Origin of the sequence: Chryseobacterium pennae, from assembly GCF_003385515.1 — a bacterium.
Classification (GTDB): domain Bacteria; phylum Bacteroidota; class Bacteroidia; order Flavobacteriales; family Weeksellaceae; genus Chryseobacterium; species Chryseobacterium pennae.
This window is the reverse complement of record NZ_QNVT01000039.1, coordinates 1-49407: the sequence shown is the minus strand read 5'-3', so window position 1 is coordinate 49407 and position 49407 is coordinate 1. Positions and strand designations below refer to the sequence as shown.

The 49407-nt window shown below is 35.7% G+C and carries 44 protein-coding genes and 1 tRNA gene; 28 read left to right on the top strand and 17 right to left on the bottom strand.

The features are described from left to right. From DRF65_RS26330 to fmt, 4 genes are all read left to right on the top strand, one after another. On the top strand, positions 1–753 hold a 753-nt coding region (locus tag DRF65_RS26330; RefSeq protein ID WP_133297839.1), incomplete at its 5' end, for an OmpA family protein. A gap of 210 nt (positions 754–963) precedes the next feature. Beyond that, positions 964–2400 carry an OmpA family protein gene (locus DRF65_RS26325; protein ID WP_115973679.1) on the top strand — a complete coding sequence of 479 codons (1437 nt, stop codon included), beginning with the start codon at positions 964–966 and terminating at the stop codon, positions 2398–2400. A 75-nt stretch (positions 2401–2475) separates the two neighbouring features. Next, complete coding sequence (locus DRF65_RS26320; RefSeq protein WP_115973678.1) at positions 2476–4383, top strand: RecQ family ATP-dependent DNA helicase; 1908 nt, start codon at positions 2476–2478, stop codon at positions 4381–4383. Positions 4384–4504: 121 nt separating this feature from the next. Beyond that, positions 4505–5449 (top strand): methionyl-tRNA formyltransferase, encoded by a 945-nt coding sequence (fmt, locus tag DRF65_RS26315; protein WP_115973677.1) that lies wholly within the window; start codon positions 4505–4507, stop codon positions 5447–5449. 117 nt (positions 5450–5566) lie between these two features. Here fmt and DRF65_RS26310 read toward each other — a convergent pair whose 3' ends face one another. From DRF65_RS26310 to DRF65_RS26300, 3 genes are all read right to left on the bottom strand, one after another. Continuing rightward, on the bottom strand, positions 5567–6148 hold the full coding sequence (locus DRF65_RS26310; RefSeq protein WP_115973676.1) for a Crp/Fnr family transcriptional regulator: 582 nt from the start codon (positions 6146–6148) through the stop codon (positions 5567–5569). 101 nt (positions 6149–6249) lie between these two features. After that, a complete protein-coding gene (gene ribB, locus DRF65_RS26305) occupies positions 6250–7371 on the bottom strand; it encodes a 3,4-dihydroxy-2-butanone-4-phosphate synthase (RefSeq protein WP_045500726.1) in 1122 nt (373 codons plus the stop codon). A gap of 69 nt (positions 7372–7440) precedes the next feature. Beyond that, on the bottom strand, positions 7441–8445 hold the full coding sequence (locus DRF65_RS26300; protein ID WP_115973675.1) for an LLM class flavin-dependent oxidoreductase: 1005 nt from the start codon (positions 8443–8445) through the stop codon (positions 7441–7443). 281 nt (positions 8446–8726) lie between these two features. On the opposite strand from DRF65_RS26300, the gene DRF65_RS26295 reads away from it, so the two are divergent. Together DRF65_RS26295 and DRF65_RS26290 are read left to right on the top strand one after the other, a co-directional pair. Next, the gene (locus DRF65_RS26295; RefSeq protein WP_115973674.1) at positions 8727–9458 is read left to right on the top strand and encodes a hypothetical protein; all 732 of its coding nucleotides are present in this window, start codon (positions 8727–8729) and stop codon (positions 9456–9458) included. A gap of 160 nt (positions 9459–9618) precedes the next feature. After that, complete coding sequence (locus DRF65_RS26290; RefSeq protein ID WP_115973673.1) at positions 9619–10467, top strand: M12 family metallopeptidase; 849 nt, start codon at positions 9619–9621, stop codon at positions 10465–10467. 41 nt (positions 10468–10508) lie between these two features. Here DRF65_RS26290 and DRF65_RS26285 read toward each other — a convergent pair whose 3' ends face one another. Then, complete coding sequence (locus DRF65_RS26285) at positions 10509–12635, bottom strand: helix-turn-helix domain-containing protein (RefSeq protein ID WP_115973672.1); 2127 nt, start codon at positions 12633–12635, stop codon at positions 10509–10511. An 82-nt stretch (positions 12636–12717) separates the two neighbouring features. Here DRF65_RS26285 and DRF65_RS26280 point away from each other — a divergent pair, with 82 nt between their 5' ends. Continuing rightward, complete coding sequence (locus DRF65_RS26280) at positions 12718–13170, top strand: hypothetical protein (protein WP_115973671.1); 453 nt, start codon at positions 12718–12720, stop codon at positions 13168–13170. Between the two features lie 107 nt (positions 13171–13277). Here DRF65_RS26280 and DRF65_RS26275 read toward each other — a convergent pair whose 3' ends face one another. Continuing rightward, positions 13278–13814 carry a gamma carbonic anhydrase family protein gene (locus DRF65_RS26275; protein WP_115973670.1) on the bottom strand — a complete coding sequence of 179 codons (537 nt, stop codon included), beginning with the start codon at positions 13812–13814 and terminating at the stop codon, positions 13278–13280. A gap of 166 nt (positions 13815–13980) precedes the next feature. On the opposite strand from DRF65_RS26275, the gene DRF65_RS26270 reads away from it, so the two are divergent. Genes DRF65_RS26270 through hemH form a run of 3 tightly spaced genes read left to right on the top strand, consistent with a single transcriptional unit; the run spans position 13981 to position 16445 of the window. Beyond that, positions 13981–14859 carry a NifU family protein gene (locus DRF65_RS26270; protein WP_115973669.1) on the top strand — a complete coding sequence of 293 codons (879 nt, stop codon included), beginning with the start codon at positions 13981–13983 and terminating at the stop codon, positions 14857–14859. A 9-nt stretch (positions 14860–14868) separates the two neighbouring features. Next, positions 14869–15405 (top strand): NADPH-dependent FMN reductase, encoded by a 537-nt coding sequence (locus DRF65_RS26265; RefSeq protein ID WP_115973668.1) that lies wholly within the window; start codon positions 14869–14871, stop codon positions 15403–15405. Between the two features lie 5 nt (positions 15406–15410). After that, entirely contained in the window at positions 15411–16445 is a 1035-nt protein-coding gene (gene hemH / locus DRF65_RS26260; protein ID WP_115973667.1) for a ferrochelatase, read from the top strand. A gap of 73 nt (positions 16446–16518) precedes the next feature. Here hemH and DRF65_RS26255 read toward each other — a convergent pair whose 3' ends face one another. Then, entirely contained in the window at positions 16519–18267 is a 1749-nt protein-coding gene (locus tag DRF65_RS26255; protein ID WP_228438962.1) for a M4 family metallopeptidase, read from the bottom strand. A gap of 539 nt (positions 18268–18806) precedes the next feature. After that, on the bottom strand, positions 18807–20021 hold the full coding sequence (locus tag DRF65_RS26250; RefSeq protein ID WP_115973665.1) for a type IX secretion system plug protein: 1215 nt from the start codon (positions 20019–20021) through the stop codon (positions 18807–18809). Between the two features lie 70 nt (positions 20022–20091). On the opposite strand from DRF65_RS26250, the gene DRF65_RS26245 reads away from it, so the two are divergent. After that, a complete protein-coding gene (locus DRF65_RS26245) occupies positions 20092–20730 on the top strand; it encodes an MBL fold metallo-hydrolase (protein WP_115973664.1) in 639 nt (212 codons plus the stop codon). A gap of 141 nt (positions 20731–20871) precedes the next feature. After that, the gene (locus tag DRF65_RS26240; RefSeq protein WP_115973663.1) at positions 20872–21612 is read left to right on the top strand and encodes a hypothetical protein; all 741 of its coding nucleotides are present in this window, start codon (positions 20872–20874) and stop codon (positions 21610–21612) included. A 34-nt stretch (positions 21613–21646) separates the two neighbouring features. Here DRF65_RS26240 and DRF65_RS26235 read toward each other — a convergent pair whose 3' ends face one another. From DRF65_RS26235 to DRF65_RS26225, 3 genes are read right to left on the bottom strand one after another with little or no spacing between them, the layout of a single operon-like run. After that, complete coding sequence (locus DRF65_RS26235) at positions 21647–24085, bottom strand: TonB-dependent receptor (protein WP_115973662.1); 2439 nt, start codon at positions 24083–24085, stop codon at positions 21647–21649. 22 nt (positions 24086–24107) lie between these two features. Continuing rightward, positions 24108–25589: a trehalase family glycosidase gene (locus DRF65_RS26230; RefSeq protein ID WP_115973661.1), complete on the bottom strand. Its 1482-nt coding sequence runs from the start codon at positions 25587–25589 to the stop codon at positions 24108–24110. Beyond that, a complete protein-coding gene (locus DRF65_RS26225; protein WP_115973660.1) occupies positions 25589–26818 on the bottom strand; it encodes an MFS transporter in 1230 nt (409 codons plus the stop codon). Before DRF65_RS26225 ends, DRF65_RS26230 begins: the two co-directional genes overlap by 1 nt. A gap of 123 nt (positions 26819–26941) precedes the next feature. On the opposite strand from DRF65_RS26225, the gene DRF65_RS26220 reads away from it, so the two are divergent. Next, positions 26942–27805 carry an AraC family transcriptional regulator gene (locus DRF65_RS26220; RefSeq protein WP_115973659.1) on the top strand — a complete coding sequence of 288 codons (864 nt, stop codon included), beginning with the start codon at positions 26942–26944 and terminating at the stop codon, positions 27803–27805. Between the two features lie 158 nt (positions 27806–27963). Here DRF65_RS26220 and DRF65_RS26215 read toward each other — a convergent pair whose 3' ends face one another. Continuing rightward, a complete protein-coding gene (locus DRF65_RS26215) occupies positions 27964–28518 on the bottom strand; it encodes a thioredoxin family protein (RefSeq protein ID WP_115973658.1) in 555 nt (184 codons plus the stop codon). A 263-nt stretch (positions 28519–28781) separates the two neighbouring features. Here DRF65_RS26215 and DRF65_RS26210 point away from each other — a divergent pair, with 263 nt between their 5' ends. The 5 genes from DRF65_RS26210 to DRF65_RS26190 all read left to right on the top strand — a co-directional run bounded on the left by DRF65_RS26210 (position 28782) and on the right by DRF65_RS26190 (position 36727). Next, on the top strand, positions 28782–29405 hold the full coding sequence (locus tag DRF65_RS26210) for a TetR/AcrR family transcriptional regulator (RefSeq protein WP_228438960.1): 624 nt from the start codon (positions 28782–28784) through the stop codon (positions 29403–29405). A gap of 370 nt (positions 29406–29775) precedes the next feature. After that, positions 29776–30936 carry an efflux RND transporter periplasmic adaptor subunit gene (locus DRF65_RS26205; protein WP_115973656.1) on the top strand — a complete coding sequence of 387 codons (1161 nt, stop codon included), beginning with the start codon at positions 29776–29778 and terminating at the stop codon, positions 30934–30936. 38 nt (positions 30937–30974) lie between these two features. Next, a complete protein-coding gene (locus DRF65_RS26200) occupies positions 30975–34160 on the top strand; it encodes an efflux RND transporter permease subunit (protein WP_115973655.1) in 3186 nt (1061 codons plus the stop codon). Between the two features lie 352 nt (positions 34161–34512). Further along, a complete protein-coding gene (locus DRF65_RS26195) occupies positions 34513–35925 on the top strand; it encodes an efflux transporter outer membrane subunit (protein ID WP_115973654.1) in 1413 nt (470 codons plus the stop codon). Between the two features lie 148 nt (positions 35926–36073). Further along, a complete protein-coding gene (locus DRF65_RS26190; RefSeq protein WP_115973653.1) occupies positions 36074–36727 on the top strand; it encodes a hypothetical protein in 654 nt (217 codons plus the stop codon). Positions 36728–36853: 126 nt separating this feature from the next. On the opposite strand, the gene miaA is transcribed toward DRF65_RS26190, so the two are convergent. After that, on the bottom strand, positions 36854–37768 hold the full coding sequence (miaA, locus tag DRF65_RS26185; protein ID WP_115973652.1) for a tRNA (adenosine(37)-N6)-dimethylallyltransferase MiaA: 915 nt from the start codon (positions 37766–37768) through the stop codon (positions 36854–36856). A gap of 95 nt (positions 37769–37863) precedes the next feature. Here miaA and DRF65_RS26180 point away from each other — a divergent pair, with 95 nt between their 5' ends. The 3 genes from DRF65_RS26180 (at position 37864) to nadA (ending at position 40481) form a co-directional block, all read left to right on the top strand. After that, positions 37864–38721, top strand: a complete 858-nt coding sequence (locus DRF65_RS26180) for a YicC family protein (protein ID WP_115973651.1) — start codon at positions 37864–37866, stop codon at positions 38719–38721. Between the two features lie 70 nt (positions 38722–38791). Next, positions 38792–39355, top strand: a complete 564-nt coding sequence (gmk, locus tag DRF65_RS26175; protein WP_115973650.1) for a guanylate kinase — start codon at positions 38792–38794, stop codon at positions 39353–39355. Between the two features lie 106 nt (positions 39356–39461). Then, positions 39462–40481 (top strand): quinolinate synthase NadA, encoded by a 1020-nt coding sequence (gene nadA, locus DRF65_RS26170; RefSeq protein WP_115973649.1) that lies wholly within the window; start codon positions 39462–39464, stop codon positions 40479–40481. 64 nt (positions 40482–40545) lie between these two features. Here the strand turns inward: nadA and DRF65_RS29360 are convergent, their stop codons facing one another. The 5 genes from DRF65_RS29360 to DRF65_RS26160 form a co-directional block, all read right to left on the bottom strand. Next, positions 40546–40749 (bottom strand): bacteriocin-like protein, encoded by a 204-nt coding sequence (locus DRF65_RS29360; protein WP_123947439.1) that lies wholly within the window; start codon positions 40747–40749, stop codon positions 40546–40548. A 28-nt stretch (positions 40750–40777) separates the two neighbouring features. Next, positions 40778–40990 (bottom strand): hypothetical protein, encoded by a 213-nt coding sequence (locus DRF65_RS26165; protein ID WP_115973648.1) that lies wholly within the window; start codon positions 40988–40990, stop codon positions 40778–40780. A 52-nt stretch (positions 40991–41042) separates the two neighbouring features. Continuing rightward, on the bottom strand, positions 41043–41240 hold the full coding sequence (locus DRF65_RS28320; RefSeq protein WP_123947438.1) for a hypothetical protein: 198 nt from the start codon (positions 41238–41240) through the stop codon (positions 41043–41045). Positions 41241–41277: 37 nt separating this feature from the next. Further along, positions 41278–41448 (bottom strand): bacteriocin-like protein, encoded by a 171-nt coding sequence (locus tag DRF65_RS28685; protein WP_165852318.1) that lies wholly within the window; start codon positions 41446–41448, stop codon positions 41278–41280. Between the two features lie 68 nt (positions 41449–41516). After that, positions 41517–41711, bottom strand: coding sequence for a bacteriocin-like protein (locus DRF65_RS26160; protein ID WP_115973647.1), 195 nt, complete (start codon positions 41709–41711; stop codon positions 41517–41519). Between the two features lie 332 nt (positions 41712–42043). Between DRF65_RS26160 and thrA the strand changes: the two genes are divergently transcribed. From thrA to DRF65_RS26125, 7 genes are all read left to right on the top strand, one after another. Beyond that, complete coding sequence (gene thrA / locus DRF65_RS26155) at positions 42044–44500, top strand: bifunctional aspartate kinase/homoserine dehydrogenase I (protein ID WP_115973646.1); 2457 nt, start codon at positions 42044–42046, stop codon at positions 44498–44500. A 10-nt stretch (positions 44501–44510) separates the two neighbouring features. After that, positions 44511–45440 (top strand): homoserine kinase, encoded by a 930-nt coding sequence (locus DRF65_RS26150; protein WP_115973645.1) that lies wholly within the window; start codon positions 44511–44513, stop codon positions 45438–45440. A gap of 13 nt (positions 45441–45453) precedes the next feature. Beyond that, a complete protein-coding gene (gene thrC / locus DRF65_RS26145) occupies positions 45454–46758 on the top strand; it encodes a threonine synthase (RefSeq protein ID WP_115973644.1) in 1305 nt (434 codons plus the stop codon). A 3-nt stretch (positions 46759–46761) separates the two neighbouring features. Beyond that, the gene (folB, locus tag DRF65_RS26140) at positions 46762–47130 is read left to right on the top strand and encodes a dihydroneopterin aldolase (RefSeq protein WP_115973643.1); all 369 of its coding nucleotides are present in this window, start codon (positions 46762–46764) and stop codon (positions 47128–47130) included. Between the two features lie 35 nt (positions 47131–47165). Continuing rightward, positions 47166–48530, top strand: a complete 1365-nt coding sequence (locus tag DRF65_RS26135) for a DUF4403 family protein (RefSeq protein WP_115973642.1) — start codon at positions 47166–47168, stop codon at positions 48528–48530. Positions 48531–48562: 32 nt separating this feature from the next. Next, positions 48563–49060 (top strand): RDD family protein, encoded by a 498-nt coding sequence (locus DRF65_RS26130; RefSeq protein ID WP_115973641.1) that lies wholly within the window; start codon positions 48563–48565, stop codon positions 49058–49060. A gap of 59 nt (positions 49061–49119) precedes the next feature. Next, positions 49120–49190 (top strand) — tRNA-Cys (locus DRF65_RS26125). Positions 49191–49407: the final 217 nt, after the last annotated feature.

Genomic DNA, 49407 nt, shown 5'->3' with positions numbered 1-49407 from the left:
AAATTAGGAAAACACGAATCTCACTTAATGTGGCATGATCCACTTCAGGAAATCTACTACAAGCTTGATGTCTTAGCTAACAAAAATCAGGATATCGAAGTTTGTAAAAAAGGAGATGCTGATAATGATGGAGTATGTGACGATTGGGACAGACAACTTGATACTCCTGCAGGAGCGAGAGTGGACGGTGCCGGTGTTGCTCTTGATACAGACCTTGATGGTGTAATTGATCTTTACGATAAATGTGTAACAGTTCCAGGACCAGTTGAAAACAATGGTTGTCCTGTGAAAAAAGACAATAATCAAACCGCTGTAGAAGTAGAAAAAACTCTTAAGGATATCTACTTTAACTTTAATAAAGCTACCATCAGACCTGAATCTAATAGTAAATTAGACCTTGCAGCTTCAATCATCAAAGAAAACGGAGGAAACTACTTACTAACAGGACATACTGACATTAAAGGAAACGCAGCATATAACCTAAGATTATCTAAAGAAAGAGCTGCCGCTGTAGTAGGAGCTTTGGAAAACAGAGGAGTAAGTGATAATGTACTGAAATCAAAAGGAGTAGGTTCAGCAGAAGCAACGATACCAGCTTCCGCTTCTGATGCCGAAAGATTAGCAGACAGAAAAGTTACAGTAAAATTTATAGAAAGTTCTGAATGGAATTCCATTACAAAGAAAGACTATGAAGATGCTCCTGTAAAAAAACCAATAAAGAAAAAAGCAGTTTCTAAAAAGAAGAAAAAGTAATTTCTTACAATATGAATAAACCGAAAAGAACATTCTTTTCGGTTTATTTTTTTCTACTACGAAATATTTTACCTACCTTTATATCATTTTAGGGACAATAGGTACAAAATCCTCAAAATACACCCACTATTATTCAGAAAAAAATAAAACTAAAATCACTTTTTAGCGTAAAAAAATCATTTAAAATAACTTAACTAAAAAAATAACACTATGAAATTAAGTTTAGCAATTGTTGCATTAGCTTTGGCACTTCCCACTGCTATTTACGCACAAGACTCAACGGCAGTTTCAAAAGGAGAGTATCCTAATACGTTCTCGTCAGGGTCTGCCAATGTTTCCCCATTCACCAATCAATCAAAAAGATTTAATGACTGGTCTATCTCTGCGGGAGTTGGTGTTCCACTAATGCAATCAGCAGATTTAACATCTATCAAAAACGGTAATGGTAAGAACCTTTTTGGATATTCAGCGTATATCAGTATTGATAAAGCGATTACCCATGCATTTGGGATCAACTTACAGTATGACAGAGGTGAAACAAGACAAGGATGGTTCAATACCAAAGATTCTGCCCCAGATGCAAGAGCTGTAGGAGCAAGAACTCAATATGATGCAATATCAGTATTGGGAGATATTAACTTCTCTAATCTTTTGAGAAGAGTTGATAACCATTCTCCTTACAGATGGGCTCTTCACGGATATGCTGGGGTAGGTACTATTGCTTACAAAGCATATCAGAAAGATATCAATGGACAGAGATTGATGACTGAAGTAAAGCCTTTCAAATTAGGATCTATGTTCATGCAGGCTGGTACAGGTCTGAAATTCAAAGTGAACAGAAGAGTTGATATTGAAGGAAGATTAATGTATGTAATGACAGGTGACGATACCTTTGATGGTGGAGGTGATCCATATAGTGAAGTCAATAGACATTCATCACAGGTTTCTGATAACTTCTTCAATGCAACTTTAGGTCTTTCTGTAAAATTAGGAAAACACGAATCTCACTTAATGTGGCATGATCCACTTCAGGAAATCTACTACAAGCTTGATGTCTTAGCTAACAAAAATCAGGATATCGAAGTTTGTAAAAAAGGAGATGCTGATAATGACGGAGTATGTGACGATTGGGACAGACAACTTGATACTCCTGCAGGAGCGAGAGTGGACGGTGCCGGTGTTGCTCTTGATACAGACCTTGATGGTGTAATTGATCTTTACGATAAATGTGTAACAGTTCCAGGACCGGTTGAAAACAATGGTTGCCCTACGACAACTACAGGACCTGTAGTGGAAACAGAAACTAAACTGGAAGGAATTGAATTTGATTTAAATTCTGACAGAATTCTACCTTCAAACACTCCTATCTTAAATAACGCTGTAAACTATATCAATTCTTCAAATGGTGCTTACAATGTTGTAGGAGCTACAGATACAAGAGGTACTGATGCTTACAACCAGAAATTATCTCAAAGAAGAGCTAACAACGTTAAGAATTATCTGATCAAAAGCGGAGTTCAGTCTGGTAAATTAAACGCAGTAGGTAAAGGTGAAAAAGACCTTAAATATCCTGAGTGCGAACCAGCTACGAAGTGCCCTGAATGGAAAAACAGAGCCAACAGAAGAGTATACTTCGAAGCAAAATAATAAACTTAAGTTACTATATAAAAGTCACGCACTGCGTGGCTTTTTTTGTCCTGATACTTTCCTTATTTTTACATCATGATTTCTCCGCAGGATTTTCAAAAGCTAAAATATGATACTCTTAAGTATTTCTGGGGCTACACCGGCTTCAGAGATTCTCAGGAAGAAATAATCAATGCTGTTATTAATGAAAAAGATACGCTGGTACTGCTTCCAACAGGTGCCGGAAAATCATTATGCTATCAGCTTCCAGCTTTATTAAAAGAAGGAACCTGTGTAGTAATTTCTCCTTTGCTGGCTTTAATGAAAGATCAGGTGAATCAGCTTAAATTCCGTGGTATAGAAGCAGAATATCTATCCTCTGAACTTGATGAGTATGATGCTGAGACTATTTACAACCGTTGTAAAGAAGGTCTTACCAAACTCCTTTATGTATCTCCGGAAAGATTAACCAATCTTCAGTTTCTGCAAAATATTGAAGAAATTGAATTATCATTCATTGCCGTTGATGAAGCACACTGTATTTCTGAATGGGGACAGGATTTCCGTCCGAGTTATCAGAATATTAAAGGCTTCAGAAATAATCATCCGGAAATTCCATGTTTAGCATTAACGGCTACAGCAACACCAAAGGTACTGGAAGAAATCAAAAACAAACTTGAACTAAGAAACCCTTCTGTTTTTCAGAAGAGTTTTAAAAGAAATAATATTAAAATCTTCACAGAAGAAGTTTCTGATAAATTCCAGCGGGTTCTAGATATTTTGAAATACAATACAGATTCAGGAATCGTATATGTAAGAACCAGAAAGGAAGCAGAACTCCTCGCAGAATTCTTAAAGAAAAATCAGCTGAATAATGTAGATTATTATCATGCGGGTTTAACAACAAAAGAAAAAAATACAAGGCAAAACACCTGGAGCAATAGTGACAATCAGGTCTTAATTTCTACCAATGCTTTTGGAATGGGTATCGACAAGGATAATGTCCGCTTTGTTCTCCATTACTCTCCTGCAGCCTCGCTTGAAAATTATTATCAGGAAATAGGAAGAGCGGGAAGAGATGGCCAAGAAAGTTTTGCATTTATGCTTTGGAACAAACAGGAACTTTTGAATTTTGATCAAATCCTGAAAAATCAGACTCCTAACAAAGCAGAATTTCTGAAAATCATCAGCTACCTCTACTCTATTTTCCAGGTAGCAGAATTCGAATTACCAGAGAAAACATTCCAGCTGAATACAGCCGGCATACAAAACTTCACAAGGTTATCAAAAGCCAAGATTAATAACGTTCTCAATTTCCTTCATAACCAGGAAATCATTTATTACAATGACAATAAGAGCCTATCATCTCTGGAGCTTTTTATTAAATCTGATGAAATAGATCAGCTGCCCCAAAAAGATGCTTATTTCATAGAGCTTCTTCTCCGTAGCATGTCCGGAATTACTACACATAAAGTACTGTTCAGTGAGCAGCAGGTCAGCAATAAAATTCAGGTCAGTGTTCCTTTGATCAAAGAACGTTTAAAAGAACTTCAACAGAAAAACTATCTTGAATACATAGACGGAGCCCTATCAAGCATAAAGTTTCTGAAACCCCGTGATGAAAGAGCTGTGAATAACGCTTATTGGAAGCTTTTTGAACATATTCAGAGAAACAAAATCCAGAAATGGGAAGAAATGAAGTTCTATTCAGAGGATAAAGACTATTGTAAAATGAAGCTTATCCTTGCTTATTTCGGAGAAAAAAATTCAAAGAACTGCGGCCAGTGCTCTGTATGTGAAAAGAACAAACAATCTATTTTTGGAAAAAACATTTCCCAGCAGATCATTAATTTACTGGCAAAAAGATCAGCAACTATAGAGGAATTGTCTGTACAGTTAAGCTATCATTCCAAAGAAAGTATACTGGAAAACTTAATTTTTCTATTAGACTCCGGAAAGGTAAAAATGCTGAATTTCAGAACGTATGCACTGAATCATGAGTAATAAGAGATAAAGAAGCAAGAGCAGGATTTAAATTTTAATTTAAAATTTTAGAAAAAACTTTTTCTCTTCTCTCAACTCTTATACACTGCCCACTCTCAAAGCAAAAACTTATCTTTGCAGTATGAAATCATTGAAAGTCGTTTTTTTAGGTACTCCTGAGTTTGCAAAAACTTCTTTGGAGGCTATTCATCAATCTCATCATCAGGTAGTAGGTGTGGTAACTGTTGCAGATAAAGCAAGCGGACGTGGTCAGAAAATCAATCAGTCCCCTGTAAAAGTATATGCTTCAGAAAATAACATTCCTGTTTTTCAACCGGAAAAATTAAGAAATAATGAATTTTTAGAAGAGCTAAGAAAGCTTGATGCTGATGTTTTTGTTGTGGTAGCATTCAGAATGATGCCTAAAATTCTTTTTGAGATGCCAAAAATGGGGACATTCAATCTTCATGCTTCTCTTCTTCCTGATTACAGAGGAGCGGCTCCTATCAATTATGCTGTCATCAATGGTGAAGAAAAAACAGGGGCAACAACTTTCTTTATCAATGAAAAAATTGACGAGGGGAATACCCTTCTTCAGGAGGAAATTGAAGTTTTACCTGACGAAAATGCAGGCCATCTTCATGACAGATTAATGGAAATGGGTTCAAAATTAGTGGTAAAAACATTGGATGGATTAGCCGAAAATACCATCGAAGAAACTCCCCAGCCACAGGTTGAGCATCCTAAAAATGCCTATAAAATATTTAAAGAAGATACCAGAATCAACTGGGAATTACCTTCAAAAACGGTACATCAATTCATCCTTGGAATGTCTCCATACCCTGCTGCCTTCACTACTTTGAAAATTGGTGAAGAAGAAAAGGGATTAAAAATATTTAGTGGAAAATTTGAAATTTCCAATCATGGTAAATCTGCCGGAACATTGGATATTTCTAAAAATGAATTTAAAATCTATACTCAGGACGGAGTTTATTTTCCCATGGAGCTTCAGTTAGAAGGTAAAAAAAGAATGACGGTAAAGGATTTACTGAATGGGTTCAGAAATTTTGACGAAATAACACTGTAGTTTAAATACACATAAATTTTAATCATAAGTAAAAGTCACAACAGATATTATTTTGTTGTGACTTTTATTTTTAAACGATTAAGGATAGTTAAGTAAAAAAACTAATTATCAACTTCACTAAGCCTTCCCCACAATTTTTTTACGAAGCCTGCTCAGAGATTCAGGGGTTACCCCAAGATAAGCAGCAATCTGAATATTCGTAAGACGATGAACCGTTTGGGGATATTTTATTAAAAATTCAATATAGCGTTCTTCCGAAGATTTGCTCAAATTATCAATAATTCTGCGTTGTAAAGCGATAATTGAACTCTGAAATTTGAGTCTCATTAATCTTTCCACTTCCGGCATTTCATGATACAGTTTTTCTTTATCATTTTTTGAAATCAAAAGAATTTCACTGTCTTCAAGCGCCTGAATGGTAAGTTTGGATGGAATTCTGTTGATAAAACTGTCTATATCTGAGATCCACCAGTTTTCAATAGCAAAATATAATATTTGTTCTGCAGCATTTCGATCGGTATGAAAAACCTTAAAACATCCTTTCACTACAAATCCTTCAAAATCACAGATATTTCCTTCCACTAGCAAAAGTTCTTTCTTCTTTACTTTCTGAAGCATAAAAGCATTACAATATTTTTCCAGCTTTTCATCTGAAATATCTACATACTCCCGGATATGTTTTTTTAGAGACTCCATCATGGTTTAAAAATAAAAAAAGGTTTAGAAAAATCCTAAACCTTTTATTTCATATGGTAAAAAATCATTTAAAGTGAAGCAAATTCACTATTGATTCTTTCTTCTTATAGTTGTACCAACTCAGTAACTTCTACATCATATCCTCCCACCTGAGGTTTGATATTAGGATTTTGAGTGATTACTTTAAACTTATTGATTCCTAAATTCTTTAAGATCTGCGTTCCAATACCATAATCTCTATAGTTATATGCTAAAGTAGGGTGCTGCTCCTGCCCGTCCTGATAATTCAGGAACTGCTGAAGTTTTCTTAATGTATTTTCAGAATTTGAAACGTTGTTGATGAAAATGATTGCTCCCTTTCCTGCCTCGTTCACCATGTTGGTAACTTTTTCCAGTAAAGGTTTCTCCCCATTATTTAATCTTGTCAATACATCAAAATAAGAGTCTGAAGACTGTACTCTCACCAAAACCGGCTCATCTACTGTCCATGCTCCTTTTGTCAATGCAAAGTGGATTTGATCGTTAGAAGTCTCTCTGAATGCATAAAAGTCAAACTCTCCGTAGTGTGTTTTTACTTTTTTCTCTTCCAGCCTTTCTACAAGATTTCCTTTTTTAAGCTGATAGTGAATAAGATCTTCAATAGAAACAATCTTCATATCGTGCTTCTGAGCAAATGCGTGAAGCTCAGGTAAACGGGACATTGTACCGTCTTCGTTCATGATTTCACAGATTACTCCACCTTCCTTTAAACCTGCTAAATGGGTAAGATCAATGGCTGCTTCAGTATGTCCGGCTCTTTTCAAAACACCTCCTTTTCTTGCACGAAGCGGGAAAATATGGCCAGGTCTCATAAAATCTGTAGGTTTGGATTTTTCATCCATCAAAGCTAAAATCGTTTTTGCTCTGTCTCCTGCAGAAATACCTGTAGAAGTTCCGTTTCCTAAAAGGTCAACAGATACGGTAAAAGCAGTTTCTTTAGGGTCGCTGCTTCTGCTTACCATTACTTCAAGCCCAAGCTCATCACATCTTTTTTCAGGAAGCGGCATACAAATTAACCCTCTTCCGTGAAGCGCCATGAAATTGATAATTTCCGGTGTTGTTAGTTCTGCTGCGCAAAGAAAATCTCCTTCATTCTCTCTGTCTTCATCATCTACTACTATGATTATTTTCCCATTTCTAAGGTCTTCAATGGCCTCCGGAATAGTATTTAATTTAATATCAGACATTTTTACTTTTTATTTGTGTGCAAAGATACTCATAAAAATAAGCATCTGCCAATTTATATGAATGGTTTATTACGTTTTGGATAAAGAGTTCACGGCTTCTCTGATAATCTCGTAAGATCTTAATCTTTTCTGATGATCGTAAATATGAGAATTGATCATCAGTTCATCTACATTGAATTTTTCCTGGAAGTCTTTAAGCTTCTCCTTAATTTCAGCCTGATCTCCGATAAACGTATATCTCAGTTTCTGTAAAACCATTGATTTCTCCATAGGTGACCAGATCTCATCCATATCATCTACCGGCGGAGCAAAAGGCTTTCTGTCATTTCTCACAATATTGATAAACGCCTGAAACAAAGTCGTGGAAATTTTGTGTGCTTCCTCAGAGGTTTCTGCTGCTACTCCATTGACACAGGCAATAATATAAGGTTTATCCGAATATTCTGAAGGCTGAAAATGTTCTCTGTAAATTTTAAAAGCCATTTCCATCTGTTCAGGAGCAAAATGTCCAGCAAAAGCATAAGGTAGCCCCAGTTCTGCGGCCAGCCATGCACTGTCTGTACTGGATCCTAAAATATAAAGCGGAATATCTAATCCTTCCCCTGGAATAGCACGCACCATTGCATCAGCATTTTCCTTGGAAAAGTATCTTTGAAGTTCCAGGATCTGTCTTGGAAACTGCTCGTTGATGATCGCGGGATTTCTCCCCAGTGCCTGAGCGGTCAACCCATCAGTTCCGGGAGCCCTACCCAATCCAAGATCAATTCTACCTGGGAAAAGTGATTCCAGTGTTCCAAATTGCTCTGCAATGATTAACGAACTGTGATTCGGAAGCATAATTCCACCTGATCCTACTCTGATCGTTTTTGTTCCATTGGCAATAAAACCAATTAAAACAGAGGTTGCTGAACTGGCAATACTTTCCATATTATGATGTTCCGCCAGCCAGAATCTTTTATAGCCTAAACTTTCTGCGTGATTGGCTAAGGACAAACTGTCCTGAAAAGTATCATGAATGCTTTTCCCTTGCTTTACCGGTGCAAGGTCCAAAACAGAAATTTCAAAATTTTTCATATTGAGATGTTATTTTTATAAAGGTGATATTGAATCTCCTTTTTTAAACCATACAAATTTAAAACATCTGAACTGCATTAGTTACTTTTTGTAATTAATAGGATCTATTGATAAGTTCAGGGAAAAACTATTGGAATTTAATTTTTACTCATGTGATTTTGTATATGTAATTAAATTTTAGAACAACTTAATTCCTTTTGTATATTTGAGTAATTAATAACTTATAAACTCATGGAAGAATTAGAAATACTTATGGTTATCATTTGGATATAAACTGTTCTATGAAAAAAATATTTCTTATTCTGCTTTCTTTAGGATCTTTAATCTGCTGTAATCCTAAAAATCCAGACACTTCTAAAAGGAGTGCTAATTCAAAATACTATACAAAATTAGATACGGTAAGGATTACTACAGAAACAGGTGATAATTTCAAGTATAGTAAAAAGAATTTCAATGAATTAATTGATAAGCATCCTGAGTTTTTTTATGATTTCCCTGAAAATCCAGACAAATTTTATTTCTGTTTTGGTAATAATGCTGAATTCGGAAGTGAAGCAGGACAGGATTATTACTATACATTATATACCTATTTTTTAAAACAGAGAAATGGGATTGAAAAATATAAAGAACAACGCGGGACATTTATCCGTATTTTTTCTAATATCAATTCAATATTTGGCCATATTGCGTACGGAGGCACCTATTTTGGTCATCAAGAAAAAAGAATTCCTGCATATGCTGAATATTTAATTTTTCTGTTTTCACTTGATCAGGAAAAAGTGAATAGCCAGGATCGTTATGATATTTCAAAACAAAAAAGACTTTATATACAATCTTTGAGACAAATAATTGAAGAAGAAAATAAAATTGATTTTGAGACTGCAGGACAAGAAAAAACTGACCGGATAAAAAAGATGAATGCACTTGTTAATGAAATGGATCACCTGATAACAAATTCTTATTACCTTCATTATGCTCAGCATTTTCATTATCAATATTATCAAAACTTTTAATTACAAATTATCCTTATACTATCAACACTACTAAAATAAACTCATCACACTCCTTACGAAATTACAAACCCATCACCAATATAAACATTTCAATATATTTAATTCATAATAAAGAGAAATATCATTATATTAGTATAACAATTTGAAAAAAATCTTTATCATGAACAAAAAAATCAACGACTTGTTTTTCCAGAAAGTATTTACAAAAAGAACTTTCCTTATCGGCATTGTAATCGTTGCCACATTATCCTCTTGTAGCAAAAATAATGACGAAATCGCGAGCGAAACCCAAACCGCAGCACTGGAGGTTTCCCATCTTAAAAAAGGACAGTTAGGAGGTCAGGAAATTACCTATGAAAGAAAAAATGGAATGAATTTTTTCCAGGGAGACATTGTTCTTTCCGATCAACAGCTGACAGAAGAAAGCACAGCCAATAAAGGAGGTGCCAGCTTGTACAGATGGCCCAACCGTACCATTTATTATACCATTGCAGGTAATATGGGATCTATTAATGTGAATAAAATCAACACTGCAGTTAATGAATATAATTCCAAGACAAATACCCGCTGGGTTCTGCGTACCAACCAATCCAATTATGTAGAATTTATCTTCGGAAGTTCAAACGGATCAGATGGATGGGCTCATATCGGATATCAGGGTGGTAAGCAGACTGTTTCTCTGGATCAGTACATTTCGGTGGGATCGGTCATTCATGAAATGGGGCATACCGTAGGACTTTATCACGAACATTCCCGTCAGGACAGAGATCAGTATGTAAGCATTCAATGGGGCAATATTCAGGATGGGCAAGCTTATAATTTCAATAAATATACTTCCGGAACAGATATAGGACCTTTCAATATCAATTCTGTGATGATGTATTGGCCAAATTCTTATTCTAAAAACGGACAGCCTACTATTAAAAGAGCCAATAATACCAACTTCACTTACAATAGGACAGGATTCACAACCGGGGATATCAATACTATTAATGCAATGTACCCTTAAACTTTAAAGCTCTGCATAAATCATAAAAAAGAAAAGAATTCCTAGGAATTCTTTTCTTTTTTATAGTTGTAATGATTAATCAGGATCCTGATCTCATTAAATTCAAAATGACTTGGTAAGGCATTCTTCCATTCTGTTAAAGTCTCATGTGGATTTTTATAAAATTCATCTTCAAAAGCCTTAATTTTATCTGAAGTAATGACTCTTGAAATATCCAGCAATCCCTGCTCAGCAAACTTAGCAAGATGACCGATAACCGTTTCTTTTACCAGTCCTCTTTCCAATGCAATTTCTCCAATGGTCTTTCCCTGTTCAAAAAGTTGGAAAGTTAAAACCTGTGAAGGAACTTTAGCGATTTTCATGCTGACTTCCTTATCATTCTTTTCATCCAGAAGTCTTGTTTCAAGAAGATGAATATCTTTTAAACTGTTCAGATATTCTTCAATATCTTCAAGCCAGCTTTTCACTTCTTCATTGTATTGCTTCAATCCTTTCGCACCCTTGATTTCTGCATAAAATTCTTTTAATGGATCGAAAATTTTATTTCTGGATTCAGTAAAGAAGAAATTAACGGCTCCTTTTGACTTACTTTCAATTTCAGTCCATTCTTCTTTCTTTTCAATGAAATTATTCACCTTTTGAAAGATAACACGCTCCAGTTTTTCAAAGATTTTCCCAAGATTAGTTGCTTCGTGTTTCAACTGAAGATACAGCTGATTAGCTTTAACACGATCTATATTTTTAGTAACGGAAGAAAGCTTATTCCACTCCTCTACTTCATTTAAAAACCACTGACAATCAATCGTACGAAGAACTTTTCTGATACTGTAATCGTACTTTTCCTGATTCAAAATAGCATCTATATGATCGTTAGCAACTGTATTGCTGTGAAATTGCAGAATTCTGTTATCTTTAAAAATAACTTCAGGAGTAATTTTTGATTTCAAAACAATTCCCTCCAGTGTTCTGCAACGTGATAAGGCTACATAAACCTGACCTGCTGTAAAACTTTTTCCGGCGTCAATGATCACTTTATCGAACGTAAGCCCCTGGCTTTTATGAATGGTAACGGCCCATGCTAATTTGATCGGAAACTGCTCAAAACTTCCCAAGACTTCTTCCTTGATCGTTTTATCAGTATCCAAGAAATATTTTTTCTGTTCCCAGGTTTCTTTTTTTACCGTGATTTCTCTTTCACTTTCATCCAGCACAACCCGAATTTCATCTTCATCCAACCCGATGATCTCACCAAGTTTTCCATTGAAGTATTTCTTTTCTCCGGAAATATCATTTCTGATAAACATGATCTGAGCGCCTATTTTCAGTTCCAAAAACTGTTCATTGGGAAATTGATTTTCCTTGAAATCCCCCACCAGCTTTGCTTCATAAGTTTTGGCGTCAACTTTTATTTCTTTCAGCTTCTCCTGATTGATCTCGTCAGCCATTTTATTATGAGAACACAGATAAACGTAAGATTCCTTACCCATATCAAAATCCGGATCATATCTCTGATTAAGCTGATTAAAATCTATATTGGCTACATCACCATCACGGATAGCATTCAGTATGTCCAGAAATCCCTGATCAGACTGTCTGTAAACTTTTGTAAGTTCAATGGTAACAATCGGAATATCTTTAATAGCATGACTGTCAAAAAAGAATGGGGAATCATAATACATTTTCAGAATATGTTCATCTCTCACCACCGGCGGAAGCTGAAACAAATCCCCTATAAACAGCATCTGTACCCCACCAAACCGTTGATTATTTCTTCTGATAAATCGTAAAGAAAAATCCATCATATCCAGCACATCTGCCCTTAGCATGGAAACCTCATCAATAATAATGATCTCAACCTCTCTTAAAAGCTTCAGCTTATCTTTTCGGTATTTGAAATGGGGCATCAGATCAGCTATATTATTAGCCAAACTGGTATCTATCCTTTCTGTCGTAGGCAGAAAAGTTCTCAGGGGTAATCCAAACATGGAGTGGATGGTTACCCCACCCGCATTAATTGCAGCAATTCCCGTAGGCGCAATTACAATATGCTTTTTCTTTGTTCGTCTTACTAAATCGTTAAGAAATGTTGTTTTTCCTGTTCCTGCTTTTCCGGTCAGAAAAACACTTCTGTTCGTGTACTCTATTAAGTCAAAAAAATGATTGTTCATCGTTGTCAAAAATACGGAAATGAATTTGATTTTCTTACCTTGGCATAAGTTTTGAAAATTCTTAAAAAGAAAAAAGTCTATTGTGAAAAAAAATTTCCTTCCTATTCCTGTAATAGTATTATGTACTATACTAACTTTAGTTTGCTGTAATACGACAAAAAACCTTGATACCAATCTTCCTATAGATATTGCCAATCGGCCAGTAGATGAAGAAAGCCAAAAGTATGATCAGGCACAGATAGATAGATTAAAAGCTTCTATTGAAGCTGAAGCCAAAGGGGAAAATTGTACAAATGCCAGCGACTGGACGTTTGCTCCCATGGGCGTAAAATCCTGCGGTGGGCCTCAGCAATATATCGCTTATCCTAAAAAAATTGAAACTTCAATTTTGCCAAGAATCAATGAGTATACGGATAAGGCAAGGATTTTTAACGAAAAATATAATATTACATCTGATTGTATAATGATTATGCCCCCAACCTCGGTTAAATGCATCAAGGGAGAGGCAAGATTGATTACACCTGATCCACAATAAAAAATAAAGCAAAGGTTCTATATCAAATCACTACAAAGGCTTGATATACAAAGCTCCGTCGGAAGACAGAGCTTTTGTTGTTTATATGTTAATTGAAATCCCGAATTCTACAATTCGTAATCTTTCACATTCTCCTTATACCATGATGAATATTTCACATAGTTATCTGCAATTCTGTTCACCTCACCTTCCAATAGCTGAGCGTTGATGTCCTTGATCTTTTTGGCAGGAACCCCACCCCAGACTTCTCCGGATTTAATATGGGTTCCCTGAGTAACTACAGAACCTGCTCCTACAATTGAATTCTCCTCAACGAGGCAGGCATCCATCACAATAGCTCCCATTCCGATCAGTACATTATCTTTAATTGTACATCCGTGAACAATAGCATTATGTCCAATGGAAACATTATTTCCAATATTCAGTGGATGTTTCTGATAGGTACAGTGCAGCATTGCATTGTCCTGAACATTTACCTTATCTCCCATTTTGATATAATGGACATCACCTCTGATCACTGCATTATACCAAACACTGCAGTCTTTCCCCATGGTAACATCGCCAATAATGGTAGCTGTTTCAGCTAAAAACGTATTCTCTCCGATCTGTGGTATTTTCCCTAAAAGTTCTTTTACAAGTGCCATAGTTTTAATTTGAAAATTTGAAAATAAGCCTATTGAAAGTCAGTATTTCCTATCTATTTATTTTCAGCATCTAACTTCTAAATTACAGTGATAGCAAAAATCTAACTTCCAGTTTACAGCTTCTAACTTCTAATGCGTATTTTTGTATCTCAAATTTAACGAAAAAATGCGTACCGTACTTATAGAACCAACTGAAAACCCAAAAGTGATGAAATTTGTTGCAGATTACAACTTGATTCCAGGGTCTTTGGAGTTAGACAGAAATTCAGATGTTTCAGAAATCCCTTTAGCACAGGAGCTTTTCAATTATCCTTTTGTGGAAAGAGTTTTTATCACCGCTAATTTTGTAGCAGTAGCAAAACAGGATACGATTGAATGGGAACATGTAGCTGAAAGTCTGAAAAATGTGATTGAAGATGAATTACTGGCCAATCCGAGAATTTATCTTCAGAAGAAAAAAGAAATGTATCAGATCTATTCTGAGATGACCCCTAACCCGAATGTAATGAAATTTGTTTCCAACAAATTGCTTATGGAAGGTTTTATAGAGATAAAATCAAGAGAAGCAGCATCTGAAGTTCCTTTGGCCGCTGCCATCTTTAAGGAATTTGATTTTGCTAAAGAGGTTTTTATTTCTGATAACTTTGTAGCAGTTACCAGAGATAACTCTGTGGAATGGCATGAGGTAATGATCACTGTACGTGCTCTTATTGCTGATTACCTTCAGAATGGTGGTGAAATTTCAAATATTGAACCTCAGAAGCATGAAAACCCGGTAGAAAAAATCATCAACAGAGATTATACAGATGATGAGCAGAAAATTTCTGATATTTTAAATGAATATGTAGCTCCGGCTGTAGAGAATGATGGTGGTAAAATTTCTTTAATGGAATATGATCAATCTACCAAAACAGCTAAAATGCTTTTACAGGGAGCTTGTTCAGGATGCCCAAGCTCTACGGCTACCTTGAAGAATGGAATTGAAAATATTTTAAAACAATTCGTTCCGGATCTTGTAGAAAGAGTGGAAGCTGTAAACGGATAATTCATCATTATGACCGCTTCTAAAAAAATTCTGATCATTATTGGAAGTGCAACAAAGAGTTCCAGTAATCAGAAACTGATGGAACAGATAATGGAAAAGCTTCCCGACATCCATTTTCAGATGTATGATGATCTTTCTGTTCTTCCTCATTTTGACACGGCATTAACTGATGTTGACACTCCTGAGGAAATTGTAAAGATCAGAGAATATATTGATCATTCTGCAGGGGTTATTATTTCTACCCCGGAATATATTTTCAGTATTCCGAGCAGATTAAAAAATGTATTAGAATGGTGTGTTTCCACGAATGTTTTTTCTGACAAACCTGTTGCATTTGTTACGGGTTCTGCCAGTGGAGAGAAAGGTCATGAAGAATTGTTGTTGCTTTTAAACACATTGGGAGCGAAAACTGATGATAAACATCAGCTTTTAATAAAAGGAATAAAGGGTAAACTGGAGCCTGATGGCTCAGTTGAAAACAATATCTTTGCTAAAGTATTAGAATTGGTAACGGATTTTGAAAAGTCTGTATCATCATTAAAATAAACAAATTGAATAAAAAAGGAATTTTACTGGTTAACCTCGGATCGCCCAGATCTACGGCTGTAAATGATGTAAAGGAATATCTTGATGAATTTTTGATGGATGAAAGAGTAATCGATTACCGTTGGATCTTTCGTGCTCTTCTTGTGCAGGGTATTATCCTGAAAACAAGACCAGCCCAATCTGCTGAAGCCTATAAAACAGTATGGACGGATGAAGGTTCTCCTTTAATTGTTATTACTGAAAAGATTCAGAAAAAACTTCAAAAGCTGGTAGATGTTCCGGTGGAAATCGGGATGAGATATGCAGAACCCAGTATTGAAACCGGAATTCAGAAACTTGTGGATCAAGGTATTTCTGAAATTGTTCTTTTCCCTCTATATCCGCAATATGCAATGAGTACTACGGAAACTGTTATTGAAAAAGCAGAAGAGGTAAGAAAGAAGAAATTTCCAGAGGTAAAAATCAATTATATTCAACCTTTTTATAACAGGGATATTTACATCAACTGTCTGGCTGAAAGTATCAAGGAAAAACTTCCTGAGAATTTTGATGCCCTTCAGTTTTCTTATCATGGGGTTCCGGAAAGACATCTATACAAAACGGATCCCTCCAATACCTGTAAAATAGATGATGCCAACTGTATCAACAGCCAGGTAGACACCCACAATGCTTATTGCTACAGACACCAATGCTATAAAACCACTGAGGCTGTGATTGCTAAGATGGGACTTCCAAAGGAAAAAACCATTGTTTCTTTCCAGTCAAGATTAGGAAAAGACAAATGGATTGAGCCTTATACAGATAAAACACTGGAAACAATTCCTAAAAAGGGTGTTAAAAACCTTGCTGTGGTTTGTCCTGCGTTTGTTTCAGACTGTCTTGAAACTCTGGAAGAGATTTCTGAAGAAGGAAAAGAACAATTCATGCATGGCGGTGGTGAAAATTTCCACTATATTCCGTGCCTGAATGATGAAGACCGATGGATAGAAGTGGTAAAAACGCTTTGTGAAGAAAAACTGAATGATTTCTACCTGGTATAGATCATTGAAATGAAATATAAAAAAAAGGCCGCAGAAAAATTTCTGTGGCCTTTCTCTTGAAATATACTAAAGTTTATTTTTTGATAAGATTTCCGGCTTTCTGTCCGTTCACGGTTACAATATAAACACCAGGAAGCATATTGGATGGCAGCTGTATTTCTACTCTATTTGCACCATCAGTAAGATTAACTTTTTCAGAAAGTTCTCTTCTTCCCGTTAAATTAACCAATTCTACAGTTCCTTTACCAGCTTTTCCATTAAACACTACAGTAAATCTGTCTGTTGCCGGATTTGGGCTGATGGCGTAAGGAGACTCGTTGACTGCTGCTGCAATAAGTCCTGCCGGAGAAGTTCCTCCGCCCACTCCTACTGCATTCCAGGCATTGGTAACCTGTATTACTTCATTACTTCCTGCACCATATAGGTCAGCTGCAGCCTGTAAAGAATAGGTTCTTGTATTGGCATAAGTGGAAGTAGAAATAAGGTAAGTAGTCAGTGTTCTGTAAGCAATAGCTCCTGCCTTATCCAGCCCTATTCCGGAAACATTATAGGCAAAACCATTATCGTTGGTTCCTGTTCCTCCTGTTACCAATAAGTAATACCAGAAATTAAGCACTCCTGAATTGGTATGAACGCCACAATAATCATTGGTCGTTTGTGAAGGTACTGCACATCCTGTAGTGGAAGCATCTTTCCAATAGGTTCCTTTATAGGTATCCGGCTGACGGTAAGCATTAGGATTTGCCATATCACGGATCACATAACTGAAATCTTCTCCAAGCGTCCAGCTTGCCTGGGTAGGTCTGGCCCAGCGCTCTATTGTGTTTCCAAAAATATCAGAAAAACCTTCATTAAGTGCTCCCGGTTCTCTTTGATACACAAGATTCGCTGTTTTGGAAGTCATTCCGTGGGTAATTTCATGGCCACAAACATCAATAGCAGTTAAAGGTTTTCCACCATTCGTTGTAGAGCTTCCATCTCCGTAAAGCATTCTCGCTCCATCCCAATAGGCATTGAAAATATTATTGCCGTAATGAACATAAGACTTTATAGCAAAGTGATTGTTGTCTATACTTTTTCTTCCGAATTTTGTAAAGTAGTAATCCAAGGTCATTTCAGCTCCCCAATGGGCATCGGCAGCATATTGATCCTTATTTGTATTTACATTATTCCATGCATTATCAGTATCTGTAAAATCTACAGCTGATGCGAAGTTAGTTGTCTTTTTCAGGTTATAGGTTTCCACAGCTGTTCCGCCATTTCTTCCTGTTTCTCTCAGCCTGTAGCTCCCGCCATAGGAATCAGTAGTTACATTTCTGCTTCCACTGTACACGGTAGTAGCGGTTCCCGGCGTGTTTATTTCATGGATAATTGCATCTGTTCCCAGAACTTTTCCATTCTTGGCATCTACAAATACATATTGTCTGCTCAATGGTTTTTCAGCATAAATATCAAACTTATAAGCAAGTTTCAGGTCTCTTAGCTTTTCATCTGTAGGTTCAGAATAATATACAAGTTCACCCTTAGGAGCAAAACTTGCATTATCATCTTTGAGTTCTTTTTTAATGAATTCTTCGTCTTCTTTATTTTGCCATTTGTATTGGTCTGCACCTACAAAAGCCAAAGCATTCTGTAAGGCTATATTTTCAGAAATATTCGATTTTTTTTCTATTCCCTGTGAAACTTTAAGAACCCATTTCCCGGATTGTCCTACAATTTTACCATCTTTTGTCTGTACAGACATCATTCCATATTCTACCGGAATGTCATTAACGGTCTGTTGGAACCGATGGGTTTCAAAGCCTAATTTATCTGTTTCAATTCCTAATTTACGAGCCTGCCCTGGGGAAAGTCTCTCAGATGTTTCATCATATAAAACAGGACTTCCCTGAAAGGCGGGTCCGTTTTTATCAAATCTTATAAGTTCTGAATGTAATCCACTTTTACCAGGAACAACTTTTGATGGGGTGTTTTGTCCAAAAACGAAAGAGCATGCTGCAACGCTTACTGCTAAAATAAATTTTGCTTTCCTAATATTATTTTGTTAAATGTGAAAACCAAGGTATAAACTTTTCACAATAAAATGATATATAATTTACAGGAAATTCAATTGAAAATATAAATCATTAAACAAACCATAATAATGATTTTAAAACAAAGAGAAATAATTAAAAATAATTTTTATTATTATGAAAATTTTCATGAATTAATTTAAAAAAAATCAATAATTTAAGAATTAATATTTTCACTATGCAAAACATTTTATTGTATGAAATTTATCAAAATAGGGAAGAGTAATTAAAAAATTAAGGCTATCTCTACAGAGACAGCCTTTTATATTTCTATAATAAATTTACAATTCTATTTTCTAACAGGAGTCCTGAATTCACCATACCCCATTAACCCATCATAGTTTCTGCCAAAGGGAGCAAAATAAAGGAACGCCTGATAAAGGTTTTCTGTCTGCCAGAAATTACCGTTCACTTCACCAAAATCCAATGGTGCCTCTCCTTGCTTTGTGGCTAAAATATAGTTGTAAAACCCTTGCTTCAGAAATAATTTAGCTACGTATTGTTTAGTTGCAGCATCATACTGCATCTGATTTTCTTTACTTGGTTTAAAACCATTAAACCCACCCAGAATGTAGATATCTTTATCTACAGGGTCAGATTCAAGATAAAAATGCACCCATGAATAATCTGCTTCTCTTTCAGCATCTCTTTCTCTTCCCAGATCATTTCTTCTGTAATACCAAGCCCCGTTTACGTCGGGTTGATATTGATAATTTAAAGGAAATGCCCATACCGGATGTAAATAGGTCTGATTCGTATCATCCTTTACTTCTACCGCACGAACCATATCGGCAGCAACAGTCATATTTTTATTATCGAAATAATAAAATTCATTATCTCCCGGAAAAGCAAGATTCATCTGCTGGAAAAGCAGTTGATTCCCCAAAACAGAACTTGGCTTCAGATTGGAAATGGTCATATTCGGGTTATTGTTCTGCATCACATTCAAACTCATTGAGTTGACATTGGAAGAAAGATCACCCGCTTTCGGTAAAGCCTGTATTTCTAATCTCTGATTGATATTCGGATTCTTGGCATCTGCTATTCTCGAAACTTTAACTCCCAAGGTCGCCACATCTTCCACCAGATAAAAACGTCTCTTGAAAAGAGGTTTATCTGCAGAGTCTTTATAAACGATCAATTCAAAGTTTCCTGATATTTTCGGTTGAATTTTATCATTGGGAAAAGTCAGCTTATAATGGGTATAGGCCTGCAGTGTATTGAATGAATACTGAAACTTATCCAAAAGTGCATTCATAGTTCCATTGGCAAACTCCGTAAAAAACAGATTATCATCATTCCAGTTTCTGTCATAATGTTTGATGGTATACCGGTAGATCTCGCTACCATTGGTAAGATCATCAAAACTCAACACCAATTGTTCACCGAACTTAATGACCGGTGTTTCATCATTCGTCTGTGGATTAAATAACTGGATGCTTTGGATATTCTGTCCATACACCAGCCCACCTAAGGAAAGTAAGAGTATTCGCAAAGTTTTCATTATGACGAAGATAACGAAAAATAGCCATTTTCTTAATAATATCGTATTTTTGAGTCAAAATATTAAGATTATGCTTCAGATTCAGGGCTTCGTATGCAACTTCGCAAGTGAGAATACATACATCCTTTATAACGAAAACAAAAATGCCTGGCTCATTGATCCAGGAAATATGAATGAGCAGGAAACTCAGGCTATTGACAACTTCATCAAAGAAAAAGAGCTGAACATTCAGAAAATTCTTTTAACGCATGCACATATTGATCATGTTTTAGGGCTTCAATGGGCATTTGACACCTTTAAAGTTCCGGTAAATATGCATCAGGAAGATCAGGAGGTTCTTGATATGCTTCAGGCAAGCGGATTGAGATTCGGATTCCCTGTAGATCCTGTAAAAGTAGACATTGTATACGTTAACGAAGGAGACGAACTTGATCTGGACGGTGAAAAATTTAAAATTTACCATGTTCCGGGACATTCACCGGGAAGTGTGGTTTATCATAACGAAAATCAAAAATTCATGATCTCCGGCGATGTGCTTTTTGAAGGCAGTATCGGCAGAACAGATCTTTACAAAGGAAACTATGAGCAACTGATTGATGGGATTAAAACAAAACTTTTCGTACTGGATCCTGAAACACAGGTCTTCTCAGGTCATGGAAATCCTACATCAATTGGTTTTGAGAAACAGTATAATCCGTTTTTGAAGTAAAAAAATAAAATTCTCGGGTTACAGATTTGATTTTTAAGTTTCCCTGGCTTTAGAGATCAAACAATCATTACAGGTTGCTTATCCTAAAAATTCGAAAGTCAACAATAGGAAAGGCTAATATTTTCCAACAATCTAATAAAAATGAATTTTAAAATATTTGGTTTAATATTATCACTTATTATTCTCTGCAGTTGTGGTTTTGGAATAACAGAATGGAGAATCGATCAATTATATAAACAAAAGATTGAAGGAACTTCAAATGTCATCTATTATTTTAATGCATGGGGAGGCCGTGATTCAAACCGTAGTGGTTTTATAATCTTGGATTCAACAAAACATTTTCAGGTTGAAGTAGAAAATATTCTACCTATTTATCATTTATCACAAATTCCAAATCAAAATAACATCGAAGGAATAACTCACGAGTGCTATGGTACTTGCGGAGATCCTTATTACAAAAGTATTCCAATTTTCAAACCGATGAAAGTAAATATTTCGTCCGAAAATGGTATCAAATTAACAACTCGAACATATCAGTATAAAGGATACTCGGAACATGAGAGAGGACTAGAAAGATATGTTTTTGAAAAATTTAAAGAAACAAAAGATAGCTTATTCTTTTATAATTTAAACGATGTTGAAAGTATGAACGGAATACATCTCGATGAATTAAAAGTAAAAAAAGGGGAAATATATCTTTTATCAGATAAAAATGATAACATCGGAAAAATAATTGTTGATGATGTAACTTTAAATTCCAGAACCAATTCTATTGAAAAAATAAGACACGTAACTTTAACTTCTAAGAATAAAATTAGAAATAAAGATTTTTCAGAGAGAGGAATATTCCGAGAAATAAAAAATAAAAACCGTCAGGACTAAGCCCTGACGGTTTCGTGTTATAAAGAAATAGAGTTTAGAAATCTAAAGTGATTGAAGCTCTTGCAGCTGCTCCCATAATAGGTCTTGCCATTCTGATATTAGATCCTGATACGGTCTGAGATCTTGGATCCCCCTCTGTAATACCGATCGTATTAAAGATATTGGTTCCGTCTACAGCAAAACGGATTTTTCCCAACTGATAAGACATTCCTGCTCCAAATTCTGTGAATGAAGGCAGAATATTATCATCTGTATTCCCTTCATCCTGAAAACGTTTTCCATAATAATTCATACTTACATACGCTCTCCATTCTTTGGTAATATTTACCGCAGGAGCAATATTGAAATAGAACTTAGGAATTCTTCTTACTACATTTCCATCATAGTTGAAAGTACTGCCGTCAGCATTTCTTCCTGTAAAATCCTTATACTTAGGATTCTGAATGGTCCCATTGAAAGTAACTTCAAAAATATTGTTGAATAATCTGGCATAACCTTCAATTTCTACCCCAAGATTGGTCGTATTGGCAAATTTATTCTCTGAGGTTCCGTCTGAATAGACATCCGTAAACGAAAGATTTTTAAGCGCAGAATAAAAAGGAATCACTGCGATATCAAAAGTACGCGAATAGTACTTATATCCCACTTCCAATTGGTTCGTTAATACGGGTTTTACAAGATCCAGTCTTCCTATATTATTATAGTATGCTTCTTCATTCGGAGATCTGAAACCGTGGGAAAAACGGGCATATACCGCATTTTCACGATTGATCTTATAATTGGAAGCCAATGTATAGGAGACTTTGTTAATATCATAATACCAATAGGTAAACTGATTTCCCAGAACATTCATGTTATCATCTGCTGTTGTAGTATTAAAACCATGAGTTCCATCAACCGTTAAACCGGAATTATTAAGATTGGCCGTAGTGGTATTTACTTTATATCCTCTATAATAATCACGACTGTAACGGATCCCTCCATTAAAACTTAATGCATCAGTTACGTTATAATCTACATTTAAATAAAGATCATTCAGACTTCCCTGAATCTGTGAATCCCTAAGTAAAGTAGACATATCCGTAACACCATTATAGGTCTTAGAATATCCAGTACTGCTTGGGCTAAGGGACGGGTCTACCAAGTTCAAAAGTTCAGGTCTGTCTGTAGCAGTAGTCAGTATATTACTCCAGTTCCAGTATTGATGGGATTTCCAGTTTGATTTATAAAATCCGGCAGTTACATTTCCTTTATCAAATTTATAATTGAACTGTAAGTCATTTACAAAATTATTCATCTGTTTATCAATAGCCCAGAAACCAAGCTTCTGTACATAGTCAGGATTAACCACTGCTCCACTGCTTACCAATGAATACTGATAATTGGTCATTCCCAGGTCTTGGGCAAACTTAGCAGCATTTTTGGGTGCTCCGGCAGGGAAAATCCCTGTATAGTTCATATCAATATTGGTATATCTTGTTTTATTGATAACGCTGAAATTTCCGCCCAGGTCATATTTAAACTCAGCACCCAATACATCTACTTTCGGATGAATTCCATCTTCCAGATTTCTGCTGAAGAAACCACCTCCGGCTTGTGGAATATTCAATTGACTTATCGCTCTGTAGCTGTAAGTTCCATAATTAGGATCAAAACCATTGAACCCTTTTAATTTATCTCCATCCTGCGTCAGAGGAATCGGAAGGAAGAAGGTATTTCTGTCATCCAGTTTTTTATAATATACTTTCACATAGCCTTTATCAAAAACATACTTCAGGTTCATCCTGATCTGTCCGCCATTATTCGCTTTGAATCCTGTTTTTCTGATTCCGTCATCCGACCTGTAGAAACCGCCGATATTAAAGAATAATTTATCTTTCACCAAAGCTCCGCCAATATTAAGATCTGTACGGATAAGACCATAAGTACTGGTTTCTAACTTAGCAGTTCCTCTAAAATCATTGGTTCCTTCTCTCGTAATAAAGTTGATAAGTCCTCCCGGAGAATTATTGGCATAAATAGATCCGGAACCTCCTCTCAAAGCTTCTAATCTGCTTACGGAATTATCTACACGGAAAAAATTATCAGCATTAGCGAATTGAAGGGCTCCATCTTCAAAAACCGGAAGACCATCTTCCTGCACCTGCACAAATTCATAAGCTCCTGCGGAAGGAATACCTCTTGCAAAAAGGTTATTTCCCACTTCCCCACCTGAAGTTTCCACTGCAAACCCCGGGACTCTCTGTAGCAAAGCTGCGGCACTGATCGGATTCTGTTTTTGAATTTCTTTGGCACTAAATGTTGAAATAGCGGTACTGGATTCTATTTTTTTCTTGGGATTGGAATTCCCTGTAATCACAACCTGATCGATAGAAGAAACTTTTACAGAATCCTGTGGAGTTTCCTGTGCATATGCTTTATTGAAATACAATACAGCAGTTGCGGCGATTAAAAAGATTGATTTTTTTTTCATAGCCTTATTTTTATTGTTAGTTTCAGTTTTGTTGTAGTTTTAAATACACTCCATTCGTCCAACCGAATCCGTCCTGATTGGGGTATTCCCCGCCTCCTGCTATTGTTTCCGTATCTAATGCATTGTATTTTTCCATCAATTTTCCGGTGTTCTGATACACTCTTTCCACATTCGAACACCAGTTATTTTTTATCTGCTCAGCCGTTTCATTAAATCCATAATTTTTCATTGCCTTAAAGCCAAGCCATTGATAAGGAGCCCAGGCATTAGGTAAGTCCCACTGCTGCCCTGTTTTTTTAGTCGTAGTAACCAATCCTCCCGGGTATAAAAACTTTTCAAAAATAGTTTCTGCCACTGCTTCTGCCTGCTTCTGATCTGCAAGTCCCAGGAATAAAGGGTAAAGAGCAGCAATATGTTCAGACGATGTTTTTGTGTTTTTTTTAATATGATAGTCTCTGTAAATCTTCGTGCTTTCATCCCAGAAGTATTTATTAATCATATGTCTTCGCTTTGCTGCTCTTTCAGTAAAATAATTTTCTTTGTCTTTCAGATTCTGAAGCGCTGATGATGTTGCCAATGTGGTCTCTAAATGCCATAAAAGACAATTTAAATCTACCTGAGCAAGGTTCAATGTTTCTATAGTCTGAATATGTTCTCCGTCTGCAAGCCATCTGCTGGAAAAATCCCAGCCGGATTCACAGGCGCTTCTTATATTTCTGTAAAACTCTTCTCCTGAAGCACTCTCCTGATCTTCAATATCAATCAGATAACTTTCAGGACGAGGTTCATTTTCAGCATCATAATATCTATTTAAAATATCTCCATCCTGAGTTTTCACTACTCTTTTGATTCCTGTATTACTTTCTACTTCCTCTTCCCCACTCATCCAGAAAGCATATTCCTTCTCTAAAGTATCGTGATATTTTGAATAAATAGTTTCATCATTCTTTGTCTCCGCAACCAGTTGCAGCATCAAAGAAAAGTAAGGTGGCTGCGAGCGGCTCAAGAAATGAGTCCTGCTCGCATTGGGAACAAAACCAACATTTTGTATCAGATAAGAACAGTTCTCAACAATATTCTCCATCATTTCCACTCTGCCGGAAACCTGTAACCCAAGCATAATAAAATAGCTGTCCCAATAAAAAAATTCGTTGAAACGTCCACCGGGAACGATATAAGGTTTTGGTAATTTTAAAAGTGTTCCTTTTTCTTCGTAAGCTGTGCGTGTTAATTCATCCCAAAGCTTTTCTATATGCTGCTGAATGGGAAGATGATCTTCTCTTCGAACAGACACTTTAGCCCCTAGAAAATCAAAATGAGTCATCACAAAATTCTTCAGATCAAAGCCTGTAGAATTTTTCTCCTGCTCATATTTTGCATTGATCTCTGCAATCGGAAATAAAGGAACTGCATCGGTCATCATTTTTTGATCTTCAAAAATTTTCGACTTCTGTACGGCATCAAAAAGTACCTGGATTTCTTTGATATAAAGCTGATTACTCATTATTTTTTAGGATTAATTTTTAATTTATTCATGAAAATTGCTGAAGTTATCAACAAAGAAAGTGGAATCAGGGACAGGTAAAATGCCTGCTGCCCACTGAATTCCTGAAATACAAAGCCTGTAATAATTGAACCTATTGTTCCTCCAATTGCTGAAAAAACTACGATTAAACCAGACATTGCACTGTGTAAATATTTGGGAATAGAAGCCAGAATCACTGAATTGATACTCGGATAAATCGGAGCCAGTAATCCTCCCATTAATGGAAATAAATACACAACAAGTGGGGCATTCAGCCAGTTTGTACCTGCATCAATATGAGTATTATGAGTTAATGGAAGCACTAAAATTAAACTTACCGCAAAACCAATAACGCAGAATGATACCACATAAATCCAGCTGATTTTTCTGGAAAAGAAACCGGATAAAAACCTTCCCAACGCAAAAGCTCCTGCCAAAACTGCTCCTGCCTGAATACTCATAGACGTTGGAACTTTTAAAATTTCTTTATAAAAAGTGGGGGTCCATGTCTGGAAACTCTGCTCTACCAATACAAAAAGGAATGCACATAGTAAAAAGAACAGTACTTTTTTATAACTGAATAAGCTTACACTATTTTTTAAGTCACCTAATAGGTCCGTTTTCTCACTTGTCGCCTCTTTTTCATTCAGTTTTGAAAAGAATAAAAATAAAAATGACAGAGATGAGAGTATTCCTAATACCCAATACACATTCAACCAATGGGTAGATTTTGGATTATGATCATCAATATATAAACTGAATAAAACATTTCCTGCCAGTACTCCAATCATAAAAAAGCCTTCCAGAAACCCCATAAAACTTGAATGCTCCTTATCCGTTTCAGTTACCAAACCTATAGAGGTAAAAACAGAAATTTTAATAAGTGCAAAAGAAACTCCTACAATGGCAAATAATACTTTGAATACCCAAAATTCATTGATAAATGGCATCACAAAACACATTCCACTCACCAAAAACAATGCAATCAGCATAGAATTCTTAATCCCGATTTTAGGAAGAAATGAAGCAAGAATGAATGAACAGATCGCAATCGGAAGATCTTTAAATCCTTCCAATACACTCGCAGATGATTTTGAAATTCCAAAATTTTGCTGAACCTGCAAAATAACAGTTCCCACAGAATTCAGAAGAATTGCGAAAACAAAATAGTTCAAAAACAAAACCGCCTTGATGTTGATGTTTTTCATTCAGGTTATTTCTTTGCGGCTAAGATAGAAGCATTTCTGTTCACAATAATTTAACACAATAAATCAATATTTGAACAATATTAATATAATTAGTATTTTTAGTGATTAAATATGATTAATTAAATGAAAGTTACTTTCGAAAGAGTAATTCCCAATGAAAAAAGCTCGTTCCGCACGATTCATAATAACTCCCCTATTTCGGAATTCAAATGGGAATACCATTATCATCCCGAAATTGAACTGGTATGTGTTATTTCTGGGAGTGGAACCCGTCACGTTGGCTATCATAAAAGCAATTATACCCATGGAGATCTCGTTCTGATTGGTTCTAATATTCCACATTCAGGATTTGGCTTGAATTCTATTGATCCACATGAAGAAATTGTACTTCAGTTCAAGGAGGAAATTCTCCAGTTTCCCCAACAGGAAGTAGAAGCAAGATCCATCAAAAATTTATTGGAACTTTCAAAATATGGTATTCATTTTCATCATAAAGTAAAAAAAGCCATGCTTCCGAAGCTCAGACTTATACTTGAATCGGAAGGTTATAAAAGATATTTGCTGCTTCTGGAAATTCTTTTTGAACTGTCCAAGTGCAAAGATTATGACCTTTTGAATAAAGAAATCATGCCTTATACCATTATTTCAAAGAATAAAACACGCCTTGAAAATATCTTCACTTATGTAGAACATCATTACGATAAGGAAATTAATATTGAAGATGTAGCAAAACTAGCTAATCTTACCTTACCTGCTTTTTGTAATTTCTTTAAAAAAGCAACCCAGATCACTTTTACAGAATTTGTGAACCGTTATCGGATCAATAAAGCCTGCCTGCTGATGGCTCAGGATAAATCTATTTCAGAATGCAGTTACAGTTGTGGTTTTAATAATGTAACTTATTTCAACAGGATGTTTAAAAAATATACAGGAAAGACCCCTTCAGAATTTATTAAGAATTATGCTCATAATAAAGTCAGTGTGTGATCAATTTATCGCAGATCCCGCCAATTTTGCAGATGTTTGTGGATAAGAAAAAATCAATGTTATGTACTCAATCTGCGAGAATAATATATGGAAAACAAAAAAGCTGCTCTAAAAAAGAACAGCCCTATATTATTACAAATAAGAACCTAAAACAGGAACTATTTCCATTTAATATTACATCCCATACTAGGTCTCTGAATTTCTTCCTGTGCTTCTCCAGCTAAAAGATTTTCAAAAGCTATGATAAGATCTTCTCCGGTAATATCTTTATTGTTCCCTGGTCTTGAATCATCCATCTGACCTCTGTATACAAGATCTAATTTATCATCAAAGAAATAGAAATCAGGAGTACATGCAGCATCGTAAGCTCTGGCAATAGTCTGGCTCTCATCAAATAAATAAGGGAAATCAAAATTTCTTTCGATTTGGAATTCAATCATTTTTTCAGGAGAATCATCTGGATATTTTTCAACATTATTAGCATTGATTGCGATGAATTCAATTCCTTTTTCATTGTAATCTTCATACAATTCATTGATTTTATCAATTGCGTGAAGAACAAACGGACAATGGTTGCACATGAAGATCACCAGTGTTCCTTTTTCTCCTTTCAGCTCTTCTAAAGACTGAAGTTCATTCGTTTTTGACGGGTTTGGAAGCTCAAAAAACGGAGCTTTTGTACCTAATGCCAACATATTTGAGGGAGTATTCATATCCTTTTTCTTTAGTTTCACAAAGATAGAAATTTCTTTGGTTATATGGTAAGGAAGATGGTGCCTGGAGCACGGAAGTTATTTTTCCCAATATATTTATCGAGTAAAGCTATATTTTTTATTAATTTTTACAATAATTTCAAAATTACACACTTAAACTACTTCCAGTACCCACTCTTCCAACTTCCAGCCTATTTTAAATTCTTTCTTTTTCCATGAAAATCAAAATAATGTTTGGAAGATACCCTTAAAAGTTTGTAGTTTTGCTAACACTGTTAGAAAAGAATATCATGGGCTTACATGAACGTCGTCAAAGAGAAAAAGAATCCATCCGTGCAAGTATTTTGCAGGCGGCATTCACTTTGGCTAAGTCTGAGGGCTGGGCATCACTTTCCATGCGTAAAATAGCAGACGCTATTGAATACAGCGCACCGGTGGTGTATGATTATTTCGAAAATAAGGATGCTATTTTATTTGAAATTTCTTTAGATGGCTTCCATAAATTACACATAGAATTACTAAAAGCACAACAACAATATAGCACTCCGGAAGAGCAACTTGTAGCTCTTGTAGATGCCTATTGGGCCTTTGCTTTTAATAATAAGGAATATTACCAACTTATGTTTGGTCTGGGAATGCAATGTTGTGGAAAAGGACAGATGAAAAAAGAATTTTCTTCATTCCAGGAGCTTATTTACGAATGTACTTATAACATTATTGAGAAAAACGGGTCAAATACAGATAATGCATGTCATATGTCTCATGCCTTATTTTCAGCGGTTCATGGAATGATTTCTATTATGATGATGCGTACAGGAGATATTCCGTCTACTATGAATAAATCGACTTTGGATGAAACAGTTTCGTCCTTTATTAAGTCTTTATAATATTTTTTTGGACTAGAAATTAACACCGTTAGGAAAATTAACACTGAATTAATATCATTCACAGTTGATTCCTAATACAATTAAAAAACTATTTATGTAAAACTCTACTTTATTCAGTTGTTAAAGGTACCTATTTTTTCTTTTAAAATTAACACCGTTAGCAAAATTAACACACATTACACCTCACTCTTTATATACTTAAATACATTAAAAACATTTTCAATTATGGAAACAATCGATCTCATCAGACATTAAAAATTCTGTAATTTTTTTTTGAACAAATTATTAACACTGTTAGGAAAAAAAACAGCATTTATTAAAAAGAAAACATTACTTCAATCTAACACTTTATTAAAAAATTAAATTAACAATGAACATACCTGGAAAAACAAGGTTTATTGTACTTATTTCAAGTATAATTCTTTTACAGAGCTGCACCAAGGCTGCGGAAGGATCCAATACTGCCCCACCAGCTCCAGAACTTCCGGTTTATACCGTTATCACCTCTCCTGCTACCACATATCAGGAATTCCCAACTGCTTTAGAAGGGAAAAATAATGTGGAAATCAGATCACAGGTTGATGGATATCTTGATAGAATTTATGTAGAGGAAGGCGCTTATGTAAGAGCCGGACAGCCTTTATTTAAAATAGATTCAAGAAGTTATGGCGAGCAGATGAATATGGCTCAGGCCAATCTTCAGGCTGCCAATGCCAATATACAAAAGGCAAAAGTAGAAGTTGACAGACTTCAGCCATTGGTTGCTGCAAAAGTGGTTTCTGATGTACAGCTTAAAACAGCAAAAGCTAATTATGAAGCAGCTGTTGCGGCCGCATCACAAGCCAGAGCCTCTGTTGGAAGTGCAAAAATAAATATAGGATTTACAACCATTACAGCACCGGTAAGCGGATATATAGGAAGAATCCCTTTCAAAAAAGGAAGTCTGATCTCAAGAACTGATCCTAATCCATTGACTTTATTATCAGATATCAGTGAAATTTACGCCTATTTCTCTCTAAGTGAACTTGATTTTATTGCTTTTCAGAATAAATATCCGGGAGCCAGTTTGGAAGAAAAGCTGAAAAATATGCCAATGGTAGATTTGGTTATTGCAGACAACAGTACCTATCCTGAAAAAGGAAGACTGAGTATTGTAGACGGACAGTTCGATAAAACAACAGGAGCCATCAGTGTACGTGCTGTTTTCCCTAATACTAACGGGTCTTTGAGAACTGGGAATACAGGAAGAGTACGTATGCCACAACTGATTTCAAATGCAGTGGTAATTCCTCAGGAATCTACTTTCGAAATTCAGGATAAAACGTATGTCTATGTAATGGGCAAAGATCAAAAGGTAACAGGAAAACCTATAAAAATATCAGGAAAAACAGACAGTTATTACTTTATCTCTGAAGGGCTTTCACCGGGAGAAAAAATTGTCTACACCGGAATCGGAAACTTAAAAGATGGTGCTTCTGTTAGACCTAAAGCTATTTCCTCAGACAGTTTACTGAGAGTAAAACCTTTGTAATTATTCTGAAACGGAAGACTTAAAAAAATAAACTTCTTATGTTAAAACAATTTATAGAAAGACCGGTACTTTCAACGGTCATCTCCATAATACTCTTATTATTGGGAGCCTTGTCTCTCTTTAATTTGCCCATTGCCCTGTTTCCGGATATAGCACCACCAAGTGTTCAGGTAACAGCTTTTTATCCGGGAGCAAATGCTGAAGTTGTAGCGCGTTCTGTAGCAACTCCTATTGAGGAAGCTGTAAACGGAGTGGAAAACATGACTTATATGACTTCCAACTCCAGTAATGACGGAACGATGACGCTGAGCGTTTTCTTTAAGCAGGGATCTGATCCAGATAATGCCGCTGTAAACGTTCAGAACCGGGTATCAAAAGCGATGAGTCAGCTTCCTCAGGAAGTGATACAAGCCGGAATTTCTACTCAGAAAGTTCAGAACAGTATGATCATGTTTATGGGATTATCCAGTGATGATCCGAAACAATATGATGAACTCTTTTTACAAAACTATCTTAAAATCAATGTAATTCCACAGATTCAGCGTATTCCCGGGGTTGCCCAGGCTCAGGTTTTCGGAACAAGAGACTATTCCATGAGAATCTGGCTAAAACCGGATCGATTAGCTGCTAACAACCTTTCTCCACAGGAAGTTCTGAATGCCATCAAAGATCATAACCTTGAAGCCGCTCCAGGACGTTTAGGGCAAGGAAGTAAGGAAACTTATGAATATATCCTTAAATATAAAGGAAAGCTAAACAAAGGCGAAGATTACGAAAGCATTGCTATTAAAGCAAATAGTGATGGTTCATTCTTAAGATTAAAAGATGTTGCAAGAGTAGAATTTGGTTCTTATACCTATACCGCTACAAACAGAGTAGATGGAAAACCTGTTGCCGGATTTGCCATTTTACAAACTGCCGGCTCTAATGCCAATGAGATACTGACTGAGATTGAAAAACAGGTAGATCAGTTCAGTACGACCCTGCCTAAAGGAGTGAAACCGATTATTATGTATAATTCTAAGGATTTCCTTGATGCATCTATTCACCAGGTGGTTGAAACATTAGTGATTGCATTTGTTTTGGTATTTATTGTAGTATTTATTTTCCTTCAGGATTTCAGATCTACTTTAATTCCGGCCATTGCGGTACCGGTAGCCATTATCGGAACATTCTTCTTCCTACAGTTATTTGGGTTCAGTATCAACATGCTTACATTATTCGCATTGGTACTCGCCATCGGTATTGTAGTAGATGATGCCATTGTAGTGGTAGAAGCCGTCCATTCTAAAATGGAACATACAGGAATGCAAGTTGAGCAGGCAACTGTAAACTCTATGAGCGAAATTTCCGGAGCTATTATTTCCATTACGTTGGTGATGTGTGCAGTATTTATTCCGGTAGGATTTATGCAGGGACCTGCAGGAGTTTTCTACAGACAATTCGCTTTCACGTTAGTAATTGCGATCCTGATCTCAGCAGTCAATGCATTGACATTAAGCCCAGCTTTATGTGCAATGTTTTTAAATGATCCTCAGGGAGAACATGGTGAGCATGGTCACAAAAAAGGGTTTGGAGCAAGATTTTTCAATGCATTCAATGCAAGCTTCAACAATATGACCAAAAAATATATTTACAGCCTTAAATTTTTAATTAAAAACAAATGGGTTTCCATCGGAGGTCTTGTTTTAATTACTGCGGCCAGTATTTTCATGATCAAAAAAGCACCGTCAGGGTTTATACCAACGGAAGACCAGGGATTTGTTCTTTATGCTGTGAATACTCCTCCGGGAAGTTCACTGGAAAGAACTCACAGAGCGACTGAACAGATTGATAAAATCATTAATGGAGAAAAAGCTACGAATCACCTTTGGGTAGCCGATGGGATGAACTTTATCAGTAACGCCAACGCTTCTCCTTATTCTGCAGGTTTTATCAAACTTAAAGATTATGATCAACGTGGAGAAATGAAAGATCCGGATCAGATTGCTGCTGCATTAACAGGAAAAGTAAGCCAGGTAAAAGATGCCAATGCTTTCTTCTTCAATTTCCCTACGATTCAGGGATTTGGTAACGTTTCCGGTTTTGAATTTATGTTGCAGGATAAAACCAACGGTTCTTTTGAACAATTGGGAACAACAACGCAGCAGTTCATTGGTGAACTGATGAAACGTCCGGAAATTGCCTTTGCATTTACAACTTATGCAGCCGGAAATCCACAATACACCATTGATGTAGATACAGACAAAGCCAATCAATTAGGAGTTTCTATAACAGAATTAATGCAGACGATGCAGATCTATTATGGAAGTAGCTTTGTTTCGGATTTCAACAGATTCGGAAAATATTACAGGGTAATGGCTCAGGCAGATATTCCTTATCGTACAGATATTAATTCTTTGGAAGGAATCTACGTGAAAAATAAATTGGGAGAAATGGTTCCTGCTAAAACACTGGTAACCTTAAAAAGAACCTTTGGACCGGAAACCGTAACCAGAAACAACCTTTTCAACGCAGTAACCATTAATGGAACTCCGAAACCTGGATACAGTACCGGAGATGCCATCAAAGCTGTAGAAGAAGTGGCCAAACAATCTCTTCCGAGAGGTTATGGATATGAATGGACCGGAATTACCCGTGAAGAGATCAAAACAGGAGGACAAACAACTTTCATTTTCTTATTAAGTATCTTATTTGTGTACTTCCTGTTAGCCGCTCAATACGAAAGTTATATTCTTCCGTTTGCCATTATCTTAACCATTCCAACCGGAATATTCGGGGTATTTGCTTTCACAGGACTGGCAGGAATTGATAACAATATCTACGTTCAGGTTGGGCTAATCATGCTGGTCGGATTATTGGCAAAAAATGCCATCCTTATTGTAGAATTTGCCGTACAAAGAAGAAAAGCAGGAAGATCACTGATTGAATCGGCACTTCAGGCTTCAAGATTACGTTTAAGACCAATCCTGATGACTTCTTTTGCCTTTATTGTGGGGATGCTACCATTAGTTTGGACGCAGGGAGCTTCTGCAAAAGGAAACCACTCTATTGGATACAGTACCGTAGGTGGAATGCTTACAGGAGTGGTATTCGGAATTTTCATTATCCCGGTGATGTATGTTGTCTTCCAATATCTGCATGAAAAAATGCCAAGCAGAAAAAAGAAAAGACTTCAGAAAAAACAGATGGAAGAAGAACTTTTAGCTTCAACTATTAATTAAAAATAGGGATTTATAAACCACAAAAGGCACAAAAGATTTCAAACAATTATGTGATTTTAAGTTAAAAGTATACTGCATAAGAAGTCCACATAAATTTTTGAAAATCGTTGATTTTCTCATCCGAAAGCATCTGTGTAAATCTGTGTCATCTGTGGTAAAATAAAATTATACAAACTATTGAGGAATAGGAAAACTTTTAACACCAAGCCATTTAAGGTGATAAAAGCTGAACATAGAAAATAACATACAAGTTTTAAAAACTTTTGATTTTCCATATCAACATGGATGTAAATCTATGATCAAAATATTCCTCAAAGTTTTCTACTTCATTAAAGTTTATTAAACAAAAACTATGAAAAGAATAAAAAATATTATATTAACATTCGCCATAGCTTTAGGATCTGTTTCGTGTGTGTCAAAACTGGCATACACGGAGCCGGACCTTCCGTTACCGGAAAAATTCCAGTACACTGCTACAGCTGATACAGCGAGCATTGCCAATCTGGAATGGAAACAGTTTTTCAGCGATCCTATTTTACAGGAACTGATTGAAAAAGGAATTAAAAACAATTATGACCTTCAGATTGCCTTAAAACAGGTAGCCTCTTCACAGGAAAAACTGAAACAGGCAAATTATATGCAATATCCGGATGTTGGTTTCGGAGTAGCTGCACAGATTTCCAGACCATCTAAAAATAGTATGAATGGTCAGAGCATGAATTTATTTTTAGGCCAAAATCATGTTGAAGATTATAATGCCGCATTCAATCTTTCATGGGAAGCTGATATCTGGGGAAAAATAAAAAACCAACAGGAAGTTTCCAGAATGCAGTATCTGCAGACCTATGAAGGTTCGAAAGCAATTCAAACCCAAGTGGTAGCTGCTATTGCACAGGGATATTATAATCTGTTGATGCTGGATAAGCAGCTTACAATTGCAAAGTCCAATTTGGAGTTAACCAGCAATACTCTATTGATTACACAAAAAATGTGGGAAAGTGGTGACACAACCTCTTTAGGAGTTCAGCAGGCTACAGCTCAAAAGCAAGCCACGGAACTTCTGATTTCCCAATTAGAACAGAATATCGCTATTCAGGAAAATGCATTGAGTATTTTGGTTGGGGAAACTCCTAATAAAGTTAACAGAACCCTTGAGATGTCTGATACTTCCCTGCCTCAAAATATCACAGCAGGGCTTCCGGCAGCTATGGTAAGCCGCAGACCTGATGTACGCCAGCAGGAGCTTGTTTTGCTGGAATCCAATGCCATGGTAGGAATTGCTCAGGCCAATATGTATCCTGCACTAAAGATTACGGCCAATGGAGGTGTCAATTCATTCAAATTTGATAACTGGTTTCAGATTCCGGCATCATTATTTGGGTCTGTTTTAGGAGGCATTACTCAGCCTATTTTTCAGAAAAGACAATTGAAAACTGATTTTGAGGTAGCTAAAATTCAAAGAGAGAAAAATGTACTGGCATTCCGTCAGTCTGTGTTGAATGCAGTAGGTGAAGTTTCCGATGCTTTGGTGTCTAATGAGAATTTAAAAGTTCAGGAACAGAAAGCAGCAGAACAATCCACCACATTGAAAGATGGAATTAAAAGTGCACAACTTCTTTACAGAGGAGGTTCAGCCAATTATCTTGAAGTGATTACCGCACAGGGAAATTCACTTCAGGCCGAGTTGAATCTTGCTTCCATTAAAAGACAGAGATTAAGCACCATTGTAGATTTATACAGAGCGCTGGGCGGCGGTTGGAAGTAGTAAATTAAATTATATTGTTTGAATGCGGTTCTTTATAGGACCGCATTTTTTTGTTATTTAAAAAAATAAATTATTTCTTTTCATTCATCTAATTTTCATAACTTTATACAAAAAGTAACACCCCTAATTTATCCAAAATTAGTCATATATGAATGATACAATTTCTTACAAAATTCAAAATGCTTACATGCTTCCCTATGAAAAAGTAATTGATAAAGAATTTATGGATTTATATGATAAAACGAATGAAATCATTGCTTCATCAAGAATTTACTTTGTTTGTAGATTAAGATCAAAAGGATTCCTTTTTAACCGATTTTCAAAACCAGAAGTTTTATATGTAGGCGAAACATTTGATAAAGAAAACCGATTTTATCGGCATGAAAAAATATTAAAAGCAACAACTCTCAAAGAACCCAAAGATAAACTTGTAGTATATTTTTTACATATTCGTTTTTCTTATTTGGGATTAAATACATTTTATAATAATCCAATGGAGATTTTTAATGAAATAAAAGACCTAAATAGTAAAACTTCAGTCAGACTACTTGAAAGGCTATATATTAAACTTTTTAATCCTATTTTAAACGAGAGCCACAATGACAACAATGTTATTGAAGATAATTTAGTTCAAAAAAAATTAATCGACAATTCCATTCATTATGTAAATTTAGATATTGGAATGAATGAATCATTATTCAATTTTACTGGTGGAAAAAGAGCTGAAAAACACGATATTTATACCTTTAATTTAACAAATAATGAAATGACTTTTGGCCATCCTTTATTGGAGTTATTATAATTATCTAAACCATTAAGATAATTTAAAAAATCAGTTTCATTAAGAATAGTTTTTAAAATATTCTTCCTTAAAGTGAGGGTTATCTTAGCCTGCTTGCCACATTAATAAACCTTAACATTCAAAAAATCAATTCTGAAATTTATCTGTAATCCAAAGAATCAAATCATTATAATTCTCCTGAGAATATCCTATTTGTAAATAATGAATATCATCTGCCTTTCTATACCATGTCAATTGACGCTTAGCATACCTGCGGCTATTCTTTTTAATCTCAGAAACGGCAAAATCAAGATCCCATTCGCCATCAAAATATTTGAATAGTTCAGCATAGCCAACTGTATTCTGAGCTGTTAATCCTTTGAATCTCTCTAAACCTTTCACCTCATCCAAAAGACCTTTTTCCATCATAATATCAACCCTGCGATTGATTCTGTCGTACAACTCTTCTCTTGGAGCTTCAATTCCTATTCTTATCACGTTGAAATCTCTGGAATCCTGGGAAACAGCAATCTGTTCAGAATATTTTTTATCCGTTTGCCAGATCACATCAATGGCACGTAAAAGTCTTCGGTGATTGTGAATATCCACTACTTCAAAATACTCAGGATCTAACTCTTTTAAAATTTGCTGAAGCTTTTCAACTCCCTCCTCTTCCATAAGTTTCTGAAGCTTTTCCTGATTTTCAACATCAGCTTCAGGCAGATCATTCAGCCCTTCAATCACAGCTTTTTCATACATCATACTTCCACCGACCAAAATTACAGTGTCATGATTTTGAAAAAGTTCATTAAGTTTTTTCAGAGCATCTTCTTCATATTGCCCGATAGAATAGTATTCTTCTACTGAAAGATTTCCTATAAAATGATGAGGTGCTTCAGCCAATTCTTCTTCAGAGGGGGCTGCAGTTCCTATTTTCATCTCCTTGAAAAACTGCCGGGAATCACAGGAAATAATCTCGGTATTGAAATGTTTCGCCAGATCAATTGCCAGTTTTGTTTTGCCTATTCCGGTGGGTCCTACTACAGAAATCAGATTTTTCATCAGTTCACATTCATTATTTTATCAGTAAAATAGAATCTTTTACAGATTTCACTGTGCTAATTTAAATGTTTATCTTTGTAGAACAATAAAAAACTATGATTTTATCAATGACTGGCTTCGGTAGAGCCGAAGGTGTTTTTGAAGGAAAAAAAATAACAATAGATATTAAATCACTGAACAGCAAGAGCTTTGATTTAAATATCAAAATTCCTTTACGTTACAAAGAAAAAGAATTTGAGATCAGAAAAATTCTTAACGATAGAATTATCCGTGGAAAAGTTGACTGCTATGTCAATCTTGAAAACCTTGAAGAATCTAATGATGTAAAAATCAATAAAGGTTTAATTGATTCATACATTAATGAATTTAAAAATATTGCATCAGATGGTCCTGATTTCGAATACCTGAAAATGGCAGTAAGGCTTCCGGATGCCATCTCCTCAAGACCTGATGAATTGACAGAAGGTGAATGGGAAGCATTAGCGAAAATCGTTCATGCTGCAGTTGATAGATTTGAAGAGTTCAGAAAAACTGAAGGCGGTATTTTACATGAAGAATTAAACAGAAATATTCAGAATATTGAACAGTATCTGGGCGAAGTGATTCCTTTTGAAGAAGAAAGAATCGTAAGTGTAAAAGAACGTTATCAAAAGACTCTGAAAGAATTCGAAAATGTAGACGAAACCCGTTTCTATCAGGAAATGGCTTATTTCACGGAAAAACTGGATATTTCAGAAGAAAAAGTAAGACTTACTCAGCATTTGAAATATTACAAGGAAGTAATGGACAATGAATCTTTCAACGGTAAAAAACTGGGCTTTATTTCTCAGGAAATCGGAAGAGAGATCAATACATTAGGTTCCAAGGCCAATCATGCTGAAATTCAGAAACTGGTAGTGATGATGAAGGATGATTTGGAGAAAATTAAAGAACAAACGTTAAACGTATTATAGACCATAGACCTATAGACAAGGGATGGTGAGATTCTGTCTCATATCTCCAATCTAAAAATCTCTAATCTGAATGGATAAAGTAATTATATTTTCAGCACCGTCTGGAAGCGGAAAAACTACATTGGTAAAGCATTCCCTGGAAACTTTCCCGGAACTGGAATTTTCAATCTCATGTACTACGAGACAACCTAGAGGAAGTGAAGTACATGCTGTGGACTATCATTTTTTATCGCCTGATGAATTCAGACAGAAAATTTCAGAAGATGCTTTTGTAGAATATGAAGAAGTATACACTGATAAATATTATGGAACTTTAAAATCTGAAGTGGAAAAGATCTGGAATCAGGGAAAAGTTGTTATTTTTGATGTAGACGTAAAAGGAGGAATTTCCCTGAAAAAATACTTCGGAGAAAAGGCTTTATCTATTTTTATAGAACCGCCTTCCATTGAAGAACTGGAACGAAGATTGATTTCAAGAAATACGGATGATGCTGAAACCATTAAAACCCGCGTGGAAAAGGCTGAAGAAGAAATGTCTTATGCCAGCGAATTTGACAGGATCGTCATCAATTCCGATCTTGATGAAGCTAAAAAAGAAATAGAAAGTTTAATAAAAAGTTTTATCAATAATTAATGGCTGGAAGATGGAGGTCAGAAGATGTAAGTAATATGCTTTCATCAAAATCTAACTTCTCATTTCTAACCTCTAACTTCTGATAATAAAAAACATTGACGTTGATATGAGTACCGAAACATTAGAAAAAGCTAAATCTGCGATTCCTGTAAAAGGATTCCTGGATATAAAAGATATTGCGATTCCTCAGGGAGAAGACTTGGTAAAGGCCATTCTGAAACTTAAGGAAGAGAAAAATGCTGTCATCCTTGCCCATTATTATCAACCGGGAGAAATTCAGGATATTGCTGATTTCCTTGGTGATTCTTTGCAGTTGGCAAGACAGGCAAAAGAAACCAACGCTGATATGATCGTATTCTGCGGAGTACATTTCATGGCCGAAGCAGCAAAGATCCTTAATCCAACTAAAAAAGTAGTCCTTCCTGATACCATGGCCGGATGCTCTCTGGCAGACGGATGTTCAGGAGAAGGATTGAGAAAAATGCGTGAGCAACATCCTGATGCCTTAATTGCCACATACATTAACTGTAATGCTGAAACTAAGGCTGAAAGTGATATCATCGTAACAAGTTCAAATGCTGAAACCGTTATTGAAGCCCTACCAAAAGACAGACCTATTATTTTCGCACCGGACAAAAATCTGGGAAGATATTTATCTAAAAAGACAGGTCGTGATATGATCCTTTGGGACGGAAGCTGCATAGTACATGAGGCATTTTCAATGGAAAGAATCGCAAAACAACTTGCAGACAATCCGGATGCAAAAATGATTGCACACCCGGAAAGTGAAGAGGCTGTTTTAAAATTAGCACACTTCATTGGCTCCACTTCAGCTCTACTTAATTTTGTAGAAAAAGACGATTGCCAAAAGTTTATCATCGCAACAGAAGAAGGGATTCTTCACGAAATGAGAAAACGTGCACCACACAAGGAATTGATTCCTGCATTGGTTTTTGACGAGAGTTGTAACTGTTCAGAATGTTTTTACATGAAACGTAACACCATGGAAAAATTGTATTTATGTATGAAATACGAGCTTCCTGAGATCCTTATCGACGAAGAATTAAGGTTAAAAGCATTGAAGCCGATCGAGGCAATGCTTGACCTTTCCAAAAGCATAAAGTAAACAAAAGAGGCTGTCTCAAAAGTGAGATAGCCTCTTTTTTATTTCAAAACTCCTTAGAGGTTCTTTAAGATACTCCACCATCCATGCAATCACTGCTGACAATCACACACATTTTACAATAAGTGGGAAGTGCTTGGTAAGTAGCGCACGAATAATCATTAGGTCCATTTCCAAAAGTAGCATTTTGTGGACACCCACCGCATCTTGATGGACCTGCTCCGTGCAATTCTTCTAGTGCTTTTCTGTTTAATTTCTTTAGATTTTTCATAGTAGTTTAATTTTTGATGTTAATATACTTATTTGCTATAATAGTCCGAATAATCCGGGCCGTAGCAATCTGCACTTACGTCTACACAGTTTCTGCAGTTCGGAGATAATGCCCAATAGCTCCAGCAACTATTCGTGTACTCTGGCCCATCACCATAATTCCCGCCTGTAGGACAACCACTACATCCCTGCTGTTCCTTACCTTTGATATTTTTCAGTTTTGTTCTTGATAGTTTTTTCATGTTTAAGTTTATTATTAATTAGTATTTTTTAAAAAAAATATAATTATTTCTATTACCTATCCCCAAAACAGTAAATACTTACTCCTACACAGTTTCTGTTTCTGCAATAATCAGGTAGTGTAAAATAATTTTCACATGTTCCACCATATTCTGGCCCCGGTCCATACATAATATGGCTAGGACATCCGTTACAAATAGATGCATTGGCCCCTTCAATACTTTTAAGACTGAATCTTGATAATTTTTTCATACTATAAAAATTTTGAATGATTGTAATCTGATTCAAGTTACAGCATTGGAGCATAACATTTCCCACCCGGCTTTAGCCAACATCCCCATTTACCTCCTCCCATAAAACATACAAGCTGCTCACTGCCACAAGCATCAATTTGAATTTGTGTTGCACCACCACTGATACTTTTCTTTTGCTCTCGTGTTAATTTTTTAATTGTTTTCATAATGTTTTAATTTTAAAATAATAAGTAGAAAATACTGTTGTATAATAATTTTATTCTATTAAAAAAGATTAATAAGGCCCAAAGCATTCACTGCTTACAATTACCCTTCCTTTACAACATTCAGGTAAGCTATTAAAGTTATCACATGATCTTACATCATTTGGACCATAAGGCCCCACAGGACAAGTTTCATAACAATCACCAGGTCCTCCTCCATTAATTGATTTTAAATTTTCTCTCTTAATTTTTTTTGAATTTTTCATAGAATTTTTATTTTAGTTAATCTCATAAATATAAGATTTTTAATTAATTACACCAAATATTTCTCAACAAAAGGATTTATCATTTTATTTGTATTAAAAGTTGGCCATTCCAAAATAATTTGTACATTTGTTTTGTTACAATGAATTTTTCAAGAAACATATCTGATATTTCTATCCTGAAGTCACCCATTTCAGGAGTATCTGCTGTTTCCACATTCACAACTACAACAACTACCCCATAAAGGGGTAAATTTTCACATATTATTCCAGTACCCTGTACTCTTTTATAAAGAGTAACTCTTTCGTTTTATCTAACCTCAAATCAATAATTGATGAAAATTTTAAAATTCGGCGGAACATCAGTCGCCAATTCTCAGAATATCCAGTTGGTAGAAAACATTGTTAAAAAGGAATCTTCACAATGCAATGTTGTAGTTATAGTATCCGCACTTCACGGAGTAACAGACCTTCTTATTCAGGCTGCAGACAGTGCTTCCGTTAAAAATAACGACTATCAGTCACTTCTTAAAAAAGCAGAAGAAAAACATCTGAATCTTGTCAAGGAACTTATCCCGGTCTTAGAACAAAGTTCTTTATTGAGCTTTGTGAAAAAACAATTTAATGATCTCGAAGATCTTTACAACGGAGTTTTCGTTCTTGGTGAGCTTACTCCAAAAATCAAAGACAGAATTGCAGCCTATGGAGAATTTCTGTCCTCAAGCATTATTGCAGCCAGACTCCAGCATCAGGGATTAGACTGTTTATGGATGAATACTTCCGAACTCATTATAACTGACAGCAATTTTACCAATGCAAAAGTAAATTTCAACATCACCGAAAATAACTTTAAAAATTATTTCAGTCAGCATCAGCATCAGCATCAGGTCATCATAGGACCAGGCTTTACAGCTCATGATGAAAATGGCCACATGACAACATTAGGACGTGGAGGATCAGATTATACTGCTGCTATTATTGCTGCTGCTATTCATGCTGAAGAACTTCAGATATGGACAGATGTGAGCGGAATGATGACTGCAGATCCCCGTCTGGCTACCCATGCAAAACCTATTGCAGAAATTTCCTACCATGAAGCCATGGAACTTTCTCATTTCGGAGCGAAAGTCATTTATCCACCATCAATTCAGCCAGTGATGGTTAGAAATATTAATCTTAAAATCAAAAACACATTTGATCCGGAAGCACAGGGAACACTGGTTACCCATAATCTGAATATTTCAGAAAACGAAAAACAGGAGGTCGCTGTAGGGATTTCAAATATGGGTAATATTGCACTTCTCACTTTGGAAGGCAGTGGAATGGTAGGAATTCCCGGAATTTCGGCCAAACTGTTTCAATGTCTGAGTCAGGAAAAAATAAACGTTATTCTGATTACTCAGGGATCTTCGGAACATTCCATTACCATAGCTATTCATCAGAAAGATATAGCAGCCGCTGAAAGTGCAATTAATGTTTCCTTTGCTGATGATATTAATTTAAAAAGAATAGCACCTGTCACTATTGAAACCGGACTTTCTATTGTAGCCTTAGTGGGTGAAAATATGAAAAGCAGAAGTGGTGTAAGTGCCAAAATGTTTGGATGTCTGGGGAATAACGGCATCAATATAAGAACAATTGCACAAGGTTCATCAGAAAGAAACATCAGTGTTGTCATTGCTGAAAAAGATGCCAGAAAAGCAGTGAATGTTCTTCATGAAGACTTTTTTGAATCCGAAATAAAACAGATACATCTTTATATCTGCGGAACCGGAAACGTAGGTACTAAACTCATCAAGCAGATCTATGACCAAAATCAATATCTGCGGGAAAATCATTTCATCAATTTAAGAATTGCCGGCCTTTCCAACAGCCGGAAAATGATCTTTGCAGACAAAGGTATTTCTAAAGAAGAATATATCAGCTGGAATGAGTCAGGAACTGAAGCCTCCGCTCAGAGATTTGCTGAAGAAATCATAATCCGCAATTTAAGAAACTCGGTTTTTGTAGATATAACAGCAAGTTCTGAAATCCCAGAAGTATATGAGAGTCTATTAAAAAGGAGCATCAATATTGTTGCCTGCAATAAAATTGCCGCTTCATCAGATTTTGAAAAGTATACAACATTAAAGAATACGGCAAGAAACCACAATTGCAGTTTCCATTTTGAGACCAATGTAGGAGCAGGACTTCCGGTAATAGGCACCATCAATGATCTCATTAAAAGTGGCGATAAAATAACTTCCATTGAAGCTGTTCTTAGCGGAACATTAAATTTTGTTTTTAATGCTTATGACGGAAGCAGAACATTTTCTGAAGTAGTAGCCCAGGCACAGAAAGAAGGATATACAGAACCGGATCCAAGACTCGATCTTTCAGGAACCGATGTGGCCAGAAAAATTTTGATCCTTGCCAGAGAAGCCGGGTATCCATTACAGTTTGAGGAGATTGAAAATATAGGATTCCTTCCTGAGGCCTGTATGGAAGGAAATGTAGAACAGTTCTATGAAAAACTCACAGAATATGAAAATCATTTTAAATCTCTGTTTGATAGTGCACAGAAAGAAGGAAAAATTCTGAAATATACAGCAGAGTTTAAGGATGGAAAAGCTAAAGTAGGGTTACAGCATGTGGCTCCTGGAAGTGACCTGTTTCATCTTTATGGAAAAGACAATATTGTCATTTTTAAAACCTTAAGATATTCCGAACAGCCCTTGGTTATCAAAGGTGCTGGTGCAGGCGCTGAAGTAACAGCCAGTGGTATTTTCGCAGACATTATACGTTCAGTTTAAAAACAAGAATATGAAAAAAGTAAAATTAAAAATTCCGGCTACCGTAGCCAATCTTGTATGTGGATTTGACATCCTGGGTATGGCAGTATATGAACCTTATGATGAAATGGAAATCCGGTTATTAGAAACTCATGAAATCATTATCAGACATACAGATCCGTTTGGACTTCCTGAAGAACCCTTTAAAAATGTTGCAGGAATTGTGCTTTTAAAAATTCAGGAACATTTCAACTTAAAAAATGGTTTTGAGGTCATTATTCACAAACATATAAAACCTGGAAGCGGGCTCGGCTCCAGCGCGGCTAGCGCCGCCGGAGCTGCCTTGGGAGCCAATATTGTATTAGGAAATATCATGTCAAAAGATGAAATGATCCATTTTGCAATGTTTGGAGAAGAACTCGCCTCAGGTGTTCGTCATGCAGACAATATTGCCCCTTGCATCTATGGTGGGATCACATTGGTAAAATCTACAAACCCGATTGATATCATTCCATTGAATGCACCTGATTTATTTGTTGCTGCGGTACATCCTCAGGTGGAAGTTAAAACTTCCGATTCAAGGCAGATCTTAAAGAAAACCATCACCTTAAAAAGTGCCGTTGAACAATGGGGAAACATTGCTGGTCTCGTAGCCGGTATTCAGAAAAATGATTTTTCACTGATCGGCAGAAGTCTCAACGATGTCATCGTAGAGCCTGTGCGGAGTATCTTAATTCCGAGATTTGATGAAATTAAGTCGAAAAGCCTTCAGATCGGAGCCCTGGGAGGAGGAATTTCAGGGTCTGGACCTTCCATTTTTATGCTTACAGAAGAAAAAGAAACAGCTGAAAAAATTGCCGGTATGATGAAAGCAATCTATGATGAAATCCAAGTAGACAACCTCGTCTATGTTTCCAAAATAAATCCGGTAGGAATTGAAATCGTTGAAGAACCAAATTAGAATAAAAAAACAGATGAAATATTATAATTTAAAAGACAGTCAGGAAAACGTTGATTTCAGAACTGCAACCATAAAAGGACAGGGGAAAAATAAAGGATTATTCTTTCCCGGAAGTATTCCGTACTTCAAAGAAGAATTCATTCAGAATCTTCATCAATATTCTGATGAAGAGATTGCTTATCAATGTATGAAAGATTTTACCGGAGATGAAATTCCTTCAGAAATACTAAGAAAGATCGTTGCAGAAACCATAAGTTTTGAAATTCCTTTAAAAAAAATAAATGATGACATCTCAGTGCTTGAGCTTTTTCATGGTCCTACCCTTGCATTCAAAGATATTGGCGCAGGATTTATGAGCAGATGTCTGTCTTATTTTTTAGAAGATAAGAAGAAAAAAGTTACTGTTTTGGTCGCTACTTCCGGAGATACCGGTGGAGCTGTTGCCCATGGATTCTATGATATCCCTGGAATTGATGTCGTTATTCTTTATCCTAAAAACAGAGTAAGTCCTGTTCAGGAAAAACAGCTTACAGCATTAGGAAAAAATATTTATGCCCTGGAAGTCAATGGGAGTTTTGATGACTGCCAAAGTCTGGTAAAGCAGGCCTTTGCAAATGAGGAAATCAACAGTCAATTATTTCTGACTTCTGCCAATTCCATCAATATTGCAAGATGGCTTCCCCAGCAGATTTATTATCTTCTAGCCTTAAAACAATGGCAAAAGATGGAAAAGAAAGCACCTGTTATCTGTGTTCCAAGTGGGAATTTCGGAAATATCTGCGCTGGAATATTAGCACATCTCCGTGGTCTTCCTGCCGACCATTTTATTGCAGCCTGTAATGCTAACGACGTAATTCCTGAATATTTAAAAACTAAAAAATTCAATCCTAAAAAAGCAATTGCAACCCTATCCAATGCTATGGATGTGGGGGATCCCAGTAATTTTGTCAGAATCCTTGAACTCTTTAACAATGAATTTGACCTTTTAAAAAATAAAATATCGGGCTATTCTATTGATGACCAAAAAACGATGCAGACTATTACGGAAACTTATAATAAATACCATTATATTCTGGATCCCCATAGCGCCGTAGCCTTTGCTTCACTGCAACAATACCTTCAGGAAAATCCGGGTAAAAAAGGGATCATTCTCGGAACGGCACATCCTGTTAAATTTCCAGATGCAGTAGAAGCTGCAATCAAAACTAAAATTGAAATTCCCCAGTCTCTGAATGACCTGATGAAAAAGGAGAAAAAAACTGTAGAAATAAATTCAGATTTTGAAGAATTAAAGCGATTTTTGCTTGACAAAAATTAAACAATGAGTAAGATATATCTTGAAGATGTAAAAATATATGCCTATCACGGGGTTTTGCCGGAAGAAAATATTATTGGGACCTATTATATTTTAAATGCAGAATTTCATACCGATCTGTGGAAAGCATCAGAATCTGATGATCTGAATGACACCATAAGCTATGCCGATATTAATGATATTATTCATCAGGAAATGAAGATAAAATCCAAGCTTCTGGAACATGTGGCCGGAAGAATTATCTCAAAAATTCATGACCATTTTCCACAGATCAGCTATATCAGGCTTAAACTTACCAAAACAGCACCGCCTATGCAGGGAGAAATGAAAGGAGCAGGCATTGAGCTTGAAAAAAGTTTTAAGCCGGAAAATTAAAATTCTTATTTTTATTTCATTAAAAAAATACAAAATTGAAACTCATTAAAATATTATTTTTAGTAGCATTTATCAATGCTTTCGGTCAGGGAAGTGTTGATAATCAATTAGCTAGTTATAACTTTCCGAAGATAAGATCCAGCATTACCATGCCGGTAACGATCCCGCTTACAGAACTCAGCAATATGGTAAACGCTTCTGTAAAAGATCTTATCTATCAGGACGATTCTTATACAGATAACAATAATGACCAGTTTAAAGTTAAAGTCTGGAAAACCAGACCTATCCGTCTTGTAGGAGGAACCAGCCAAAACCTCCTGATTGAAGTTCCTTTAAAAATCTGGGCAGAAAAAGGAATCGGAACCCTGGGAGTTTATTCTTATCAGAATACTACTTTTGAAACGGTAATGTCCTTTAATACAACCGTTAGTTTTAAAAACAACTGGACCATCACCACCAACACTCAGCCTAACGGTTTCAGATGGGTAACAAAACCAGTTCTGGATTATGGCAGAATACAGATTCCTATCACTCCTATTGTTGAAAAAAGCCTGAAGGAGCAACAGCTAAAATTTTGCAAAACCATAGATCAGCAAATGGCAACCCAACTGAATTTTCAGCAATATGCCGTTATGGCCTGGAATACATTTGCACAGCCATTCAATATTTCTGAAGAATATAATACCTGGCTGAAAGTAAGTCCGGTAGGCGTTAATATTACCCCGTTAAAATTCTACGGAAATCAGATCAATGCAACTCTTGGAATTGATATTTTCTCGGAAACCTTTACCGGAAGTAAACCTGCTTCCTCTCCATCTGTAACTTCAGCAAGTAATTTCAATTTCTCTCCCACTGTTGCAGATAAATTTGTTTTACAGACTACGGCTAACATTCCTTTTACAGAAGCCAGCAATATGGCCAGAAAAACATTTTTAAATAAAGAATTCGACATCAGGGATTCCAAAGTAAAGGTAACAGATATAAGAGTATATGGTTTGGATAACAGAATCGTCATTGAAGCACAAACAGATGGTTACATCAAAGGAACAGCTGTTGTTTCAGGAATTCCAGTGTATGATGAAGCCAAAAGAAAAATAGTTTTATCGGATACCAAGTTCAAGCTTAAAACAATGAATATTCTTCAAAAAACAGCTTCTGTCCTATTTCAGGGGAAAATTGTAAAAATGATTGAAGAAGAATACGGAATTCCAACCCAGGAACTTGAAGAAACATCCAGAAAAAGCATTGAGGACGCTTTCAACAAAGAATATTATAAAGGATTAAAGATGAGTGGAAAAGTATTCAATCTTAAACCAAGTAAAATACTTCTCAACAATACAGGAATCACTGCAGTCATTGACACTAATGCCACTTTAAAGCTTCTTGTCAACGGATTCTAAAATTCTAAAATTTAAAAGACTAATAACCATCCATGAGAAAATTTTTAAAAATAGTTGAAGATCATAAAGCTTCACTTGGAATCAGGTTTTTGAATAATCTTATTGATCTGTTTATACTAATCATTCTCAATCTTATTATAACTATGATCTCTGATATTCTTTATGCCCTTACTGATATTGAATATTTCTATTTTTACGGTAACAGTGCTATATGGTGGCAGTTCCTCATCGGAAATATTAACTGTTTTATTTATTACTTTTCGATGGAAAATTTTTTAAACGGGAGAACAGTAGGAAAATATATTACAGGTACCAAAGTAATAAGTACTAATGCCACAAAACCAACAACCCAACAAATTATTTATAGAAATCTTGCCAGACTTGTCCCCTTTGATGGACTCTCTTTTTTCGGAGTTAATGGATGGCATGACAGTTGGACAGATACAAGGGTAATTAATATTAAAAATTATGAGTCTGAAAAACAGGCTAAAAGCGAAATTGACGGTCTGGGAAAGAAAGAAATTGCATAAAAACTTTGGATTATATAGAAATTTAGCTATATTTGCACACCTCAAAAATGGTAAGACATGGTACTTTGGCCGAGCGGCTAGGCAGTGGTCTGCAACACCATCTACAGCGGTTCGAATCCGCTAGGTACCTCTAAAACCTCTAAATTTTATTTAGAGGTTTTTTTTATTATATTTTTTGCAATATTTTACTTATCAATCTTAAAATAATCCAACCGAAAAACTAAGCTGAAGATAAAAAATGGATCAGTACCAAAAGTTGTGGATTACGCAAAAAGTTTGGTTAATCTAAAAAGAAAAAAAGATTTATCTTTTACTCCTCTGAGCTGTAATCTAAAGTTTTTGATTTT

Excerpts from the sequence above, each read along its gene's own strand:
- DRF65_RS26225 (WP_115973660.1), bottom strand. The coding sequence starts at position 26,818 with ATGAAAAACATCAACATCAAGGCGGTTTTGTTTTTGAACTATTTTGTT.
- DRF65_RS26325 (WP_115973679.1), top strand. The coding sequence starts at position 964 with ATGAAATTAAGTTTAGCAATTGTTGCATTAGCTTTGGCACTTCCCACT.
- ribB (WP_045500726.1), bottom strand. The coding sequence starts at position 7,371 with ATGTCTGATATTAAATTAAATACTATTCCGGAGGCCATTGAAGACCTT.
- DRF65_RS26300 (WP_115973675.1), bottom strand. The coding sequence starts at position 8,445 with ATGAAAAATTTTGAAATTTCTGTTTTGGACCTTGCACCGGTAAAGCAA.
- DRF65_RS26240 (WP_115973663.1), top strand. The coding sequence starts at position 20,872 with ATGAATTTTAAAATATTTGGTTTAATATTATCACTTATTATTCTCTGC.
- DRF65_RS26230 (WP_115973661.1), bottom strand. The coding sequence starts at position 25,589 with ATGAGTAATCAGCTTTATATCAAAGAAATCCAGGTACTTTTTGATGCC.
- DRF65_RS26290 (WP_115973673.1), top strand. The coding sequence starts at position 9,619 with ATGAACAAAAAAATCAACGACTTGTTTTTCCAGAAAGTATTTACAAAA.
- DRF65_RS26310 (WP_115973676.1), bottom strand. The coding sequence starts at position 6,148 with ATGATGGAGTCTCTAAAAAAACATATCCGGGAGTATGTAGATATTTCA.
- DRF65_RS28685 (WP_165852318.1), bottom strand. The coding sequence starts at position 41,448 with ATGAAAACAATTAAAAAATTAACACGAGAGCAAAAGAAAAGTATCAGT.
- DRF65_RS26180 (WP_115973651.1), top strand. The coding sequence starts at position 37,864 with ATGATTTTATCAATGACTGGCTTCGGTAGAGCCGAAGGTGTTTTTGAA.
- DRF65_RS26320 (WP_115973678.1), top strand. The coding sequence starts at position 2,476 with ATGATTTCTCCGCAGGATTTTCAAAAGCTAAAATATGATACTCTTAAG.
- miaA (WP_115973652.1), bottom strand. The coding sequence starts at position 37,768 with ATGAAAAATCTGATTTCTGTAGTAGGACCCACCGGAATAGGCAAAACA.
- fmt (WP_115973677.1), top strand. The coding sequence starts at position 4,505 with ATGAAATCATTGAAAGTCGTTTTTTTAGGTACTCCTGAGTTTGCAAAA.
- DRF65_RS26200 (WP_115973655.1), top strand. The coding sequence starts at position 30,975 with ATGTTAAAACAATTTATAGAAAGACCGGTACTTTCAACGGTCATCTCC.
- DRF65_RS26245 (WP_115973664.1), top strand. The coding sequence starts at position 20,092 with ATGCTTCAGATTCAGGGCTTCGTATGCAACTTCGCAAGTGAGAATACA.
- DRF65_RS26130 (WP_115973641.1), top strand. The coding sequence starts at position 48,563 with ATGAGAAAATTTTTAAAAATAGTTGAAGATCATAAAGCTTCACTTGGA.
- DRF65_RS29360 (WP_123947439.1), bottom strand. The coding sequence starts at position 40,749 with ATGAAAAATCTAAAGAAATTAAACAGAAAAGCACTAGAAGAATTGCAC.
- DRF65_RS26220 (WP_115973659.1), top strand. The coding sequence starts at position 26,942 with ATGAAAGTTACTTTCGAAAGAGTAATTCCCAATGAAAAAAGCTCGTTC.
- DRF65_RS26195 (WP_115973654.1), top strand. The coding sequence starts at position 34,513 with ATGAAAAGAATAAAAAATATTATATTAACATTCGCCATAGCTTTAGGA.
- thrC (WP_115973644.1), top strand. The coding sequence starts at position 45,454 with ATGAAATATTATAATTTAAAAGACAGTCAGGAAAACGTTGATTTCAGA.
- DRF65_RS26165 (WP_115973648.1), bottom strand. The coding sequence starts at position 40,990 with ATGAAAAAACTATCAAGAACAAAACTGAAAAATATCAAAGGTAAGGAA.
- DRF65_RS26295 (WP_115973674.1), top strand. The coding sequence starts at position 8,727 with ATGAAAAAAATATTTCTTATTCTGCTTTCTTTAGGATCTTTAATCTGC.
- DRF65_RS26275 (WP_115973670.1), bottom strand. The coding sequence starts at position 13,814 with ATGGCACTTGTAAAAGAACTTTTAGGGAAAATACCACAGATCGGAGAG.
- DRF65_RS26265 (WP_115973668.1), top strand. The coding sequence starts at position 14,869 with ATGACCGCTTCTAAAAAAATTCTGATCATTATTGGAAGTGCAACAAAG.
- DRF65_RS26160 (WP_115973647.1), bottom strand. The coding sequence starts at position 41,711 with ATGAAAAATTCAAAAAAAATTAAGAGAGAAAATTTAAAATCAATTAAT.
- DRF65_RS26150 (WP_115973645.1), top strand. The coding sequence starts at position 44,511 with ATGAAAAAAGTAAAATTAAAAATTCCGGCTACCGTAGCCAATCTTGTA.
- DRF65_RS26235 (WP_115973662.1), bottom strand. The coding sequence starts at position 24,085 with ATGAAAAAAAAATCAATCTTTTTAATCGCCGCAACTGCTGTATTGTAT.
- DRF65_RS26285 (WP_115973672.1), bottom strand. The coding sequence starts at position 12,635 with ATGAACAATCATTTTTTTGACTTAATAGAGTACACGAACAGAAGTGTT.
- nadA (WP_115973649.1), top strand. The coding sequence starts at position 39,462 with ATGAGTACCGAAACATTAGAAAAAGCTAAATCTGCGATTCCTGTAAAA.
- DRF65_RS26215 (WP_115973658.1), bottom strand. The coding sequence starts at position 28,518 with ATGAATACTCCCTCAAATATGTTGGCATTAGGTACAAAAGCTCCGTTT.
- DRF65_RS26205 (WP_115973656.1), top strand. The coding sequence starts at position 29,776 with ATGAACATACCTGGAAAAACAAGGTTTATTGTACTTATTTCAAGTATA.
- thrA (WP_115973646.1), top strand. The coding sequence starts at position 42,044 with ATGAAAATTTTAAAATTCGGCGGAACATCAGTCGCCAATTCTCAGAAT.
- DRF65_RS26250 (WP_115973665.1), bottom strand. The coding sequence starts at position 20,021 with ATGAAAACTTTGCGAATACTCTTACTTTCCTTAGGTGGGCTGGTGTAT.
- DRF65_RS26270 (WP_115973669.1), top strand. The coding sequence starts at position 13,981 with ATGCGTACCGTACTTATAGAACCAACTGAAAACCCAAAAGTGATGAAA.
- gmk (WP_115973650.1), top strand. The coding sequence starts at position 38,792 with ATGGATAAAGTAATTATATTTTCAGCACCGTCTGGAAGCGGAAAAACT.
- DRF65_RS26190 (WP_115973653.1), top strand. The coding sequence starts at position 36,074 with ATGAATGATACAATTTCTTACAAAATTCAAAATGCTTACATGCTTCCC.
- DRF65_RS28320 (WP_123947438.1), bottom strand. The coding sequence starts at position 41,240 with ATGAAAAAATTATCAAGATTCAGTCTTAAAAGTATTGAAGGGGCCAAT.
- folB (WP_115973643.1), top strand. The coding sequence starts at position 46,762 with ATGAGTAAGATATATCTTGAAGATGTAAAAATATATGCCTATCACGGG.